The 57,671-nt window shown below is 59.2% G+C and carries 46 protein-coding genes and 2 riboswitches (2 of these 48 cut by a window edge); of the genes, 20 read left to right on the top strand and 26 right to left on the bottom strand.

The genetic code is table 11. The annotated features are described in order from the left end of the window. Both hbdH and KVG87_RS09160 read left to right on the top strand, forming a co-directional pair. On the top strand, nucleotides 1–272 hold the end of the coding sequence (hbdH, locus tag KVG87_RS09165; RefSeq protein ID WP_071172267.1) for a 3-hydroxybutyrate dehydrogenase. 502 nt of this gene lie to the left of the window's left edge; the window shows 272 of its 774 coding nt (coding positions 503–774); its start codon lies beyond the left edge, outside the window; the stop codon is at nucleotides 270–272. Nucleotides 273–422: 150 nt separating this feature from the next. Next, entirely contained in the window at nucleotides 423–2,396 is a 1,974-nt protein-coding gene (locus KVG87_RS09160; protein WP_217850334.1) for an acetoacetate--CoA ligase, read from the top strand. A gap of 18 nt (nucleotides 2,397–2,414) precedes the next feature. On the opposite strand, the gene KVG87_RS09155 is transcribed toward KVG87_RS09160, so the two are convergent. Both KVG87_RS09155 and KVG87_RS09150 read right to left on the bottom strand, forming a co-directional pair. Then, nucleotides 2,415–6,104, bottom strand: a complete 3,690-nt coding sequence (locus tag KVG87_RS09155) for a hypothetical protein (protein ID WP_217850333.1) — start codon at nucleotides 6,102–6,104, stop codon at nucleotides 2,415–2,417. A 142-nt stretch (nucleotides 6,105–6,246) separates the two neighbouring features. After that, nucleotides 6,247–7,356, bottom strand: coding sequence for a PilT/PilU family type 4a pilus ATPase (locus KVG87_RS09150; protein ID WP_217850332.1), 1,110 nt, complete (start codon nucleotides 7,354–7,356; stop codon nucleotides 6,247–6,249). Between the two features lie 109 nt (nucleotides 7,357–7,465). On the opposite strand from KVG87_RS09150, the gene KVG87_RS09145 reads away from it, so the two are divergent. After that, nucleotides 7,466–10,015, top strand: a complete 2,550-nt coding sequence (locus KVG87_RS09145) for a PAS domain-containing hybrid sensor histidine kinase/response regulator (protein ID WP_217850330.1) — start codon at nucleotides 7,466–7,468, stop codon at nucleotides 10,013–10,015. A gap of 40 nt (nucleotides 10,016–10,055) precedes the next feature. Next, nucleotides 10,056–10,331, top strand: coding sequence for a peptidylprolyl isomerase (locus tag KVG87_RS09140; protein WP_007912322.1), 276 nt, complete (start codon nucleotides 10,056–10,058; stop codon nucleotides 10,329–10,331). A gap of 116 nt (nucleotides 10,332–10,447) precedes the next feature. On the opposite strand, the gene kdgK is transcribed toward KVG87_RS09140, so the two are convergent. From kdgK to KVG87_RS09090, 10 genes are all read right to left on the bottom strand, one after another. Continuing rightward, entirely contained in the window at nucleotides 10,448–11,368 is a 921-nt protein-coding gene (kdgK, locus tag KVG87_RS09135) for a 2-dehydro-3-deoxygluconokinase (RefSeq protein ID WP_217850328.1), read from the bottom strand. A 132-nt stretch (nucleotides 11,369–11,500) separates the two neighbouring features. Next, complete coding sequence (locus tag KVG87_RS09130; protein WP_122507101.1) at nucleotides 11,501–12,715, bottom strand: amino acid deaminase; 1,215 nt, start codon at nucleotides 12,713–12,715, stop codon at nucleotides 11,501–11,503. 38 nt (nucleotides 12,716–12,753) lie between these two features. After that, nucleotides 12,754–13,518, bottom strand: a complete 765-nt coding sequence (locus KVG87_RS09125; protein WP_217850475.1) for an IclR family transcriptional regulator — start codon at nucleotides 13,516–13,518, stop codon at nucleotides 12,754–12,756. 147 nt (nucleotides 13,519–13,665) lie between these two features. Continuing rightward, the gene (locus KVG87_RS09120; RefSeq protein WP_016774497.1) at nucleotides 13,666–14,055 is read right to left on the bottom strand and encodes a RidA family protein; all 390 of its coding nucleotides are present in this window, start codon (nucleotides 14,053–14,055) and stop codon (nucleotides 13,666–13,668) included. 31 nt (nucleotides 14,056–14,086) lie between these two features. Then, entirely contained in the window at nucleotides 14,087–14,878 is a 792-nt protein-coding gene (locus KVG87_RS09115) for an amino acid ABC transporter ATP-binding protein (protein WP_217850326.1), read from the bottom strand. Continuing rightward, nucleotides 14,875–15,537, bottom strand: a complete 663-nt coding sequence (locus tag KVG87_RS09110; RefSeq protein WP_041478712.1) for an amino acid ABC transporter permease — start codon at nucleotides 15,535–15,537, stop codon at nucleotides 14,875–14,877. Before KVG87_RS09110 ends, KVG87_RS09115 begins: the two co-directional genes overlap by 4 nt. 9 nt (nucleotides 15,538–15,546) lie before the next feature. Continuing rightward, complete coding sequence (locus KVG87_RS09105; RefSeq protein ID WP_217850474.1) at nucleotides 15,547–16,209, bottom strand: amino acid ABC transporter permease; 663 nt, start codon at nucleotides 16,207–16,209, stop codon at nucleotides 15,547–15,549. A gap of 51 nt (nucleotides 16,210–16,260) precedes the next feature. Then, a complete protein-coding gene (locus KVG87_RS09100) occupies nucleotides 16,261–17,109 on the bottom strand; it encodes a transporter substrate-binding protein (protein WP_041478710.1) in 849 nt (282 codons plus the stop codon). A 280-nt stretch (nucleotides 17,110–17,389) separates the two neighbouring features. Beyond that, nucleotides 17,390–17,671: a type II toxin-antitoxin system RelE family toxin gene (locus tag KVG87_RS09095; protein ID WP_217850324.1), complete on the bottom strand. Its 282-nt coding sequence runs from the start codon at nucleotides 17,669–17,671 to the stop codon at nucleotides 17,390–17,392. Continuing rightward, complete coding sequence (locus tag KVG87_RS09090; protein WP_039758605.1) at nucleotides 17,661–17,909, bottom strand: type II toxin-antitoxin system Phd/YefM family antitoxin; 249 nt, start codon at nucleotides 17,907–17,909, stop codon at nucleotides 17,661–17,663. Before KVG87_RS09090 ends, KVG87_RS09095 begins: the two co-directional genes overlap by 11 nt. A 248-nt stretch (nucleotides 17,910–18,157) precedes the next feature. Between KVG87_RS09090 and KVG87_RS09085 the strand changes: the two genes are divergently transcribed. Beyond that, nucleotides 18,158–18,589, top strand: coding sequence for a thioredoxin family protein (locus KVG87_RS09085; protein WP_076563196.1), 432 nt, complete (start codon nucleotides 18,158–18,160; stop codon nucleotides 18,587–18,589). Nucleotides 18,590–18,721: 132 nt separating this feature from the next. Here the strand turns inward: KVG87_RS09085 and KVG87_RS09080 are convergent, their stop codons facing one another. From KVG87_RS09080 to cobW, 5 genes are all read right to left on the bottom strand, one after another. Then, nucleotides 18,722–20,281, bottom strand: coding sequence for a TerC family protein (locus tag KVG87_RS09080; RefSeq protein ID WP_217850321.1), 1,560 nt, complete (start codon nucleotides 20,279–20,281; stop codon nucleotides 18,722–18,724). 356 nt (nucleotides 20,282–20,637) lie between these two features. Continuing rightward, nucleotides 20,638–21,330 carry a vWA domain-containing protein gene (locus KVG87_RS09075; protein WP_225930831.1) on the bottom strand — a complete coding sequence of 231 codons (693 nt, stop codon included), beginning with the start codon at nucleotides 21,328–21,330 and terminating at the stop codon, nucleotides 20,638–20,640. Then, nucleotides 21,303–22,313, bottom strand: a complete 1,011-nt coding sequence (locus KVG87_RS09070) for a magnesium chelatase ATPase subunit I (RefSeq protein ID WP_217850317.1) — start codon at nucleotides 22,311–22,313, stop codon at nucleotides 21,303–21,305. Before KVG87_RS09070 ends, KVG87_RS09075 begins: the two co-directional genes overlap by 28 nt. 143 nt (nucleotides 22,314–22,456) lie before the next feature. Then, nucleotides 22,457–26,305 (bottom strand): cobaltochelatase subunit CobN, encoded by a 3,849-nt coding sequence (cobN, locus tag KVG87_RS09065; RefSeq protein ID WP_217850315.1) that lies wholly within the window; start codon nucleotides 26,303–26,305, stop codon nucleotides 22,457–22,459. Nucleotides 26,306–26,308: 3 nt separating this feature from the next. After that, complete coding sequence (gene cobW, locus KVG87_RS09060) at nucleotides 26,309–27,373, bottom strand: cobalamin biosynthesis protein CobW (protein WP_225930814.1); 1,065 nt, start codon at nucleotides 27,371–27,373, stop codon at nucleotides 26,309–26,311. 99 nt (nucleotides 27,374–27,472) lie between these two features. Next, nucleotides 27,473–27,684: riboswitch (cobalamin riboswitch) on the bottom strand. Nucleotides 27,685–28,414: 730 nt separating this feature from the next. Next, a riboswitch (cobalamin riboswitch) is annotated at nucleotides 28,415–28,633 on the top strand. A gap of 123 nt (nucleotides 28,634–28,756) precedes the next feature. On the opposite strand from cobW, the gene KVG87_RS09055 reads away from it, so the two are divergent. The 4 genes from KVG87_RS09055 to cobM all read left to right on the top strand — a co-directional run bounded on the left by KVG87_RS09055 (nucleotide 28,757) and on the right by cobM (nucleotide 30,902). Beyond that, on the top strand, nucleotides 28,757–28,954 hold the full coding sequence (locus tag KVG87_RS09055) for a CbtB domain-containing protein (RefSeq protein ID WP_016774486.1): 198 nt from the start codon (nucleotides 28,757–28,759) through the stop codon (nucleotides 28,952–28,954). An 11-nt stretch (nucleotides 28,955–28,965) separates the two neighbouring features. Continuing rightward, nucleotides 28,966–29,667, top strand: a complete 702-nt coding sequence (locus KVG87_RS09050) for a CbtA family protein (RefSeq protein ID WP_217850313.1) — start codon at nucleotides 28,966–28,968, stop codon at nucleotides 29,665–29,667. After that, the gene (locus KVG87_RS09045; RefSeq protein ID WP_071172073.1) at nucleotides 29,664–30,077 is read left to right on the top strand and encodes a cobalamin biosynthesis protein; all 414 of its coding nucleotides are present in this window, start codon (nucleotides 29,664–29,666) and stop codon (nucleotides 30,075–30,077) included. The genes KVG87_RS09050 and KVG87_RS09045 overlap by 4 nt, the downstream gene beginning before the upstream one ends. A gap of 78 nt (nucleotides 30,078–30,155) precedes the next feature. After that, nucleotides 30,156–30,902 (top strand): precorrin-4 C(11)-methyltransferase, encoded by a 747-nt coding sequence (gene cobM, locus KVG87_RS09040; RefSeq protein ID WP_217850310.1) that lies wholly within the window; start codon nucleotides 30,156–30,158, stop codon nucleotides 30,900–30,902. Between the two features lie 142 nt (nucleotides 30,903–31,044). Here cobM and nfuA read toward each other — a convergent pair whose 3' ends face one another. Both nfuA and KVG87_RS09030 read right to left on the bottom strand, forming a co-directional pair. Then, nucleotides 31,045–31,629 carry a Fe-S biogenesis protein NfuA gene (gene nfuA / locus KVG87_RS09035; protein ID WP_003225494.1) on the bottom strand — a complete coding sequence of 195 codons (585 nt, stop codon included), beginning with the start codon at nucleotides 31,627–31,629 and terminating at the stop codon, nucleotides 31,045–31,047. A 103-nt stretch (nucleotides 31,630–31,732) separates the two neighbouring features. Then, entirely contained in the window at nucleotides 31,733–34,027 is a 2,295-nt protein-coding gene (locus KVG87_RS09030) for a fatty acid cis/trans isomerase (RefSeq protein WP_217850308.1), read from the bottom strand. A 155-nt stretch (nucleotides 34,028–34,182) separates the two neighbouring features. On the opposite strand from KVG87_RS09030, the gene metH reads away from it, so the two are divergent. Next, nucleotides 34,183–37,893 (top strand): methionine synthase, encoded by a 3,711-nt coding sequence (gene metH / locus KVG87_RS09025; RefSeq protein WP_217850306.1) that lies wholly within the window; start codon nucleotides 34,183–34,185, stop codon nucleotides 37,891–37,893. Between the two features lie 46 nt (nucleotides 37,894–37,939). Here the strand turns inward: metH and KVG87_RS09020 are convergent, their stop codons facing one another. Then, nucleotides 37,940–45,301 carry a dermonecrotic toxin domain-containing protein gene (locus KVG87_RS09020; protein ID WP_217850304.1) on the bottom strand — a complete coding sequence of 2,454 codons (7,362 nt, stop codon included), beginning with the start codon at nucleotides 45,299–45,301 and terminating at the stop codon, nucleotides 37,940–37,942. A gap of 157 nt (nucleotides 45,302–45,458) precedes the next feature. Here KVG87_RS09020 and KVG87_RS09015 point away from each other — a divergent pair, with 157 nt between their 5' ends. The 3 genes from KVG87_RS09015 to KVG87_RS09005 all read left to right on the top strand — a co-directional run bounded on the left by KVG87_RS09015 (nucleotide 45,459) and on the right by KVG87_RS09005 (nucleotide 48,286). Next, complete coding sequence (locus tag KVG87_RS09015) at nucleotides 45,459–45,677, top strand: DUF2970 domain-containing protein (RefSeq protein WP_041478699.1); 219 nt, start codon at nucleotides 45,459–45,461, stop codon at nucleotides 45,675–45,677. Nucleotides 45,678–46,149: 472 nt separating this feature from the next. Continuing rightward, nucleotides 46,150–47,808 carry a nitrite/sulfite reductase gene (locus KVG87_RS09010; RefSeq protein ID WP_122692730.1) on the top strand — a complete coding sequence of 553 codons (1,659 nt, stop codon included), beginning with the start codon at nucleotides 46,150–46,152 and terminating at the stop codon, nucleotides 47,806–47,808. Then, nucleotides 47,792–48,286, top strand: a complete 495-nt coding sequence (locus tag KVG87_RS09005) for a DUF934 domain-containing protein (RefSeq protein ID WP_217850303.1) — start codon at nucleotides 47,792–47,794, stop codon at nucleotides 48,284–48,286. The genes KVG87_RS09010 and KVG87_RS09005 overlap by 17 nt, the downstream gene beginning before the upstream one ends. Before the next feature lie 65 nt (nucleotides 48,287–48,351). Here KVG87_RS09005 and sohB read toward each other — a convergent pair whose 3' ends face one another. Beyond that, nucleotides 48,352–49,383, bottom strand: a complete 1,032-nt coding sequence (gene sohB / locus KVG87_RS09000) for a protease SohB (RefSeq protein ID WP_016774479.1) — start codon at nucleotides 49,381–49,383, stop codon at nucleotides 48,352–48,354. Between the two features lie 204 nt (nucleotides 49,384–49,587). Here sohB and KVG87_RS08995 point away from each other — a divergent pair, with 204 nt between their 5' ends. Beyond that, nucleotides 49,588–50,298: a histidine phosphatase family protein gene (locus KVG87_RS08995; protein WP_041478696.1), complete on the top strand. Its 711-nt coding sequence runs from the start codon at nucleotides 49,588–49,590 to the stop codon at nucleotides 50,296–50,298. A 63-nt stretch (nucleotides 50,299–50,361) separates the two neighbouring features. After that, complete coding sequence (locus KVG87_RS08990) at nucleotides 50,362–50,679, top strand: SCP2 sterol-binding domain-containing protein (protein ID WP_016774477.1); 318 nt, start codon at nucleotides 50,362–50,364, stop codon at nucleotides 50,677–50,679. 105 nt (nucleotides 50,680–50,784) lie between these two features. Here the strand turns inward: KVG87_RS08990 and KVG87_RS08985 are convergent, their stop codons facing one another. Both KVG87_RS08985 and KVG87_RS08980 read right to left on the bottom strand, forming a co-directional pair. Then, the gene (locus tag KVG87_RS08985) at nucleotides 50,785–51,279 is read right to left on the bottom strand and encodes an RES family NAD+ phosphorylase (protein WP_016774476.1); all 495 of its coding nucleotides are present in this window, start codon (nucleotides 51,277–51,279) and stop codon (nucleotides 50,785–50,787) included. Further along, nucleotides 51,276–51,752, bottom strand: coding sequence for an MbcA/ParS/Xre antitoxin family protein (locus KVG87_RS08980; RefSeq protein ID WP_217850302.1), 477 nt, complete (start codon nucleotides 51,750–51,752; stop codon nucleotides 51,276–51,278). The genes KVG87_RS08985 and KVG87_RS08980 overlap by 4 nt, the downstream gene beginning before the upstream one ends. Before the next feature lie 350 nt (nucleotides 51,753–52,102). Here KVG87_RS08980 and KVG87_RS08975 point away from each other — a divergent pair, with 350 nt between their 5' ends. The 3 genes from KVG87_RS08975 to KVG87_RS08965 all read left to right on the top strand — a co-directional run bounded on the left by KVG87_RS08975 (nucleotide 52,103) and on the right by KVG87_RS08965 (nucleotide 55,296). Continuing rightward, complete coding sequence (locus KVG87_RS08975) at nucleotides 52,103–52,966, top strand: LysR family transcriptional regulator (protein ID WP_056785192.1); 864 nt, start codon at nucleotides 52,103–52,105, stop codon at nucleotides 52,964–52,966. A 111-nt stretch (nucleotides 52,967–53,077) separates the two neighbouring features. Further along, nucleotides 53,078–54,223, top strand: coding sequence for a sterol desaturase/SRPBCC family protein (locus KVG87_RS08970; RefSeq protein ID WP_217850301.1), 1,146 nt, complete (start codon nucleotides 53,078–53,080; stop codon nucleotides 54,221–54,223). Next, nucleotides 54,220–55,296, top strand: coding sequence for an SMP-30/gluconolactonase/LRE family protein (locus KVG87_RS08965; protein ID WP_217850300.1), 1,077 nt, complete (start codon nucleotides 54,220–54,222; stop codon nucleotides 55,294–55,296). The genes KVG87_RS08970 and KVG87_RS08965 overlap by 4 nt, the downstream gene beginning before the upstream one ends. Before the next feature lie 108 nt (nucleotides 55,297–55,404). Here KVG87_RS08965 and KVG87_RS08960 read toward each other — a convergent pair whose 3' ends face one another. Further along, nucleotides 55,405–55,569, bottom strand: coding sequence for a hypothetical protein (locus tag KVG87_RS08960; protein WP_165368399.1), 165 nt, complete (start codon nucleotides 55,567–55,569; stop codon nucleotides 55,405–55,407). 99 nt (nucleotides 55,570–55,668) lie between these two features. Further along, nucleotides 55,669–55,923 (bottom strand): DUF465 domain-containing protein, encoded by a 255-nt coding sequence (locus tag KVG87_RS08955; RefSeq protein ID WP_041478686.1) that lies wholly within the window; start codon nucleotides 55,921–55,923, stop codon nucleotides 55,669–55,671. A 204-nt stretch (nucleotides 55,924–56,127) separates the two neighbouring features. Here KVG87_RS08955 and KVG87_RS08950 point away from each other — a divergent pair, with 204 nt between their 5' ends. Then, the gene (locus KVG87_RS08950; RefSeq protein WP_056785185.1) at nucleotides 56,128–56,649 is read left to right on the top strand and encodes a DUF4142 domain-containing protein; all 522 of its coding nucleotides are present in this window, start codon (nucleotides 56,128–56,130) and stop codon (nucleotides 56,647–56,649) included. A gap of 56 nt (nucleotides 56,650–56,705) precedes the next feature. On the opposite strand, the gene KVG87_RS08945 is transcribed toward KVG87_RS08950, so the two are convergent. Continuing rightward, entirely contained in the window at nucleotides 56,706–56,969 is a 264-nt protein-coding gene (locus tag KVG87_RS08945) for a hypothetical protein (protein WP_038862096.1), read from the bottom strand. Between the two features lie 260 nt (nucleotides 56,970–57,229). Here KVG87_RS08945 and KVG87_RS08940 point away from each other — a divergent pair, with 260 nt between their 5' ends. Then, nucleotides 57,230–57,671, top strand: partial view of an STAS domain-containing protein gene (locus KVG87_RS08940; RefSeq protein WP_041478684.1) — the 5' portion only. 410 nt of this gene lie beyond the right edge of the window; only the first 442 of its 852 coding nucleotides appear in the window; its start codon is at nucleotides 57,230–57,232; its stop codon lies off the right edge, out of view.

Genomic DNA, 57,671 nt, shown 5'->3' with positions numbered 1-57,671 from the left:
GGCTGGAAACCGCGACCAGCAATGTCACCTGCAATGCGATCTGTCCGGGCTGGGTGTTGACGCCGCTGGTGCAGAAGCAGATCGACGATCGCGCGGCCAAGGGTGTCGATCCGCAGCAGGCGCAGCATGATCTGCTGGCGGAAAAACAGCCTTCGCTGGAGTTCGTCACACCGCAGCATCTGGGTGAGCTTGTGCTGTTCTTATGCAGCGAAGCCGGCAGCCAAGTGCGCGGCGCGGCGTGGAATATTGATGGTGGGTGGTTGGCGCAATAAACACCTGGCCATTGTGGGAGCGAGCCTGCTCGCGAATGCGGTGTATCAGACACAGTCCGGGATACTGACACAACGCTTTCGCGAGCAGGCTCGCTCCCACAGGGAATGATATCCCTGGCCTGTACGAATCAGATAAGAAGAGGCAAACCCATGTCCGACATCCTCTGGCAACCCGACGCCCAGCGTATCGCCCGTTCGCGTATGGATGCCTTCCGGCGCGATATCAATCAGCGGCATTCGCTCAATCTCGACGGCTACCCTGCCCTGCACCAATGGAGCATCGATCAGCGCCCGGCGTTCTGGCAGGCGGTCGTCGATTTCTTCGACATCCGCTTCCACACTCAGCCGGACGCCGTCTTGCGTGAAGGTGCAGAAATGCCCAGCGCCGAGTGGTTCCCGGGCGCGACGCTGAACTTCGCCGAACACCTGTTGCGCCGCCGCGACGATGCCGTGGCCGTGATCGCAGTTGCAGAGAATGGTCAGCGCGAACAACTGACCTGGGCCGAGTTGGCCGAACAGGTCGCCGGGTTTCAGGCGAGCCTGCGCGCTGCGGGCGTCGGTCGGGGTGATCGCGTGGCGGCTTGCATGCCCAACACCTGGCAAACCCTGGTGGCGATGCTGGCCACCACCAGCCTCGGCGCGATCTGGTCCTGCTCGTCGCCAGACTTCGGCACCCACGGCGTGATCGATCGCTTTGGCCAGATCGAACCGAAAATGCTGCTCACCTGTGCCGGTTATCAATACGCCGGAAAAACTCTGGATCAGACCGCCAAGCTCAACGAAATCCTTGCACAACTGCCGTCACTTCAGCAGTTGATCATCGTGCCGTACGCCCGTCCGCAAGCGCGCATCGAGGATTACCAAACCCTAGCCGATGTCTGCTTCTGGGAAGACTTCTATAAACCCGGCGGCGAACCGGATTTCACCCCGGTGCCGTTCAATCATCCGCTCTACGTGCTGTACTCCAGCGGTACCACCGGCGTGCCGAAATGCATCGTCCACAGCACCGGCGGCGTGCTGCTGCAACACGTCAAGGAACATGGTTTGCACTGCGACCTCGGTCCCGGTGATCGCTTGTTCTACTACACGACCTGCGGCTGGATGATGTGGAACTGGCTGGTTTCGGCGCTCGCGGTTGGCAGCGCCGTGGTGCTCTACGACGGCTCGCCGTTTCATCCGGACCATCAGCGCTTGCTCGATCTGATCGACGACGAACGCATCAATGTGTTTGGCACCAGTCCGAAATTCCTCGCGACGCTGGAAAGCAGCGGCGCCAGGCCCTGCGAAAGTCATGACTTGAGCAGTTTGAAAACCCTGCTGTGCACAGGCTCGGCTTTGTCACCGCAAAGCTACGATTTCGTTTATCGCGACTTCAAAACCGAGGTGTGTCTGGCCTCGATGTCCGGGGGTACCGACATCGTTTCGTGCTTCGTCAATGGCAACCCACTGTCAGCGGTACGGCGCGGAGAAATCATGGGCAAGAGCCTGGGCATGGCCGTCGAGGTGTGGAACGACGCTGGCCAGCCGGTTGTCGGTGAGAAAGGTGAACTGGTCTGCACGCGGCATTTCCCGGCGATGCCGATCGGGTTGTGGAATGACCCCGACGACACAAAACTCCGCCAGTCCTACTTCAGCCTGTTCCCCGGCGTCTGGGCACAAGGTGATTACGCCGAACAGTTGCCCCATGGCGCGATGATGATCCATGGCCGCTCGGATGCGGTATTGAATCCGGGCGGCGTGCGCATCGGCACGGCGGAGATTTATCGGCAGGTCGAGAAAATCAGTGAAGTGCTGGACAGCGTCGCCATCGGTCAGCAATGGCAGGAGGATGTGCGCGTCGTGTTGTTCGTGCGTTTGCACGACGGCGTCGAGCTGGATAAAGGGCTTGAACAGCGAATCCGCGAAGTGATCCGCGCCAACACCACACCCAGGCATGTCCCCGCACGCATCGTCGCAGTAACCGATATACCGCGCACCATCAGCGGCAAAGTCGTGGAGCTGGCGGTGCGCGATGTCGTGCATGGGAGGCCAGTGAAAAATACCGACGCACTGGCCAATCCCGAAGCGCTGGAACAGTTTCGGGATCGGCGCGAACTGGCCATGACCGAAGTTATTCAACACTGAATTTCGTCTGGCGCAGCCTCAATTCAGCTGTATTACAACTTCACCGGTGAGGGGCTGATCTCCACTGGCTTCGATCGCTGCGCGCATGATGCTGAGATTCAGCGAAAACAACGCTTCGTTTGTTTTCAATAAACTGAGCAAGGCAATAACGAGCATCAGCGAGTCTGCATTGAGGAGCGCTTGAGCACTTTCGTGAAAACTGCGAGTGATAGGCTCAGACCGGGGCAAGCGTCCCTTTGCCAAGTTTAGCAAGGGCGCCACGTCCAAACCGACCTTACCATCTCGGGTCGCCCCCTCGGCAGTGATCAGACTGGTCTTGGCGGGGTTGACCCGAATCATTTCGTGGATGAGGTCATCAGCGATTTCGCCGTAACCTGTCAGGCTGAATCGCTGGTTGAAGTTACGTGTATTGACCGTCATGTACTGAACACGCTTTTTATCTGTAGCTCCTGCGCTCTTCCATTTACTGTAATCGAATGGATTTACCTCAATGACGCCATCATCTAGTTTCAGGCTATCCAACAGGAAATTACTGGCGGACGTTCCGCCGAAATCCAGCCTGATGGCGCTTAGCAGATTGGACAATTCGTCACGCGCCGCCGCGGTACTGCCAAAAAACAATCCAATCGCGGGGTCGGTTTTGAAATTCAGCGCCGGCGAACCCAGCATTTCAATTGCGCTGTCTATTTTGAAACGGGCCAGTGGCAGACTGCGCTCGAGAATGTGAGCTGTAAAAACACCCGGAACCGGTTTCTGCAGTAATGGCAGACTAAACTTCTCTTGCAGGTCGAAATTGACGAGTCGTTTTCCCCACGGCTTACCTAGCCGATTGGCCGCGTACCACTCACTGCTTTTCTTGATGGCACAGACATTGAAAGAAGACGCGGTGCTTCCAAGCGGGCGCCACCTCCCGAAACCAACATCGCTAGCATTCGCCAGCTTGTGAAATTCCCGCGCCGTACCGGTCAGTCTGCTCATCTGGACAACGGCAGATTCCACGACTTTTGCGCCCGACGCGCCCAAATGCATGACGCTTTTGAACAACGCTTTCGACGCTTGGTATCCAGCAGTTGGCAATCCATCAATCGGATTGAAAGTCGAGACTGTCAGAGAAATGCCAAACTTGACGAGGCTACCGATTTTTGCCGTCAACGAAACTGTTTTGGCTGCGATATGCAGAATTTTAGCCGGGGCACCCAGTACAGTGAAGAAAATACCGATAGCATCCATCGTGCACGCGTAAATTCCGTCAACCACCTGATTTCTATTTCCGGAAGCCAAGTCTTCGATACATTTCTTGAACGGGACACACAGGTCAATAATATACGTCAGCACCTGGTTATAAGTGTTCTCCGCACGCTCTTTATCAGTGTATTCGGTGAAGACTTCCCTGAAATCCTGGAGGCTGCCCAATGGTCTGTTCTTCACAACAAATTGGGCAATATTTTCGATGTGCTCATTTACGAAAAACTGATAATGATTACGAACGCCCCGCGACGCAGAAGTCGGAGCGATAACAGTGCCAAGTTTCTCTATAACCATAATCCCAGAGGCATTCGGCGACGGCTTTTTTCCGACAATGTAGCTATCGAAATCAGTTGGAACGTTATGCGTGGGGGGCAAAGGGAAAAATGCATCATTGGGCTTCCATGTATATTCAACCCTTCCAGGCATGTTCATTTTTTGGGTATAAATAATCAATTTGCCTAGCTCATCGTTTCTTCTGCACTCCCCCAGCAAGGTAAACATTTCGTAGCATAAAGTCTGATTATTCCCGAAGGAAGCTATCATAATTACGCCGAACCGCCCCACCGCCTGGTCTTTCTTGAGCTGAACTTCGATATTTTTGGGTGGCTGATTACCCGCGCCGACCAAGTTATAATTAGCCGATGACGGATAGTAAACCTCTGCAACCGAAGGACGTACAGTAAAAAACGTGATCTTGCTTGAGGCAAAGACATCTCGATCGGCTCGAGGCATTCCTGCTATCGCCAGCTTTATGTTTGAAGCCATCGCCTTATGAATATTGCAGTGATAGCTAACGAGCTCAGCTTCGAATGCTGGTTTGATGGCAGGCAAGGCCAAAAGCTGCGGACACTTATCAAAAATGCCGGGCTCTTTATTCCAATCCCATGTTCCGGACGCCAGCACCCCTTCGATATGAAGATCAAGCATCGACACTCTCATTGCAGAATAAGTCTCAGGACGCAAAAGAGGTTGTTCAATAACATCAAAATCAGCAACCGCCTGCTTCAATGCAGTCATCGCCAGTCGTTTTCGATTGGGCGGAGCCGCCCCAAATGCCTTGATTCCCAAAACAATATCATCCACGTGCGTTTTATACGCATTTAAAGCGTCTTGAGCTGCTGTAAGAGCAGACATGTTCAGCTGCTCATGAGTGATGACTTCATTCACCAATGCCCAGTCAATGATAGGGTCGATCGCAGTAATACCTTGCAGCTCCCCCAGTACCGGGCTGACCGTTTCCATGCTTGCAAACTTCATGACTTGTTCATATGTCATGAAGCGAGAGACGCCTCGACAATTGATCTCGATAAAGCTCACCGCCTGGCAAAACGTCACCCAGCCGATCGAGCCAGCGTAAAGCTCTTGGGGCAGATTTTTAACCAAGAGACAAGGCGCTATATGAGCCAGGAGCAGGTGGGAAGCGAGAGGAATAATCGAGTGCGAATGGCCCTTTGCTACAAGGTAAGCTTCAAAATTTTCACGTATGGCATATAACGGCCTATCAGCCATGGTGCTCGAATCGTATATATCAAAGGTTCCAATGCAGTTGCGCTTACCAGCAACGCCTATGGATGAATCCAACTGCAAAATTATTGCAGTGAGCAATACCTGAGCTAGATCGTCACTACTGATTTCCTCGGAATCCTTCGCCCCCCACCAGTCCAGTGCAATGACGTATTCCTTGGCAATTTTCTGCGACGCTGGATGACGAACCAGCATTGCAACGACCTCGTTAGCGCTGTCCCAATTAACGGTAGTAACGTTATACGGTCTGACGCTTCTGAAGATTGTGTTAAGTAGATTCTCATTCGCAGGGAAAAGTTTACTCGTCACCGCGCGAATCTCTGCACACTGCTGTGGTGTCAAGGTGATCGACGTATCATTTAGCCCAGTTATCTGCCCCCAGTAATTACCAAAATTATCTCCTTCAGGCCACTTCCACTCCAAAAAGCCAATCAAGCTTTCTAGTTTTTCTCTGTCATCCGGCACGTTGAACCCGTGAAAACGCAACCACTGCGACAACAGCACTGCGTTATCAAGGTGAACGAATCCACCAAGACCTTCTGCAATAGCGACTAACTTCTCGAACTTCTCATTCGCGTCGGGATTACTCTTGACGTTATCCGATACATCCACCCACCCTTCATGAGTAACGTATATGTGAATTTCACCCGAAGACGTAACCCTACTGTAGGTGCCAGAACCGAGTAAGCTCATCAGATCCTGAAGCATCTCGCTGGCCGGTTTCTGTAAACGTCCAAAAGAGGATTCAGGCGAGAGCCAGATGATCTTTTGGTCGTCGTTTGAAATATCCCGTGCAACGTCTTCCGGAGCTTCAACAAGAAATCTTTTCAACTGGCCTAGAAGTGCCATTCGTTCTAATTCATCTGCGGCAGAACAACGCACATTATCGGCAGCGCTCAATTTGGAAAGAGCACCTGCACCACATCGATTTTTCATTTTATTGACCTGTTTATTTACATGGACTTGCTATCGAGATCGCAAATCTAATAAAAACAGGCGAAACCACAACTAACCAAGTATTAGTCTAGATTTCAAACATCTATCACCTGACCGCTCAGCCATCTACAGGCACGACAACTTACTCCACCAACCCCCAATCCCCTGTCGATGCTTTTTCGTTGATTGGAGAATCAAGTTTAAGCTTGATACCTAACCGTAAGTTGTTTGTCGAATCCGCGTTTTTCAAAGCTTCTTCTACTGTAATAACACGCGCAAGGACTAACTGTAACAGTGCAGCATCGAATGTCTGCATGCCTGAGTCTTCGGATTTCTCCATGATACTTTTCAACTCAGCCAACTCATTGCGACGGAGCGCATCAGCAACAGTCGGCGTACCTAATAACACTTCCACGGCCGCCCTGCGCTGGCCGTCGACAGTGCGCACCAAACGCTGAGAGACAAATGCTTTCAGGTTGTTGCCCAATGTCTGCAAAAGCTGTTCGCGCTTCTCCTCGGGAAACATATTGATGATGCGATCCAGCGCCTGATTGGCGTTGGTCGCATGTAATGTCGACAACACCAGATGCCCTGTATCAGCAAACGAGAGCGCATGCTCCATGGTTTCGCGATCGCGTATTTCGCCAATCAACACTACATCCGGTGCCTGGCGCAGAGTGTTCTTCAGTGCAGCATGAAAGCTGCGCGTATCGACGCCAACCTCACGCTGATTGATGATCGAGCGCTTGTGCCGATGGATATATTCGATCGGGTCTTCGATGGTCACGATGTGCCCGGCACTGTGGCGGTTGCGATGATCGATCAGCGCCGCCAGGGAGGTCGACTTACCCGAACTGGTAGCGCCGACAAAAAGAATCAGGCCACGTTTGAACATCACCGTTTCCAGCAGCACCGGCGGCAGCTTCAGGTCTTCGAATCGCGGGATGTCGACCTTGACGTTGCGGATGACGATCGAAACGTCGTTGCGCTGCTTGAAAATGTTCACCCGGAACCGGCCGACGCCCGTTCGGGAGATTGCCAGGTTCATTTCCAGATCCCGGTCGAACTCCCGGCGCTGCTCGGCGTCCATCAGGGAGGTGGCGATGGCCGCGGTTTCGCCGGGTTTGAATGGCTGATCGCTCAGCGCCGTCAGCACGCCATCAATGCGCGCACTCGGCGCTGCGCCGGTAGAGAGGAACAGATCCGAGCCGTTTTTTTGCGACAATGTTGACAACAGTGCATCGATTTCCATGGCTGAAAGCACCCGCGAAGCATTGAATGAGCAAATTTGGCCGACGCTTGGCGCGGCTCCTGCAACAATGATAGACCCCGTCTCACCGAACCACGCTCAGGATTGAAACATGAATGCTGTATCCACCACCGATGACGCCCAGGCCCTGATCGCCCGCACGGACTGGAGCCGCAGCCCGCTGGGCGCCGCCGGCACCTGGCCGCAGAGCCTGCGCACAGCGGTGGACATCGTGATTCATTCGCCGATGCCGATGCTGCTGTTATGGGGCCCGCAACTCACGCAGATCTACAACAATGGTTTTGCCCTGCTCGCCGGCAGCAAGCATCCCGAAGCCTTCGGGCAGCCAACCCATGAGATCTGGCCGGAAGTGCGGGATTTTGCCGAGCCGATATACCAAGCGGTGCTGCAGGGCCAGGTGCGCAGCTTCAGCGAGCAACGTTTCAGCGTGCAGCGCGACGGCAAAAAAACCGATTTCTGGCTGGATCTGACCTACAGTCCGATTCGCGATGAGACCGCACAGGTCGCCGGAATTCTGATCACTGCCATTGAGACCAACGAGCGCCGCCGCATTGCCCTGGAATTGCAGCGCCGTTCCGAGGAAAGCCTCAAGGCTCAGCGCCAGTCCGAAGAGCGTCTGCAACTGGCCCTTGCCGCCGCCGACGCCGTCGGAACGTGGGACTGGGACATTGGCGAAGACCGATTCATTGCCGATGCGCATTTTGCCGAACTGCATGGCGTTGATCCGAGCAAGGCCGGGCAGTTGCCGATCAGCGAATATATGCACGGGGTGCACCCCGAAGACCGCGCAATGGTTGCGCGCGGCATCAAGCACTGCATCACCCACGGCACCGAGTACGCTGAGGAATATCGCTTGTTGCAGGCCGATGGCACGCTGCGCTGGGTGTTCGCGCGGGGGCGTTGCTACAAGGATCATCATGGTCGGCCGATGCGCTTTCTCGGCGCGGCGCTGGATCTGACCGAACGCAAACACACCGAACAGGCGCTGCGTCAGAGCCAGACCGAATTGCAGTTGATCATCAACGCCATGCCGATCCTGATCAGCTATGTCGACGCCGAAGAACGTTTTCGCTTGAACAACGCAGCGTATCTCGACTGGTACGGCCTCACACCGCAGGAGTTGTACGGGCGCACGATTCGCGAAGTCATCGGCGAAGAGGCGTATTTCCTGCGTGCGCCGTACATCGCCGAAGCGCTGGCCGGGCGCGCCTGTTCCTTCAGTTTCTACACGCCGCACCGCGATGGCAGCACCCGTCATGCCCTCATGAATTATCTGCCGCGACATGGCGCAGACGGTGCAGTGAACGGCTTCTACATCTTTGTCATCGACGAGACCGAGCGCAAGAAAACCGAAGAAGCCCTGCGTAATCTCAACGAGACCCTCGAAGAGCGGGTCAGCGCGCGCACCGAGCAACTGGCTCAGGCCAACGAGCGTTTGCAGAACGAGATGTTCGAACGCGAGCGCGCCGAAGATGCCTTGCGCCATGCGCAGAAGATGGAAGCCGTCGGCCAGCTCACGGGGGGCATCGCCCACGACTTCAACAACATGCTCACCGGCATTATCGGCAGTCTGGACTTGATGCAGCGCTACATCGCCAATGGTCGTGCCGACGAGATCGGCCGTTTTACCGAAGCGGCCGTGTCATCGGCCAATCGCGCGGCGGCGCTCACGCATCGCTTGCTGGCGTTCTCGCGGCGCCAGTCGCTGGACCGCAAGCAACTGCACGTCAATGAACTGGTGCATTCACTGGAAGACCTGATCCGCCGCACCAAGGGCGATGCCATCGAGCTGCAACTGCGCCTGCCCGAGGATTTGTGGCCGGTGAGTACCGACGTCAGCCAGCTGGAAAATGCCCTGCTCAATCTGGTGATCAATGCCCGCGATGCGATGCCCGAAGGCGGCACGTTGCTGATCCAGACCGCGAACGTGTATCTCGACAGCAGCGACACCACCATTCTCGAGCCGGTGAAGGCCGGGGAATACGTGATGCTAGCGGTCAGCGATAACGGCACCGGCATGACCCCATCAATCCGTTCCAAGGCGTTCGATCCGTTCTTTACCACCAAGCCGATCGGCCAGGGTACCGGTCTGGGGCTGTCGATGATCTACGGTTTCGCCCAGCAGTCCGGCGGCCATGTCAGCCTCGACAGTGTGCCGGGGCAAGGTACTTGCGTACGTCTGTACTTGCCGCGTTTGCTTGAGCCGACGCCCGAATCCTCGTCTGTGGAGAAAGCCGAACCGATTGCCGCTTCATCTTCAGGCGAGACCGCGATTGTGGTCGAGGATGATCCGGCAGTGCGCATGCTGGTGCTCGATCTGCTCAAGGAACTGGGCTACACAACCTTCGAAGCGGAAAACGCCACGAACGCCCTGCCCGTGCTCGAGTGCGTGCAACGCGTCGATCTGCTGGTCACTGATGTCGGGCTGCCGGGCATGAACGGTCGGCAGTTGGCGGAGATTGCTCGCCAGCATCGTCCGGGGCTTAAAGTGCTGTTCATGACCGGTTACGCGCAGATTGCTGCCGAGCGTCAGGGCTTCCTTGAAGAGGGCATGGACATGGTCGCCAAGCCCTTTGTCCTTGAAGTGCTGGCGAGCAAGATTCGCAAGTTGAGCAACCCGACCCCGCGACTTGAGGCATAATCGCGCGCCCCGCTGTCACCCCGTTATCAGGTATTGCACGATGAAAGCCCAAGCCCGCCACATTCTGGTGAAAACCGCCGAAGAGGCCGAACAACTCAAACAGCGCATTGCCAAGGGCGAAGCGTTCGATGTGCTGGCGAAGAAATTTTCCACCTGCCCGTCCGGCAAACGCGGCGGCGACCTGGGCGAAGTGCGGCCGGGGCAGATGGTCGGCGCGATTGATGCGGTAATTTTCAAGAAACCGCTGCGCACCGTGCATGGGCCGATCAAGAGCAAATTTGGGTATCACCTGGTGCAGGTGTTTTATCGCGATTGATCGACTGGCTGCCGGGCTTCTTCGCGAGCAGGCTCGCTCCCACATTTCGACCGGGTTTTCATTGTGGGAGCGAGCCTGCTCGCGAACCGATTGCGCAGCAAGCGGCCATTCTCTGACTACCTGGGGATCAGCGCCCCTGGCACCTGTATCACCCGACTGGCCAATTCATGTCCCGCTTGCGCCGCTTCTGCCGGGCTGCCGCCGAGCAGGCGTCGGGCCAGATACGCCGCACTGAACGAATCCCCCGCCGCCGTGGTGTCGACAACCTTGTCGACCTTTTGCGCCGGCACCTCAAACGCCTCCCCCTGACAACGAATCAGGCACGCCTCGGCGCCACGCTTGAGCACCACTTCTGGCGTGCCAATCTGCGCATACGTCGCAAACACCTCAGCGCAATCGGCAAACCCGAACAACGCCTGTTCGTCATCCACGGTGAGCAACGCCAGATCGACATAAGGCAAGACGCTGCGATACGCCGCCCGCGCCTCTTCCACAGAAGCCCACAAGCGTGGACGGTAGTTATTGTCAAACACGATGCGCGCATCACGCTGCCGGGCTTCGCTCAACGTCTTGATCAGGCGGGCACGGCCTTGCATGCCAAGTACGGCGAGGGTGATCCCGCTGAAATACAGCACGTCGTAGTCCGGCAAGGCCGCGAGAATCAGCTCGGCCGCAGGGGTAGTGAAGCAATCGCGTACCGCCGCTTCGTTGCGCCAGTACAGGAAACGTCGCTCGCCGTTCGCGTCGGTCTGGATGCAGTACAAACCGGGAAGCCGACCAGGCAAGCGCTGCACCAGATTGAGGCCGATGCCTTCGCTGCGCCAGATCTGGCACATTGCGTCACTGAAACTGTCATCGCCCAGCGCGGTGACGTAGTCGACTTGCGCCTTGTCGCCCAGCGCGCGAGACAGGTAAACGGCCGTATTGAGGGTATCGCCACCGAAGCTTTGCTGCAGACTGCCGTCGGCACGTTGTTGCAGTTCGATCATGCATTCGCCGATAAGGGCGATGCGTGGGGTGTTGCGGAGGATTTTCATCGGGTGGGATCTCGGGTGGTTCAGTGGTGGCTAAGCGGGCGTCTTCGCGAGCAGGCTCGCTCCCACATTCAAATGCGTCCTCTGTGGGAGCGAGCCTGCTCGCGAATAGCCGCCGCAACGCAATCTCAAGCCTTAGAAGCAAGTCTCCATGGTCTCGATGACCGCCAGCTGCTCATCCACCAGCAACCCCACCCGCCATTTGTCAAACGTCAGGCACGGATGCGAAGTACCAAAGGAAATGATGTCGCCGACCCGCAGTTCTACACCCGGCGCCACGGTCATGAACGCATGCTGATCCATCACCGCCGTGACCTTGCACGCGCCGACATCATCCCCCGCCGCCGGCACCACGCCGGCCTTGTAGCGCAACAACGGCACCGGCAAACCGGCATCGAAGGCGACGTCGCGCTTGCCCAGAGCAATCACCGCAAAACCCGGTTCCGGCAGCGACTGCACATGAGCCCAGACTTCCAGCGCCGGGCGCAGGCCTTCGTGCAGGTCGCTGCGACGGTCGAGCACGCAGCACTGCGCCTCTTTGTAGATGCCATGGTCGTGCGCGACATAACTGCCCGGGCGCAACACACTGAGGAAGCGGCCAGCGGCGTTCTGGGTTTCGAAAGATTCAGCGATCAGGTCGTACCAGGCCGAACCCGACGCAGTGATGATCGGTCTGGCGATGGCAAAGGCGCCGCTGTCCTGTAGCTGCACCGCGAGGCGAACCAGCGACGCGGCGAATTCGCGAATGCCACGGACCGCATGATCGCCATGAATCACGCCTTCGTAACCTTCAATACCGGTGAGAGCCAGTGCCGGTTGCGCATCGATGGCCTTGGCCAATTCGATGACTTCCTGCTCGCTGCGGCAACCGCAACGGCCGCCAACCACGCCGTATTCGATCATCACGTTGAGCTTCACTCCCCGCGAAGCGAAGTAACTCCCGAGGTCGGCGACGTTGTCGGGGTGATCGACCATGCAATGGAAATCGAACGTCGGATCGGCGAGCAGATCGGCAATCAACGCCATGTTCGGCTTACCGACCAACTGGTTGGCCATCAACACGCGACGCACGCCGTGGGCATAAGCCGCGCGGGTTTGGGTGGCGCTGGCGAGGGTGATGCCCCAGGCGCCGGCGTCAAGCTGTCGTTTGAACAGTGCCGGGGTCATGCTGGTTTTGCCGTGGGGCGCCAGTTCGGCGCCGCTGTCGCTGACGAATTTCTGCATCCAGCGAATGTTGTGCTCCAGCGCCTCGCGGTGCAGCACCAGCGCCGGCAGGCTGACGTCGCGGGTCAATTGCGCACCGATGACGGCGTCGCCTTTTTCTACGGCAGAGTTGATGGCAGTGGTCATGGTCCAATCCTCACAGTCGCGGCCGCAGGCAGCCACGGTTATTCGTTGATCCGCCGGGCGAGGCTGTTGGCGCTCTCGATCAGCACCCGGCGATAGTCGCTGTAATTGTTTTTCGCATCGGCGCGCGGGGCGACGATGCACAACGTGCAAATGGCCACGCCCTGCGGGTCTTTGACCGGCGCGGCGAAGCAATGGGTGAAGGTGTCGGCGACGCTGTCGAAGGAGAAGAAGCCATCGCTGCCGGCCTGACGAATCTCCGCCAGAAAGCGTTCCAGCGGCAGGCGTTCGCCGTCGGGCAGGATGTAGTCGTCTTCGTCGATCAGGTCGATGATCTGTTGATCGCTCAAGTGCGCGAGCAGCAGGCGCCCGGAGGCGGTCCACGGGATCGGCGCGTTTTCGCCAATATCGGAGGAAATGCGGAAATGCCGCTCGCCCTCCTTCATCAACGCCACCGTGTATTTGCGCCCGTTGAGCAGGCACATCTGCGCGGTTTCGCGGGTCTGGCTGACGATCTCCTGCAAGGCGTGATCGGCCTCGCGGCTGAGGTCGAAATGGCGCAGATGCGCTTGGCCGAGGAAGTACAACTGGCGGCCGAGATAGACGTGGCCGTCCTTGCCCACCGGTTCCAGAATCCGCCGTTCCAGCAAGGATGCGACCAGTTCGTAGACCGTGGATTTCGGGCCGCCGATGCCGTTGGCGATGTCGTTGGGGCGCAGGGGCTGGCCGATTTCCTTGAGAAAATCGAGGATATCGAACGCCCGGTCCAGACCACGTGCCCGGCGCTTGATGGTGTCTTCGGTCATTTCAGTAATTTCCATTCAATTTCGCCGGGAGTTTACCGAGAGTCCAGTGTCGCCTGTTACATCGCTTTCGCGAGCAGGCTCGCTCCCACAGGAAAACGCATTCCAAATGTGGGAGCGAGCCTGCTCGCGAAGAGGGCTGCACTTGTTTCAGGCCTTCTTCTTGTAGGCAATGCAGTCGATCTCAACCTTGCAATCAACCATCATGCTCGCCTGCACACAGGCCCGCGCCGGGGCGTGTTCGGGTTTGAAATACTCGGCGAAGACCTTGTTGAAACTGCTGAAATCCCGTGGATCGTCCAGCCAGACGCCGGCGCGGACCACGTCTTCAAGACCATAACCAGCCTCTTCGAGAATGGCGATCAGGTTTTTCATGGTCTGGTGGGTCTGTTCGACGATGCCGCCAACGATGATCTCGCCATCCACCGCCGGTACCTGGCCGGACACATGCAGCCAGCCATCCGCTTCGACTGCGCGGGCGAATGGACGAGGCTGGCCGCCGGCGGCGGTGCTGCCGGTGCCGTAACGCGTAATGCTCATGGGTGTTTCTCCTGATTGCAAAAGTGCAGATTCAAAACCGCGTGCTTTTGAGAAATTCCGCCAGACGCGGCGATTGCGGGCGTTCGAACAGTTCCTTGGGAGGCCCCTGCTCTTCGATTCGCCCTTGATTCATGAAAACGATCTTGTCCGAGACCTCAAAGGCGAAACGCATTTCGTGGGTCACCAGCAACATGGTCATGCCGTCCTCGGCCAACCCCTTGATCACGTTGAGCACCTCACCGACCAGCTCAGGGTCAAGGGCCGAAGTGACTTCGTCAAAGAGCATCAGGCTCGGGTTCATCGCAATCGCGCGGGCAATCGCCACACGCTGTTGCTGGCCGCCGGACAACTGACCGGGAAAGTGATTGCGCCGCTCCAGCAGGCCGACGCGCTCCAACCATTTTTCGGCAAGCACCACGGCTTCGTCCTTGTGCATCTTCTTCACCTTGAGCAGGCCCAAGGTGACGTTCTGCAACGCGGTCAGGTGCGGAAACAAGTTGAATTGCTGGAAGGCCATGCCGGTCATCGCACGATGCCGGGCAATGACCTTTTCCGCATGGCGCACGCGTTTGCCGTTGACCTCGTCGTAGCCGATGGACTCGCCGTCGAGCAGAATCTGCCCGCCCTGAAAGTCTTCAAGCATGTTCACGCAACGCAGCAGCGTGGTCTTGCCCGAGCCACTGGAGCCGATCAGCGTAACGACGTTACCGCGCTGCATGCTCAGGTCGACACCCTTGAGCACTTCCACCGCGCCGTACTGTTTGTGCAGGCCGCGAATATCCAGCAACGCCTGATTCTGTGAAGCAACTTGAGCTTGAGTCATGGCAAGGCCACCCGCTTTTCAATGTGCCGGCCGAGTAATTCGATGCCGTAGTTGATGACGAAGAACAGAAAACCGGCGAACAGGTAGAACTCCAGGGTCATGAAGTTTCGGGCGATGATCTGTTGTGTGCTGAGCAGCAATTCGGCGACGCCGATCACCGAGAGCAAGGTCGAAGCCTTGACGATTTCGGTCGACGAATTGACCCAGGTCGGCAGGATCTGCCGCAATGCCTGAGGCAACAGCACGTAGCCGAGGGATTGGTAGAACGTCAGGCCGATGGCTTTCCCCGCCTCCATCTGCCCGCGCGGCAAGGCTTGCAGCGCACCACGGACAATCTCGGCGACGTGCGAGCCGCAAAACAGCGTCAGGCCCAGGGCTCCAGCCTGAAACGCACTGATCTGCCAACCGAGCGCCGGCGCCATATAAAAGCAGGCCAGCACCAATACAAACACTGGCGTGCCGCGAATCAGATCGACGTACAGCCGAAACGGCGCGCGCATCCAGAATCTGCCGTAAGTCAGGACCAGGCCGGCAACCACGCCGAGCATGGTGCCCAACACAATGGCCAGCGCCGAGACCTGCACGCTGGTCAGAAAGCCCTGCCACAACGGCTCGCGGGCGAGCCACAATTCATGCAACCAACTGGGAGATTGGTACATCGCAGCCTCCTATCGGCGGATCGCCAGACGCTGCTCGAGGTAACGCAGCAGCATGGTAATGAGGTAACAGGCCGCGACATACAACGCCGTGGTCACCAGCCAGGTTTCGATCACCCGGTAGCTCTCGACGTTGATCTTGCGCGCGTAATAGGTCAGCTCCGGTACCGCAATCGCAGCCGCCAGCGAGGTGTCCTTGAACAGCGAAATGAAGTTGTTCGACAGCGCCGGCAGTACGTTGCGCAACATCACCGGCACGGTGATGTAAGCCTTCACCTGCCACTCCCCGAGACCGATCGCCAGCCCCGCTTCGCGCTGGCCTTTGGGAATGCTCAGCAAGCCGCCACGAAAAACTTCGGTCAGGTACGCGCCGGCATACAGCGACAGCGTGATGATGAACGACGGAATCTTGTCCAGACGAATGCCAAGGCTGGGCAGCGCAAAGTAGATCAACAGAATCAACACCAGGATTGGCGTGTTGCGCACCACCGTGACGTACACCGAGGCCAGCACCCGCAAGGCGCGATGTTTGGAGAGCAAGGCAAACGCCATCAGCAGGCCGATCACGCAGCCGATGGCGATCGACACCAGCGCCAGCTGCAAGCCCAGCCCGAGCCCTGCCAGCAAGGTGTCGAAATCGCGCCACACGGCGGCAAAGTTCAACTGATAGTTCATGGTCAGCAGTACCTTGAGCGGGGCGACGGTCATCGCCCCACTCTCACGGGATCATTTGAATTCGACTGGAAAACCGATCGCGGGCGACGGCAGATCGACACCGAACCATTGCTTGAAGGAGGCGGCGTAGGTCGGGAACTCAACCCCGGTCATGGCTTCATGCAGCGCGGTGTTTACGAAGTTCAGCCAGTCCTGATCGCCACGTTTGACGGCGCAAGCGTAAGTCTGCGGGCTCCAGGCATAGCTCGGGCTGCGGTAGCGGCCCGGGTTCTGCACCATCAGGTATTTGACCGAGGACTGGTCGGTTGCGGCGGCATCGGCACGGCCGGAGTTCACGGCCTGATACATCAGGTCGACGCTGTCGTACTGGTCGACCTTGGCCTTGGGCAATGCCTGATGCACCAGTTCTTCGGCGTAGACGTTCTGCAGCACCGCAACGGTGACGTCATCGCCCGCCGCTTGCAGGTCTTCGATCTCCTTGTATTTGCTGTTGTTCGGCAACAGCAGGCCGACGCCTTCGCGGTAGTACGGCAAGGTAAATGCCACTTGCTGCGCGCGGCTGGCGGTGACGGTGATGAACTGGCAGCTCATGTCGACCTTGTCGGTCAGCAGGTTGGGGATCCGCGCATCGGAGGACTGCACCACGAACTCGACTTTGCTCGGGTCGTTGAACAGTCCCTTGGCCACCATCCTGGCGATGTCGATATCAAAACCCTGCAACTTGCCGTCCGCGCCCTGAAAGTGCCACGGCGCGTTGGTGCTGCCGGTGCCCACGATCAACTTGCCACGGGCGAGAACACTGTCGAGCTTGCTGTCGGCCGCCTGGGCCAGACCCATGACCGAGGAAGAAGCCGCAAGGACAAAAACACACGCTTTGAACAACGAAGGATGGCGACGCATGGCAAGCACTCCACAATTGTGTTTATTCCGCTATACCGGAATACGGTTTGTTACTACGGAATAGACAGCAGAAAGTGTGCCACAGGAATCTCGCGAAATCTGTAACTGCGTTGAACGCTTTTGGAATCAACAAGATATGGTTCGTCGACCAAAGGGTTTGGCCCGACCAGGAGCGAAGGCAACACCTGACAAAGCCAGGAAAGGGGTAATGCGTTCCCAACTTGGGTCAGATCGCGCCGTTGTGGTGCGAATCAGGGTGACAGTTGAACAAGACCCGGTATCAGCGCTTTAGCGCCTGCCTGTAGACATCACCACCCTGCCGTCTCGCGACGGCTATCACCGTCACGACCAGTACCTCGTCCCTGACCCGATAGACCAACCGATATCCAGCGCTTCGAAGCTTGATTTTATAGGCGTTACTCAATCCTTTCAGACAAGCCGCCGGAACGTGGGGATTTGCCAGCCTTTCAACAAGTTTATCTTTGAACTGCTCTCTGAGCTCCGACCCAAGCTTTCGCCACTCCTTCCAAGCCTTTTCAGAAAATTCCAGTTCATAGGTCATCAATGGATACCTTGATGGTCGGATCGTTTTCTCGCTCCTTGCAAAGGGCGATCAGTTCCAGATCCTCCAGGCGCTCCATCATTGCTTCATATTCCTTGGCAGGAACACAGTAGAAGGCCGGTTCGTTTCGATTAAGGATCGCCACAGACCGGCCTCCACCAGCTGCCACTGTACCCATAGGGTTTTTTTTCAATTCGGAAATACTCGCTACGACGTGAGAAAGAACAATGTGCGTCATGAACTGTGCCTCTTGAAGTGCTCTGATTAGTGCTCAAAATAGCACTCCAAGTGATGCTCGGCGCAATGCATTGAGGTTACCACGCGGTTTCTTGTGAGGTTCCCGCATTGGTTGTCAGGTCTATCTGGCGTTCTTGTGGGATTAATCTCGTGGTTACGCACCCCACCTGTAATTTCTGACAGTAGACCGCGACGCCCCTACTCCTTTAACGTCAAGGAGCCTACCCGCTCGTTGAAAAGGACCCTTCGATGAACGCCACAAACACAACCTCCACGCTGGCCCCGGTTTACCGCAAAGCCCTGAAAACCTGGCGCCCGGTCATTCTGTATTTCGCCAATGATCACTGCCCCGCCTGCGAATGGGCCGGGCCGATCTTTCGGCAGATTGCCGAGCCTTACCGACTGCGCGCCAACATCTATATGCTCAACACCAGCCAATCGCCCAAGCACCCGAATGTCACGGGCACGCCAACAGTGCTGTTCTATAAAAACGGCAGGCTGCTGAAAAAGCTCAAAGGTATCGGCACTGAAGAAACCCTCGCACGGGATTTCACCGTGCACATCGGCAAGACCAAAGCCCCCTTTGCAGCGCGTAAACGGAAGCATGATCTGCCTTGGCTGCGTCAGACACTTCGTACTTTGCGTACCGTCCCACATGGGCGCCTACGCCGGATGTTCTGAACGAGCCCAGAGCTGTGAAGTGCCTGCCAAATTGCCTTCGCGAGCGGGCTAGCTGCCACATTGAACTGCGTTGCAATGTGGCAGCTAGCCCGCTCGCAAAAAGGCCAGCACAGCTTTTAGAAAACGCAAGGATTACGCGGCAGCGCGCTCCAGCAACACCCGCGTCACCCGCCGCTCTTCCACCGCTTTGACAGTCAATTGCCAGCCCTCGTATTCCAGTTGATCGCCGGTCATCGGCAACCGATCCAGCAGACTCATCACCAACCCGGCCATGGTCTGATAATCCTCGGTCGGCTCGGCATCGAAGCCGGTACGCTGGCGAACGCGAGCCAAGGGCAGCGCGCCGCTGACCAGAAACCCGCCGCGCTCCTCGACCACGTCCGGGCCTTCGATTTCGCTGGCATCGGGTAGTTCGCCAGCGATCGATTCGAGGATGTCGGTCATGGTCAATACGCCGACGAAATCGCCAAACTCGTTGACCACGAAAGCGATGTGCGTCGATGCCGCGCGCATCTGCTCCAGGGCATTGAGGATCGAGTAACTGTCGAGCAGATTGACGGTCTTGCGTGCCAGATGCTCCAGGTTCGGCTCGTTGCCGGCCAGATACTCCTTGAGCAATTCCTTCTTGTGTACGAAACCCAAGGGCTCATCCACCGCGCCATCGCGAATCAACGGCAAGCGTGAGTACGACGAATGCATCAACTTCGTGCGAATGGTTTCGGCGTCATCGGCAAGGTCGATCAGGTCAACGTCGGCGCGCACCGTCATCAGGTTACGAATCGGCCGCTCTGCCAGTTGCAGCACGCCGCTGATCATCACCCGCTCACGACGGTCGAACAGCTCGGCCACCGGCGCTTCACCGTTGTCCAGCAGGTCGGAGATTTCCTCACCAACCTCCTCCGCCGCCAGCTTGCGGCCACCGAGCAGACGCATCACTGCATGGGCCGTGCGCTCACGCATTGGCCGCACGCCCTGCATCGAACGTTTGCGCCGCGCCCGGGCGACCTGGTTGAACACCTCGATGAGGATCGAGAAACCGATGGCGGCGTACAGGTAACCTTTCGGGATATGGAAGCCCAGACCTTCGGCGGTCAAGGCAAAACCGATCATCATCAGGAAGCCCAGACACAGCATGATCACGGTCGGATGTGCGTTGACGAAGCGGGTCAGCGGCTTGCTGGCGACGATCATCAGGCCGATGGAAATGATCACCGCGATCATCATCACCGCCAGTTCATCGACCATGCCCACAGCGGTAATCACCGCATCGAGGGAGAACACCGCGTCGAGCACCACGATCTGCGCGACGATCGGCCAGAACAGCGCGTAGGTTGTGTTGGTCGAGCGCTCGCCGACGTGGCCTTCGAGGCGCTCATGCAACTCCATCGTCGCCTTGAACAACAGGAACACGCCACCGAACAGCATGATCAGATCACGCCCGGAGAAGCTCTTGTCGAACACCTCGAACAACGGCTGCGTGAGCGTAACCAGCCAGGAAATGCTCGCCAACAGGCCCAGGCGCATGATCAACGCCAACGACAGGCCGATGATCCGCGCGCGATCACGCTGATGCGGCGGCAGTTTGTCGGCAAGAATTGCGATGAACACCAGGTTGTCGATACCCAGTACCAGTTCCAGCACGATCAGAGTCAAAAGGCCTAACCAGGCCGTGGGATCCGCTAACCATTCCATAAAACGTCTCGATCTCTCTCAGTGAATTCAGGCGGCCGGACACGGCGAAGTGCAACGCGAAGGCTCAAGAGCCGCGTTATCAACCATAGTCGGGAGTCGGAAGACGGGGTGCTGCGAAAGGATCAAGACCGCGCAACGTTGCGCTGGAGAGTGCTGACTGGGAGGCTCCGAGAGGGTGTTCATGTAAATCCTGAATGAAAAATGGCCTTGGAGCGTACAGGTTTAACCGGCCTGCTCCACAGCGGTAAATCATTTCAAAATCTGTATGAATGACCTTGATCGGAGACTTTCAGCGTTGCTGAAGAAGCCTTCGCGAGCAGGCTCGCTCCCACAGGGTGCGAGCGGTGCGGCGGATTTCAGCGTAAACCCAGCTCATCGATATGCTGATACTGCGCTTGCAGCGCGGTCGCCAGATCCTTTGCCCGGCCCAGTCTGATCGGCCCGCGCTCAATGTCGATCAGCAATCCCGGACACGCCAGCACTGGCAACCCTGAAAGTTCTTTCAAGCGACCATCGGTCACGATCAGGCAGCGTTGCTGTTCGGCGGGAAAGCGCTTGCGTCTAACCTTCAGCCATTGCTGCGCCTGTTCCAGTGCCGCGAGCAACGGCGTGCCGCCACCGGCGCCCAGACCGTCGAGCCAGACGCGCAGGCCGCTTGAGGCCTTCAAGCCTTGCAATTGCCATTTCGGCGCAGAACCACTGGCAGTCAGCAACGCCAGCCGCGCCCGCTGGCGGTAAGCGTCGTCGAACAACTGCGCGAGCAGGCCCTTGGCATCGCTCAAAGCCTGATGGCGACGGGTCGAGGCCGACGCGTCGACGATCACCAGCCAGATTTCATGGGGTGAGCGGGTGCGCTGTTGAAACAGCAAATCGGCGCGGCGCTGAGGGCGGCCATTGAGCAGCGTGCCCGGCCAGTTCACCGAACCGCTGCTGGCGCTCTGGCGTCGGCCCTGGCGGCCATTGTCGAGTTGTCCGGCACGGGGTCTGGCATTCGCCCCCGCGTCGGATCGGGGGCGAATGCCTAGGGCTTTTTTGCCTGTGGCGGCCAGCTCGGAACTTCGCGGCGGGCACCGGTGGCTTGCGCCGTTGCCGGCATCTCGCCCCACTGGCCCTGGCCTTCGCCGGATTTGCTGTCTGTGCCTGAGGAAGATTGCGCTTGTGATTGGGCGCTGGATGAAGGGTGTTCGCGGCGGCGATGGCGCAGGGCAAATTCGGCCACCGCGTCGATATCCTCTTCAGCAATCGCATCGGCCCCACGCCATGCCGCATGGGCGCGAGCCGCGCGCAACCACACCAGATCAGCGCGCAAGCCATCGACGCCAGCGGCGAAACAACGCTCGGTAATCAACGCCAATGCCGCATCATCCAGCGGGATGGCTGCCAAGCGCTCGCGGGCGCTTTCACAGCGCGAACGCAGGATGTGTTGCTCGCTCGCCCACTGCGCGCAGAACCCTTGCGGATCGCTGTCGAAATCCAGCCGCCGGCGAATGATTTGTCCGCGTTCGGCGGGCGCAGTGTGGCCGCTGAGGGCAACGTTCAAGCCGAAGCGGTCAAGCAGTTGCGGCCGCAGTTCGCCCTCTTCCGGGTTCATGGTGCCGATCAGGACGAATTTGGCCGAATGCCGATGGGAGATGCCGTCACGCTCGATCAGGTTGATACCGCTGGCGGCGACATCGAGCAGCAGATCGACCAAGTGATCCGGCAGCAGATTGACCTCATCGACATAGAGCACGCCACCGTCAGCCTTGGCCAGAACACCGGGCGAAAACTGCGCGCGACCGTCGCTCAGGGCAGCGTCGAGATCGAGGGTGCCGACCAGCCGCTCTTCGGTAGCGCCCAACGGCAAAGTGACGAATTGGCCGCTGGCGAGCAGATCCGCCAAGCCCCGGGCCAGGGTCGACTTGGCCATGCCGCGCGGACCTTCGATGAGTACGCCGCCGATTTTCGGGTCGATGGCGCTCAGGCACAGGGCGAGTTTCAAGTCATCGGCGCCGACCACGGCGGAGAGCGGGAAATGCGGGGTGTCGGTCATCTTGGGTACTCGTTCATGGTCGGTGAAAGGTTTTCAATTGCAGGAGTGAGCCTACTCGCGATGGCGGTGTACCAGTCAACTTATGGGTTTGCCGAACTATCGCTATCGCGAGCAGGCTCACTCCTACAGGGGATCGCGTTCTGTCAGGTGTCTTCTTCAATGTCCAGCAGGAGGTTTTCAAGCGCTTCCTTATAAGCCCCAGGCTCCTGCCACATCCCGCGCTGCTGCGCTTCGAGCATGCGTTCGGTCATGTCGCGCAACGCGTGGGGATTGTGCTCACGAACAAAGTCCCGGGTCGCCGGATCGAGCAAATATGCCTCCGCCAGCAACGCGTACTGATGGTCATCGATCAACTGCGTGGTCGCATCGAAAGCGAACAGATTATCAACCGTCGCCGCCAGTTCGAACGCGCCTTTGTAGCCGTGACGCTTGATTCCGTCGATCCACTTCGGATTCGCCGCGCGCGAGCGCACCACGCGATTGAGTTCTTCCTTCAAGGTACGAATCTTCGGCAGATCCGGCTGGCTGTGATCGCCGTGATAGCTGGCCGCCGCTTCGCCACGCAGCGTCTCCACCGCCGCGAGCATGCCGCCCTGAAACTGGTAGTAATCGTTGGAATCGAGCAAGTCATGCTCGCGGTTGTCCTGGTTTTGCAGAACTGCCTGTACCTGGCTTAGGCGCTGGCTGAACTGCTCGCGGGCAGCCGTGCCCTCGTCGGCACCGCCGTAAGCATAGGCCCCCCAGTTCAGGTAGACCTCAGCGAGATTTTCGCGCGACTGCCATAGACGTCCGTCGATAGCGCCTTGCACTCCGGCGCCATACGCCCCCGGTTTCGCGCCGAAGATGCGCCACCCGGCTTGACGCCGCGCGGTGTCTTCATCGACGCCCGACTGCAACAGCGCCTGGCGTTCGGCGCGCACTTTAGCGGCCAGCGGATTCAAGTCGTCCGGCTCGTCCAGCGCGGCCACCGCTTGCACAGCGGCGTCGAACAGGCGGATGAGGTTGGCAAACGCATCACGGAAAAACCCCGACACCCGCAGCGTCACGTCGACTCGCGGACGATCGAGCAGACTCAGCGGCAGAATCTCGAAATCATCCACGCGCTGACTGCCCGTGGCCCAGACCGGACGCACGCCCATCAGCGCCATGGCCTGAGCAATGTCATCGCCGCCAGTGCGCATGGTTGCAGTGCCCCACACGGACAAGCCAAGGTGGCGCAAGTGATCGCCGTGATCCTGCAAGTGTCGTTCGAGAATCAGCGTTGCCGACTGGAATCCGATGCGCCATGCGGTAGTCGTGGGCAGATTGCGCACGTCGACCGAGTAAAAGTTGCGCCCGGTGGGCAACACGTCGAGGCGGCCACGGCTGGGCGCGCCGCTGGGGCCGGCGGGGACGAAACGACCGCTGAGGGCGTCGAGCAGACCGCGCATTTCGGCCGGGCCACAAGCGTCGAGGCGCGGAGCGACGACTTCGCGCAGATGCTCGAGTATCGAATTAACCTCAGTCCACCCCGGCCCGTGTGGGAGCGAGCCTGCTCGCGAAGGCGTCGGGTCAGACAACTGGTCTTTTACTGACACACCGCTTTCGCGAGCAGGCTCGCTCCCAAAGGGGACATTCAGTGTTTGGAAGATCAGGTCTGCGGCGAAGAGTTCGAGGCGTTCGCGGGTGTCGCCGGCGGTGCGCCAGACTTCTTCGCTGATGGCCTGCAACTCGGGCGGACGCGGGCCGCTCCACGGATCGGCCAAGGCGCAATCCAGCGGATCAAAACCCAGTTCAAACGCTTTGGCCAGTGCTCGCAACACACTCGACTGCGCACCCTTGCCGTCACCGCGCGGGATGCGCAGCAACGCCAGCAAGGTGTCGATACGCAAGCGCCCGCTCGGCGATTCACCAAAAATGTGCAACCCATCGCGAATCTGCGACTCCTTCAGATCGCACAGATAAGTGTCCAGACGCGGCAACCAGATCGCCGCATCGGCATCGCTGTCCAGCGCGGCATCCAGTTGCAATTCGCGGTCGATTTGCGTGTCCCGCACCAGCTGCAGAATGTCGCGCTGTAACTCACGGGCGCGGCGCGGATCGAGCAGTTGCGCCTCGTAATATTCGTCGGCCAGCAACTCCAGATTGCGCAGCGGCCCGTAGGTTTCGGCGCGGGTCAGCGGAGGCATCAGGTGGTCGATGATCACCGCCTGCGTGCGCCGCTTGGCCTGGGCGCCCTCGCCCGGATCGTTGACGATAAACGGATAGATATTCGGCAGCGGCCCGAGCAGCGCGTCAGGCCAGCAATTCTCCGAAAGGCCGACGCCTTTACCTGGCAACCATTCGAGATTGCCGTGCTTGCCGACATGGATCACGCCGTGAGCGCCGTAGGTGTTGCGCAACCAGAAATAGAACGCCAGATAACCGTGCGGCGGGACCAGATCCGGGTCGTGATACACCGCGCTCGGATCGACCTGATAACCCCGGGCCGGCTGGATGCCGACAAAGGTCAGACCGAAACGCAGACCGGCGATCATCAGGCGACCGTCGCGGCACATCGGATCATTGTGTGGCGATCCCCAACGCTCGACTACCGCCGCGCGATTCGCCTGCGGCAGCGCATTGAACATTGCCAGGTAATCGTCCATCGCCAGGCTTTGCTGGCACGGGCGCAGGTCGAGACTGTCGAGGTCGTTGCTGACACCACCGAGCAATTGCTGGATCAGCTCGGTGCCGCTATCGGGCAATTCAGCGATGACCGGATAACCCTCCGCTCGCAATGCGCGCAGGATGTTCAGCGCCGCCGCCGGGGTATCGAGGCCGACGCCATTGCCGATGCGGCCGTCGCGAGTCGGGTAGTTGGCGAGGATCAGCGCGATACGTTTTTCGCCGTTCGGCACGCGTGCCAAAGCAACCCAACGCCGCGCCAGTTCGGCGACGAAATCCATGCGTTCGGGCTGGGCGCGATAGCAGACCACATCGGACTGACTGCGCTCGCTGCGCCAGGCCAGATCCTTGAAGCTGATCGGTCGGCTGATGATGCGTCCGTCAAGTTCCGGCAAAGCAATGTGCATCGCCAGATCGCGCGGCCCGAGGCCCTGTTCGCTGTCGCGCCAGCCGGGCTCATTGTCCTGGGCGCAGATCGCTTGAATCACCGGGATGTTGCGGCGAAACGGGCGCAGATGCGGCGCCTCGGGACTCGATTGGGCAAAACCGGTGGTGTTGAGAATCACCCCCGCCTCGACTTCATCCAGCCAGTCCTCGACCACCGACAAGCAACCGGGTTCTTTCAGACTGGCCACCGCGATCGGCAGCGGATTGAGTCCGGCTGCCTGCAAACGCTGACAGAACACATCGATGAACGCCGTGTTCGCCGCCTGCAAATGCGAGCGATAAAACAACAGCGCCGCCACCGGTTGACCGGGCAGCCATTCGGCTTGCCAGTCACTCAGGGCAGCGCTGTTTTTCTGTGGGTGATAAATCGCCGTGCGCGGCAGGGTTTGCGGCTCGCTCCACGGGTAATCGCGGGCGAACCATTGGTTGCCCAGGCAACGGAAGAAATCCAGCGCATTGCCCATGCCGCCCTGACGCAGAAATTGCCAGAGTCGATCGCGCACTTCGGCGCTGACCGTGCTCAAGTCGCTGAGTTCGGGATCCGGACGGTCATCGCCGGGCACCAGAATCAGTTGCACGCCGCGTTCGGACAGCTCGACCAGCCGCTCGACGCCGTAGCGCCAATAGGCGATGCCGCCGTGCAGCGAAATCAGAATGACCTTGGCGTGGCGCAGCACTTCATCGACATACAGATCGACCGAGGCATGATTCTGCACCTGCATCGGATTGGCCAGGCGCAAGCTCGGGTAGTCATCCGGCAGTTGCTGCGCAGCCTCGGCGAGCAGCGCCAGGCTGGAATCGCCGCTGCACAGGATCACCAGCTCGGCGGGGGTTTGTCCGAGATCGGCAATGTTGTCATCCGAGACGAATCCGCCGGGCTGGGTCCTGAGCAGGTGCATGGCTTAAACGCTGAGCGCAGCGCGCAATTGCGCTTCGAGTTGTGCCGCATCAAGCTCCTGACCGATCAGCACCAGACGTGTCACCCGCGCCTCGTCGGCACCCCACTGGCGGTCGAAATGCTTGTCGAAACGCGTGCCCACGCCCTGGATCAACAGGCGCATCGGCTTGTTCGGGATGGCCGCGAAGCCTTTGACCCGCAGGATGCCGTGCTGCACCACCAATTGCGTCAGCGCGTCGAGCAGCAGGCTTTCGTCGGCTTGCGGCAATTCGATGGAGATCGAATCGAAGGCGTCGTGATCGTGGTCGTCGTCATCACCGTCATGGTGGTGATCGTGGTGGCTGTGGCGGCTGTCGATATGCTCTTCAGAGCCGGCACCGAGACCGATCAGCACGTCGAGCGGCAGGCGGCCATTGCTGGCTTCGACGATTTTTACCGCTGGCGGCAGCTCTTCGGCTACTTCAGCGCGTACGCGAGCCAGGTCTTGCGGGCTGGTCTGGTCGGCTTTGTTGAGGATCACCAGGTCAGCGCTGGCCAGTTGATCGGCGAACAGTTCATGCAGCGGCGACTCGTGATCAAGGTTCGGATCGAGTTTGCGCTGGGCATCGACCTGATCCGGGAACGCGGCGAAGGTGCCAGCAGCGACGGCCGGGCTGTCGACCACGGTAATGACTGCATCGACGGTGCAGGCGCTGCGAATTTCCGGCCACTGGAAGGCTTGCACCAGCGGTTTTGGCAGGGCCAGGCCCGAGGTTTCAATAAGGATGTGGTCGAGATCGCCGCGACGGGCGACCAGCTCGCGCATCACCGGGAAGAATTCTTCCTGCACGGTGCAGCACAGGCAGCCGTTGGCCAGCTCATAAACGCGGCCGCTGGCCTCTTCTTCGGTGCAGCCGATGGTGCATTGCTTGAGGATTTCACCGTCGATGCCCAGCTCGCCAAACTCATTGACGATCACCGCGATGCGCCGGCCCTGAGCGTTGTCGAGCATGTGCCGCAGCAGCGTGGTTTTGCCCGAACCGAGGAAACCGGTGACGATGGTGACGGGGAGTTTGGCCAGTGTTTTCATCGGTATGCCCTTTGGCAAGCGGCGGGCATACGGGACGAGAACCGGCAGCGCGCATGCACGCCGGAAGCATTCGCCACCGGATCACCCCGCCCGGTTGTAGTGAGAATCTGTGACGAGGCAGGTCTCCTGGCTGACGGCGTTCAGGCGTTGGGCCTGGCGTCCATTGCGCCTTCCCGCTGGCTCATCGTTTGAGCTGGCAGTGGCGTGGCAACGAACATCACCGTTCACAGTTGCGGGGGCAGCCGCGGCTTTGACCGCGTTCCCTTCTTAGCTTCGGCGAGTGCCGAAGAACCTCGAAAGCGCAAGGCTACGCATGGTGTGGGGATGGGTCAATGGGCGTTGAGCCTCGGAACCGAGGGCATATCCGTTGCTGCGGGTGCAGCGGCGGGCGGTATCGCTCCAGCAACTCAACTTTCCAGATGTACGACTGCGTCGTACGGTAGCTGCGCTGCCACACCCGGAGCGATCCCATAACGAAGCCTGCCGAAGTGGCAAAAGATCAAAAGCAAAAGCCAGATCAAAAGATCGCAGCCTTCGGCGGCTCCTACAGTTGGATCGCGTGCTTCAAGACCAGGTCGGCTGTCAGGCCGCCTTCGCGAGCAGGCTCGCTCCCACAAAAGCAAAGCAGCGCAGCTGCCCGCGGCGCAGCCGCACCACTCAACAATGAGCGCAAGCTCGAGTGCTTTTGATCCACCAGCGACGTCGGAAGGCTGAGTGGAGGGACTGATCCGGGCGTGGGAGCGCAGCGACCGTTCGACGCAGTCGAACACAGCGGAAGGAGGTGCAGCGAAGCAAACCGGAGCCGCTGCGCCCGGATCAGTCCCGGAGCGAAGGAACCCGAGCCTGCGAGGGCCGAACGTAGGAGCAAGCCTTTTTGGGTACTTTTTCGGCGTTTGGAAAAAGTGCCTCGCCGTAAGGGCGAAACCGTAATCAGCAACACCCGCAGCAACGGATATACACACAAAAACACCCGAAAAAAAGCCCCCCCCGCAGCAACGGATCCGCCCCCGGAAATTGACTAAAAACCCAAACCCATGTTCTCCTGCACACCTTGTTACGGGTGCCCTTCACAGGGTGAAACGGGAAACCGGTGAATCATGTGCTTTACTCAAAGCCATGTCAGTCCGGTGCTGCCCCCGCAACGGTAAGCGAGCGAAGCGTCAGATCCACTGTGCCCCGGCATGGGAAGGTGATGCTTGCAGGTCGGCGACCAGTCAACCCCTCGCGAGCCCGGAGACCGGCCCGCAACACCCAGCGCGCGCAAGCGCCGCTGACCACAAACAAACCCGCGGTGGGCGGGCGCTGTTCGAAATCCCTGCGTGCCCGGCTCGCAGGGATTTTCATGCGCTCTGTTTACCCGCTGACATTTCAGAGGGAAGCGCTATGTCGATCATCAGCAACACCGTCAGCCACACTGACCACATCTCCAGCAGCACCACACTCGGCCAACGCGTCGCTGCCGCCCTCTTCGCCTCGATCCTCGGTGCCAGCCTGGTCTGGTTCGCCGGTTTCTCGCACATCGAAGCGGTGCACAACGCCGCCCACGATACCCGCCACAGCGCCGCGTTCCCGTGCCACTGAGGCTTGCCGAGATGATCAAGCGTATCGCGCAAACCGCAGGCTTCACCGGCTTGCTGGCCGCCCTGCTCCTGACCTTGCTACAGAGTTTCTGGGTATCGCCACTGATTCTGCAGGCCGAAACCTTCGAGAAATCCGAACCGGTCGCGCAAGTCCACGAACACGCCGTCGGCACCGCCGCCCACAGCCATGATGGTGAAGCCTGGGAGCCGGAAGACGGCTGGCAGCGCGTGGTCTCGACCACTGGCGGTAATCTGGTGGTGGCGGTGGGTTTCGCCCTGATGCTCGCCGGCCTGTACACCTTGCGAGCCCCAACGAAAACCTCGCAAGGGCTGCTCTGGGGTCTGGCCGGTTACGCGACGTTCGTTCTCGCGCCGACCTTGGGCCTGCCACCTGAATTGCCGGGCACTGCGGCTGCCGATCTGGCATCGCGGCAGATCTGGTGGATCGGCACCGCTGCTTCGACCGCCGTCGGCCTGGCACTGATCGCTTTCAGCCGTCACTGGCTGATGAAGCTTCTCGGTGTGGCGATTCTCGCCGTGCCGCATGTGATCGGCGCGCCGCAACCGCAGGTGCATTCGATGCTTGCCCCAGAGGCACTGGAAACCCAGTTCAAAATCGCTTCGCAGCTGACCAACGTCGCGTTCTGGCTGGCCTTGGGCCTGATCAGTGCATGGTTGTTCCGCCGCAAAAGCGCAGGCCCTTATCAGGCATGACCGATGACCGCGCAGCGCCGACCTTCGTGGTCGGCCTCGGCTGCCAGCGCGGCTGTCCCGCAAGTACGCTGCGTGCGTTACTTGATCAAGCATTGCAGGCGCACCGCATCGAGCTGCGAGCGGTCAAGGCTCTGGCGAGTATCGACCTCAAGCGCGACGAACCGGGGTTGCTGGAACTGGCCACACAATTGAACCTGCCGCTGCAGTATTTCAACAGTGCCGAACTGGCGCCCTATCAACAGCGCCTCAGTCATCAATCGCAGATCGCCTTTGAGCGCACCGGCTGCTACGGCGTGGCGGAAAGCGCCGCGCTGGCGCTGGCCGAGCAACTGATTCAGGCGCCGGCGAAACTGCTGATCCACCGCCAAAAATATGCGCAGGCCACGCTGGCATTGGCCGGCGCTGCATAAAATCCCGATAATCCCCGCCATCGATCATGAGCACGCTTCATCTGCAGTGTGCCTGCGCCTCTTTACAAGGATTCAACGATGACCGTCTACTTCATCGGCGCCGGCCCCGGCGACCCGGAACTCATCACCGTCAAAGGCCAACGGCTGATTCGCAGCTGCCCGGTGATTATCTACGCCGGTTCGCTGGTACCCTCCGCGGTGCTGGAAGGTCATCAGGCCGAAATCGTGGTCAATAGCGCTGAACTGCACTTGGAACAAATCATCGATCTGATCAGGACTGCCCATGCCCAAGGCCAGGATGTGGCCCGTGTGCATTCCGGAGACCCAAGTCTGTACGGCGCGATCGGTGAGCAGATTCGATACTTGCGTGAACTGAGCATTCCTTTCGAGATCATTCCGGGCGTGACCGCCACAGCGGCATGCGCAGCGCTGCTGGGCGCAGAGCTCACTCTGCCGGACATCTCGCAAAGCGTGATTCTGACTCGTTACGCCGACAAGACCGCGATGCCCGCCGGCGAAGAACTGGCGAGCCTGGCGCAGCACGGCGCGACCATGGCCATTCATCTGGGGGTCAATCATCTGGAAAAGATACTGGTTGAACTGCTGCCGCATTACGGCGCGGACTGCCCGATTGCCGTGATTCACCGCGCGACATGGCCGGATCAGGACTGGGTCGTCGGTACACTGGCGGACATTGCCGCAAAGGTCGGGGCCAAAGGCTTTCGGCGCACGGCGCTGATTCTGGTCGGGCGGGTGCTGGGCAGCGAGGTGTTCAGCGAGTCTTCGTTGTATCGCGCCGGGCATGCGCATCTTTATCGGCCTTGAAGACGCCTTCGCGAGCAGGCTCGCTCCCACCAGAAATTGCATTTCATTGTGGGAGCGAGCCTGCTCGCGAATGGGCGGTGAAATTGGCCCATAAAAAAACGGCGCTCACGGGGCGCCGTTTTTCATGTTCGCAGCGAACGCCTTAGTAGTAGGCGTTTTCTTTCTGCGTGTGGTCGGTCACGTCGCGAACGCCCTTGAGCTCCGGAATGCGCTCGAGCAGGGTGCGCTCGATGCCTTCCTTCAAGGTTACGTCAGCCTGGCCGCAGCCCTGGCAACCGCCACCGAACTGCAACACGGCAATGCCGTCCTCGACCACATCGATCAGGCTGACCTGACCACCGTGGCTGGCCAGCCCCGGGTTGATCTCGGTTTGCAGGTAGTAGTTGATGCGCTCGTTGACCGGGCTGTCGGCATTGACCATCGGCACTTTGGCATTTGGCGCCTTGATGGTCAGTTGGCCGCCCATGCGGTCGGTGGCGTAATCAACGACCGCGTCATCAAGAAACGCTTCGCTGAAGGAATCGATGTAGGCGGTGAAGCTTTTCAGCCCCAGCGCGGTATCTTCGGGTTTCTCTTCGCCCGGCTTGCAGTAGGCAATGCAGGTTTCGGCGTACTGGGTACCAGGCTGGGTGATGAAAACGCGGATGCCGATGCCCGGGGTGTTCTGCTTGGAGAGCAGATCGGCCAGGTAATCATGGGCGGCGTCGGTAATGGTAATAGCGGTCATAAAAACTCCTCGCAGGCGTGGGCGCAGTTTACGCCAATCGGCGCGGCTGACAAAGTCCTAGTATTTTTGTCAGGAAAGAATCTCGTCACACGCCTGCGAATCATCAAAGGTTCTCGTACCGGTTCATATCCAGCACGCCCTCTTCCACCGGGTCGGTTTCGCGGATGTACTGGCTCAGATCGTGGAAATACAGCCAGAACTGCGGATGACTGCGGCGAATGCCCCAGCGCTCGACGATCTTTTCGAACCGATTGGCATCCTTGGCATTCTCCATCGCATCGACAAACGCCGGCACCTGCTCGGCCGGTACGTTGAACATGAAATTCGGGTAACTGGTGAGTACGCCCGGATAGACAGTCAACGTGTCGAGCCCCGGCTGATAGCGCAGCGATTCACCGAGCAGAAACGCCACGTTGCTGTGGGCGCGGTTGCGCAGCACGCTGTAGACCTCGCGCTTGCCGCTGGCGGTTTCGACACGCAACAAAGTCGCTTCGGGCATCTGGTCGATGACTTTCAGTCCCGCTGCCGGGCGCGAGGCCAGACGGCTCAAGGCCTGCTCGGCATTCTGCAAGGCCGGATCGATATTCGGTCGCGAGCAATAAGCGCCGTCGCAGCGATTGATCGGGTCCGGCCGCGCGTTCAGATCACCGTAGCGCGCCAGCAGCTGCATGGCGAAATCATGTTTCGGGTCTTTTTCGTCGAGCTTCAGCGCGGTCGGTTTGTCGTCATCGATGGCCTCGTAATCGAGCCACATCTTGAATTGACCGCCGTCCTGGTACCAATCGTTGAGGTAGTCCTCGCGCGAGTCGGCGGGCATAAGGCGCAGGAAGTTCTGTTCCGCGCCGTTACGGATCAGGTCGAAATACAGACGGGTCTGCGCCTGATGGGAAACGTTGCCGAACACGTCGAAATTGACCGCGAGCTGGTAATAGGTGCGCTCCAGCAGCGGATAATCGAACAGCCACATGGTTTGCGGCACCTCACCGATCAGCCCCTTGGTCACCGAAGCACTGTCGAAGTGGCGGAAAATGCTCAGCAAGGCGTTGTCGTTGCCGGCCCACAGCGTCGACCAGCTCGGCGCCGGCAGATCGGCATAGCTGTCACGGCGCAATGCCTCGTATTCGTTGCGCTTGTCGCGATAGTTGCGCCACAGGCTCAGCACGCTGCCGACATCGTCGTTCTGCCCCGGCATCGCCAGCAGCGGCGTGGCTTGGCCGCGGTAGTTCGGGTCGGTGATATAGAGATCATGTTCCGGCGCCTGGAACAGCGCCCAGAAGTTGTCGCGGATCACGTCGGTCGCGATCTGCCCACGGCACACCGGGCCGCGAATGAAGGTGCGGACGAAGTATTCAGCGTTATCGAGCATGAACTGATAGCGCGCCTGCGCCGGAATCGCCTCGAAAGTGGCAAACGGATTAGCACGGCTCTGCGGGCCGTAACCCGGCAGCGCATTGACCTGCCAGTTGCCGCTGTAGAACAGGCTTTTGATCCGCGCCATTTTCGCCGCGCTCAGCGGATAAGTGATGTGCGTCTTGTGCACGATCACCCCTTGCACCGGCCACAAGCGGTAATACACCTGCGTGCCCGGGTCGTCGTTGGGGCGGCGCGTGGCGATCAGGTCGATCGGCTGGCCGCTCGGCGTACGCGAACGTACCCACTGGAAATAATGCCCCGGCTCACCATCCTTGAAATAGATGTGCGCCAGATACCAGTGCTCGAACAGCCAGCGCCCGACCAGACTCTGCCGGGCGCCGGGGGCGTTGAGCAGGTTTTCCCACTGCAGGATTTGCATGGCCTCTTTGGCACTCGGCGCCAGGCTCTGCTCGTCAATCGGCGCGCCAGACGCCAGCCAGCGCTGCAAGGTCTGATATTGCTGGTCGGTCAGCCCGGTGACCGCCAGCGGCATACCCTCTTTCGGGTGCGCGCCGGCATATCCGTCGAACTCCGCAGGCATTGCGCATAGATTGTTGCGATTGAGCCCAAGAACAATCTCTTCCGGCAGTTTGGCGTTGGGCGTCAGCGGCGTCTTGTGGCCGAGTTCAAGCATGCGTGCCATCAGCGCGGCCTGACTGCCCTGGGCATCGAGCACCGAATAGAAGTCTTTCTGCTGCCAGGCGCGCTTGCCGAACGCGTCGTAAAACAAGCGCGTGGTCGGTGCGGCCTGGGTGCGTTCGCCGTCGTACACCGGCATCTTGCTCGCGCCACGGGCGGCGCCTTCGCCACTGCCGAGATTGAGCTGACAGGCCGAGTCATAGCACGCATGGCAGGCTACGCACTTCTCGGTGAAGATCGGTTGGATATCCCGGGTGTAGGAGATGGAAGAAGAAATGGCGGGATCTTGCGCCGCAACGCTCCCGCTCAGGACCAGCAACCATAAACTGATGAAGCGGTGCGGCATGCTGCTGATCTCGATGGTAAAAAAAGGCTGCGATTCTACCGTTATGACGCTCGTACCAACATGAGCGATATTCATGCAAAAGCTGCACATGCTCCAAAAGCGCACAGGTTTGCTATGATCGCGCTCCTTCGTAATGGTCTTTCCGAGTAGTCCACATGTCCGATCGCAGCGTCCGCCTTCAAGCTCTCAAGCAAGCCCTCAAAGAGCGCATCCTGATTCTCGACGGCGGGATGGGCACGATGATCCAGAGCTACAAGCTCGAAGAGCAGGATTATCGCGGCAAGCGCTTCGCGGACTGGCCGAGTGACGTCAAGGGCAACAACGACCTGCTGGTGATCACCCGTCCGGACGTGATCGGCGGTATCGAAAAAGCCTATCTGGACGCTGGCGCCGACATTCTCGAAACCAACACCTTCAACGCCACACGCATTTCCATGGCTGATTACGGCATGGAAGAGCTGGCTTACGAGTTAAACGTAGAAGGCGCACGTCTGGCGCGCAAGATTGCCGACGCCAAGACCGCCGAAAACCCGGCCAAGCCGCGCTTCGTTGCCGGCGTGCTCGGCCCGACCAGCCGCACCTGCTCGCTGTCGCCCGACGTCAACAACCCCGGCTACCGCAACGTAACCTTCGATGAGCTGGTGGAAAACTACACCGAAGCCACCAAAGGCCTGATCGAGGGCGGCGCCGACCTGATCCTGATCGAAACCATTTTCGACACCCTCAACGCCAAAGCGGCGATCTTTGCCGTGCAAGGTGTGTTCGAAGAGCTGCACCTCGAATTGCCGATCATGATTTCCGGGACCATCACCGACGCCTCCGGCCGAACCCTGTCGGGGCAGACTACCGAAGCGTTCTGGAACTCGGTAGCGCACGCCAAGCCGATTTCCGTGGGTTTGAACTGCGCCCTCGGCGCCAGCGAACTGCGCCCGTACCTGGAAGAGCTGTCGAACAAGGCCAGCACCCACGTATCCGCGCACCCCAACGCCGGCCTGCCGAACGAGTTCGGGGAGTACGATGAACTGCCCTCGCAAACCGCGAAAGTCATCGAAGAGTTCGCCCAGAGCGGTTTCCTCAACATCGTCGGCGGTTGCTGCGGTACCACACCGGGGCACATCGAAGCCATCGCCAAAGCCGTGGCCGGTTACGCGCCGCGGCAGATTCCGGACATTCCCAAGGCCTGCCGCCTTTCGGGTCTGGAGCCGTTCACCATTGATCGCAGCTCGCTGTTCGTCAACGTCGGCGAGCGCACCAACATCACCGGTTCGGCAAAATTCGCCCGCCTGATCCGTGAAGACAACTACACCGAAGCCCTTGAAGTCGCGCTGCAGCAGGTCGAGGCCGGCGCGCAGATCATCGACATCAACATGGACGAGGGCATGCTCGATTCGAAGAAGGCCATGGTCACCTTCCTCAATCTGATCGCCGGCGAACCGGATATCTCGCGCGTGCCGATCATGATCGACTCGTCGAAATGGGAAGTTATCGAAGCCGGCCTCAAGTGCATTCAGGGCAAGGGCATCGTCAACTCGATCAGCATGAAAGAAGGCGTCGAGCAGTTCATCCATCACGCCAAGCTGTGCAAGCGCTACGGCGCTGCGGTGGTGGTGATGGCCTTCGACGAAGCCGGCCAGGCCGACACCGAAGCGCGCAAAAAGGAAATCTGCAAACGCTCCTACGACATTCTGGTCAACGAAGTCGGCTTCCCGCCGGAAGACATCATCTTCGACCCGAACATCTTCGCCGTCGCCACCGGCATCGAAGAACACAACAACTACGCAGTCGATTTCATCAACGCCTGCGCCTACATCCGCGACGAGCTGCCGTATGCGCTGAGCTCCGGCGGCGTGTCCAACGTGTCGTTCTCGTTCCGTGGCAACAACCCGGTGCGTGAGGCGATTCACTCGGTGTTCCTGCTCTACGCCATCCGCGCCGGGCTGACCATGGGCATCGTCAATGCCGGCCAGCTGGAGATCTACGATCAGATCCCGGTCGAGCTGCGCGACGCCGTCGAGGACGTGATCCTCAATCGCACCCCGGACGGCACCGACGCCCTCCTCGCCATTGCCGACAAGTACAAGGGCGACGGCAGCGTCAAGGAAGCCGAGACCGAAGAATGGCGCAACTGGGACGTCAACAAACGTCTGGAGCACGCGCTGGTCAAGGGCATCACCACGCACATCGTCGAAGACACCGAAGAATCCCGCCAGTCGTTTGCGCGGCCGATCGAAGTGATCGAAGGCCCGCTGATGTCTGGTATGAACATCGTCGGCGACCTGTTCGGCGCCGGCAAAATGTTCCTCCCGCAAGTGGTGAAATCCGCGCGCGTGATGAAGCAGGCCGTGGCGCACTTGATCCCGTTCATCGAACTGGAGAAAGGCGACAAGCCGGAAGCCAAGGGCAAGATCCTCATGGCTACGGTCAAGGGCGACGTGCACGACATCGGCAAGAACATCGTCGGCGTGGTGCTCGGTTGCAACGGCTATGACATCGTCGACCTTGGCGTGATGGTCCCGGCCGAGAAAATCCTGCAGGTCGCCAAAGAAGAAAAGTGCGACATCATCGGCCTCTCCGGCCTGATCACTCCGTCGCTGGATGAAATGGTCCACGTTGCCCGCGAAATGCAGCGTCAGGACTTCCACCTGCCACTGATGATCGGTGGCGCGACCACCTCCAAGGCGCACACCGCGGTGAAGATCGAGCCGAAGTACAGCAACGATGCCGTGGTCTACGTGACCGACGCCTCGCGCGCCGTTGGCGTGGCGACACAGTTGTTGTCCAAGGAACTCAAGGCCGGTTTCGTCGAGAAGACCCGCCTGGAATACATCGACGTGCGCGAGCGTACGTCCAATCGCAGCGCCCGTACCGAACGCCTGAGCTACGCCGCCGCCATCGCCAAGAAGCCGCAATTCGACTGGGCCAATTATCAGCCAGTGAAACCGACCTTCACCGGCAGCAAGGTGCTCGACAATATCGATTTGAACGTGCTGGCCGAGTACATCGACTGGACGCCTTTCTTCATTTCCTGGGACCTGGCCGGCAAGTTCCCGCGCATCCTCGAAGACGAAGTGGTCGGTGAGGCCGCCACTGCGCTGTACAAGGACGCCCGGGAAATGCTCACCAAGCTGATCGACGAAAAGCTGATCAGTGCCCGTGCGGTGTTCGGTTTCTGGCCGGCCAATCAGGTCAACGAAGACGACATCGAGCTGTACGACGATAACGGCAAGCCATTGGCCAAGCTGCATCACCTGCGCCAGCAGATCATCAAGACTGATGGCAAACCGAACTTCTGCCTCGCCGACTTCGTTGCGCCGAAGGACAGCGAAGTCACCGACTATGTCGGCGGCTTTATTACCACCGCTGGCATCGGCGCCGAAGAAGTGGCCAAGGCTTATCAGGACGCGGGCGACGACTACAACTCGATCATGGTCAAGGCCCTCGCCGACCGCTTGGCCGAAGCCTGCGCAGAATGGCTGCACCAGCAAGTGCGTAAAGAGCACTGGGGTTATGCCAAGGATGAAACCCTCGATAACGATGCGCTGATCAAAGAGCAATACCGTGGCATCCGCCCCGCTCCCGGCTACCCGGCCTGCCCTGATCACACCGAGAAAGCCGCGCTGTTCACCCTGCTTGATCCAGAGGCTGCCGAAATGCGCGCCGGGCGCAGTGGCGTGTTCCTCACCGAGCACTATGCAATGTTCCCCGCCGCTGCGGTCAGCGGCTGGTACTTTGCCCATCCGCAGGCGCAATACTTTGCCGTCGGCAAGATCGACAAGGATCAGGTGCAGAGCTACACCGCCCGCAAAGGCCAGGATCTGAGCGTGACCGAGCGTTGGCTGGCGCCGAATCTGGGTTACGACAGCTGAGTCGAGCAGACCTGGGAGCGCCCTGCTCCCAGGTCTGCTTGATCAATCAGTCGCGGCGCCACGAAGGTCCGGGTTTCGGTGAAGACGGGGTCGATGGCGACGGTCCCGCATCCTGCGACGCCAGGCTCTCCAGTTCTGTGCGAGTCAAAGCCTTGAGCTTCTCGATAAGCGCCTCCGCCCTTTCGATTTCAAGCACTCTCATCGCGTCCAGATAATCGCTGTTTTCTTTATCGGGGTAGGCATCCTCGACCGCTTCGTGCCGCTGGGTGGCGTCGCGCTCGAGAGCCTCGAACGCCGCGACGTGGCGATCCTGCAGATAGCGGATCCAGTAGTCCCGCGCAATCAGATCTTCCAGAAACAGCGGTGATGCCTCGTCCGCGAGAACCGAGGCTTGCGCGTCGAGCAATCGCTGCCCGCGAATCGGTGAGGCGTACAACATGTGTTCGGGTTGCGCCGGCAACTCCAGGTCGTCCGGCCAGCCGCGTGTCATGGCGATGCGGTATTGCAGGCGGACTTCCGCGCGATCCTTGTTCCTGGCGGCGGCTTCGGCCAGTCGATCCACCCTTTCCAGGCGAAACAGCCGTCGAGTCAGATCAAGCAGCGCTCTGCCGCGTTGCAGCTGACGATGCCGGGGAATGTCGCGCAGAGCGTTGTATTCATAGACGCGGGTCTCCAGTTCGCTGAACGACAGGATCCGGCCATCAGGGCACGTGCCGTGGGTTTCGGCGTTGAAAAACAACAGCTCGCGCAGTTCAGCGTTTTCCGTGGCAGCCTGGATCACTTGCCAGACCCGGTGGGTCAGATCGGCACCGGCAAACCTGAATTCCAGGGTGTCGGGCAAGGTCGAGAGCAAATGAAAGAACGCCTCATGGTTGGCCTGTCGAGCCAATTGCAGCCATAGCGCTTGCCGCGCAGCACGCGCATCTGCATGGGTATAGGTCATCCAGGTTTCCATCGCCGGCGCCGCCACATCCTGCGCCGGATTGGCAATCACCTCCGCTGCTTCCACAGCGGCATGCGCATCCACGGACCTGCTAGCCCCACCACCTCCGCCACGCGGATCATCGCCGTCGTCGCTATCGGAGCCTGAGCCTGAGCCCGAGCCCGAGTCCGAATCCGATTCGGAACTGGTACCGCTTTCCGAGTCGCTCATACGCTCGGCGATCAAACGCTGCAATGACTCGGGCGTGTAGCCGAGCACATCACCTGCGCCATGCGCGAAGCTGTAGTCCCTGATCTGCTCAAATGCGTTAAGTGACAGCGAGTTTTCCGACAGATCGGTGCCCGCCACAAGCGCCTCGTGATTGCCGCCCAACAGCCGGTCCGGGAAGACCATGATGTTGTTGCCCGACAGGTCCAGCCTTTGCAGAGGGGCCAGTTCAAGTACGCCTTCAGGCCAGAAATCCAGACCGTTCTGGGCGAGGTTGAGGGTTTCCAGACGGCTGAAGGTTCTGGCGCTGAACTCTTCCAGCTGATTGTGGCTGAGGTCGAGCCAGCGCAGCCGCGCCCCGCTCGCGTGCTGATACACGCTTTGCGCCACGGCCAGCCGATTACCGCTCAATTCCAGCCGCTCGAGCCGGTTCAGACTGGCGACAGCTTCCGGCAGATGTACCAGTCCATTGCCATTGAGCATCAGAGTGGTCAACTCCGGAAACGCCGGGCAGAAGAGATTGAAACTCTCGACGGAAAATTTTGCCCCGGTCAGGTCCAGCGTTAGCACATGGGAAAACACGTTTGACAACACGGGCAAATCACCCATGCCGCTCGCAGAAAGGCTCAGCGTCCGCCCGGCGGATTCGGTGTGGCCAGTAAGCCCGTCCCGCCAGCAAGCGCGGATCCTGGTCGCGTCGAAGAACCTTGCAGATGGCGACGTCCTTTCACCAGACCCTTGCGCCGGATTGAAGATCCAGCCGTTCAACTCACGCGTCAACGTCTCGTTACTCGCTCGCCACTGGGTCAGTCTGCCCACCATCTGCTCAGTGGACAGACCCTCATTGCGTAAACGCTCAACGCTGGCCTGGGCATTTTCAAGCGAAAGTGACGGAAAGATTTCCACCACGGTACGGGTCATGTCGGCGCCTTGCGTAATGGCCGCGGCAGATGGCAGCGGCAATAGATGAGCGGCGCGATTCAGTGCCGTGTCAGGCGTGGCACTGCTGGAACTGGCGAGTAACGATGCCGATTGCGATTCGAACCGTTGCAAAGCGCCGTCGGGCAAACCCAGGGCCTTTTCAATACGTGTCTGCGCCGCCCTTAAGCTCGCTTCGCCGTTGCCACTGAAGAGGTTGTTCAACAGGCGGGTCTTGAGCAGCACCACGTCGTTGGCCAGCACGTGTTCGGGGAGCGAACCGATGGTGTTATGACGCAAATCCAGGGCCTGCAAATGCGCCAGGTTCTCCGCCCCCTTGGGCCATTCATTGAGCCCGCCTGAGCTAAGATTCAGTGTCTTCAGCCCGGTCAGGCGAGAAACGTCCAGTGTGTCGAGCCGATTGAGCCGGGCATTGAGATGTTCCAGACTGCTCAGCGCGTCGAATTGGCCTTGAACCTCAGGGGTCACGACAATACGGTTGAAAGACAGGTCCAGCTGTGTGAGCTGCGGTAAATCGGCTGGCCGAACCGGCACTTCGCTCAATCCGCAGGAGGTGATTTCCAGGCTTGTAACGCCACTGAATGCCTGGAGAAAGCCGCGAATCTGTTCGATCGGCACACTCAACCGGTCCAGCCGAACGTTTTGCACATGAGCAAACGTACCGGCCGGCAATTGCGGCAGCTCACTGACCGACTCCGCGCCCTGCGCCCAAGCGGTGTCGACCAGCTCAAACACACTTGCGTCGTCGAGACCGCTGCCGGATGTCCAGTCCATCGCATTGAACGGACGAACATCGTCATTCAAGCGATAACGCCTGCGTATGGCGGCGCGCCAGTTTTTTTCCAGGGCACGAACCACCCGGGCATTGGGTGGCGTCTGCCAGCGTGCTGCCGGCGTCGCATTACGCAATCCTCCGGATGCGGTGGCCTCGTAGAACTGGCGGAAAATTGCGCTGTGCTCCACTCGCAGAATCTCCACGGCTTTGAGCCGGGTTTCCGGAGTATTCCAAAGGCTCATGATGCGCTGAGGTAATGGATTGAGACGGCCGGCCTCGCCTGTGAGGAACTGCAGTTCCCCGGCGCAGTAGCGGCGGACCATCGAGTCCAGATCAACCAGATGCCCCCACTCCCCCATGTAGCTTTTCACGTAGTCGTAAGCAGGTTTGAACGCTTCATGGGAAAACTTCGACCAGTCCAGGGACAAACCGGCCCAGAGTTTCTCGTGCCCGACATAGAGGGTCTGTGGAAGGGACGCGATGGCGGTCTGCGTCAGATCCAGACGTTCCAGCTCAGGCAGTCGTTCCACATAAGCCGGCCACTGCGTCAGGCCCGGCGCTTCAATCTTGAGTTTTTTCAGTCGTTCAAGGGGAGCCAGATCCAGGTCAAGCGGGCTGCCTGCGCCGCCGGGAAAATCAAGATGAAGCTCCTCAACGGCGGTCAAGCTGCGCAATCTTGTCGACAGATCGGCAGCCATCACCCTGGCTGGGGTTCGTAACTTGAGCTTTTTCAACCCAGACATGCGCGTCACGCTCAGGGGCAAGGTCGTCAATGACTGCTCCTGCTCCATGTACGCGCCAAACAGACTGCCTCGCTCTCCCAGCGATAACTTTTCGACGTTGGCAAATCGCGCCAGGAAGGCGTCAGCATTGGCGTCGGTCAGGCCCCCACCACCAATCGAAAGTTCACGCACATGAGCAAAGTCGGCGGTCAGCTCTGGTAGAGGATCGTAGGTGAGAATCGACAGCTGATCGGCACCCGCGAGCCCAGTGGACAAAGCGTTGCGCCAGCAGGCTTTCAGCGCTTGCGCGGCGAGAAACCTGTAATTTGTTCCGGAGCGTTCCCAGGGCGCCGCAGCCGCTGTGCCTGCCCATTCATCCAGTGTCGCCTTCAGTTGTTCCCACTCACGCCGACGTGATTGCAACAGCTCGAAAATGGCGCGGTTGTCTTTTCCTGCCCGGTATTGGTCAAGTAGGAAGCCGTGAGCCAGTTCGTCGCTCAGTTGCGGGTAGAGATCCTGCACATGAGCCAGCAGGTTCGGTGCCGATCCCGCGCCGCGTCCACTGGCGGGATAACCGATCAAGGTAGCGTTCACCCGCACCGGCGGCTTTATCCACTTGACCTGCGGCGCCAGCAGCGCGGGTGCGTCCGCCTGGTGCTGGTCGGCGTAATCGATGATCTTTGCTTGCAACCCGGTAGACTGGCCGACCTCAGGCACACCGAGGCTGCGGCGCGCGTGATCAGGCAGGGCATGCATGATCGACGAGTAAAAGTTGTCGCCGTTGCGAGGCAGGCTGTTGAGTGCCTCGCCGCGTTCGTTGAATGCTTGAAACTGAACGCCTTTTTTGATCAGGTATTTTTTCTCGCCGGCTGTTTCACTGCCGATGCTCTCAAGCAGCATGCCGGCGCCATCGCCTTCGCGAACCTCAATGCGAATACTGTCGGGCCACCCCGCCAATTGCTCGAGCGTGTGCAACGCCAGACGCCGGCTGTCCGCAGAAGCGACGTTTTCGCTGCGCAGACCGGCATAGGCCGCTACCTGTCGACTTTGATGCGCGTACCAGCGGGCTTCCTCCAGCAGGCGCAGCGGTACTCGTTGCCCTGAGCCGAGCCGCTCAAGATCATCGGGGCGACCATGGGCCAGCACCGTTTGCGCCGCCGGCTCACTGAGTCCGGGGCAGGCCTTCTGCAAACGCACAACCTGCGGATCAACGGGGTCGGTCCCCAGATAAATGCTGTCGTAAATCGCCGGCTGGCGGGTGTCTGCGTATTCGGCGATCTGCTTGCCAAACTCTGCAGGTCGGGCATCGCCCACGCGTGCTCCCTGCTCGCCGAGAAGCCGAGTGATTTCTGCCTCGTCCAGCGCTGCGAGAATACGTGCTGGCAGTTCGCCGCTGAAGATATCGGCCCGCGATATCTGAATGGGTGGCTTGACGCCGACGTCGCGAAACCGCCGCGCGGAGCCATACCTGACGGACTTGCCGGACAATTGCTCGCCGTCGAAGACTTCCAGCACCCGGTTCTCCGGCCATCGCGGCATTTCGGTGATCAGCGGCAACGCGTAGAGGTACAGTTCATCGATCGGTTTTGTCCCGCGCAACTGCTCGACAACCAGTGCCGCGTTGCCGTCTGCTTGCATCATGCGCATGGCCTGGGTCAGTTCCGGTGTCGGTAGCGCAGAATCGATGTGCATCTTGCGCAGGGCGGCGTCACTGACACCGCTGATATCGGCAGCCTTGATCAGCTGTTCATCGGAGAAGGCTTCGGTTGCATGGCCGATACGCCGCAGCAGGGTCAGACGATCCCAATCCTGCGGACGCTCCAGCGAATGACGCCAGGCACCGCGCCCATTGCTGTCGAGCACCGGCTGCCAGGCGTTGATGTCGGTCGGATGCCTGAGCCGCCATTTGCCGATCGATTCATCGAAAAACTGCTCGTAGACCTTGCCGCTCTGGCGAATATAGGTTTTGCCGTCAAGCACATGCTGGCCGGCACTGTTCGGACCGGGACTGACTGGCAGCGCGACAGCGGACTCGTAAGCCTTCAGGTCGGGTTTCCACAGTCGGGTTTCGCCGTTGGGCAACTTCACCGGATGCAGCCTTTCAATGACCGGCACGGCTTGGGCGCTGGCGATTTTCCGCACTCCCGCGCCCACACCTGCCATCAGCGCAATCTGCGCCAGGTTTTCTGCCACATCGATCAAATGATCCTTGGCCGCACGACGGTCGCCCTCGGCCCATTCAATTGCGCCCTCGAGCGTTTCAGAGAGCAATTGCCCGGCCATCACCACCATCATCACTTCACCCAATACAGGCACGAACATCGAAACCATGTTCAGACCAAGCATGCCGAGCTGCATCAGATGGGCCAGTTTGACGTCTCGTGCTTTCGCATCGACATCGGCAGTGGGTACCGCGTGACTTTTCGCGTCGGCCAACACCTTGGCGCGATTCTGCGCATAAAGGTATTGCCACAAGTCCTCGTTCGCCGCCCAAAGCCCTCGCCCCTTGCGTCCAACGGTTGACGGCGCGATGTAAGGATCCGCCACTGGCTCCCATTTGACCTGGCGTTCGGGTGGTACCTGCTGAATCCGGGTAAAGGCTGAACCGCCGGCCAAGCCCTGAAGCACCGACAGCCATGGCGAGCGCAGCAGATCCCAAGCATCGCCCGCTGAGTCGACTGCCTTTTGCCTGAACTGGCTGAAATAGTACGGGCGCTGATCATAGGGCAGGAACTGGCTTAAAAAACGCTGGTAGGCGGTGGGCTCTGCGCTTGTCGGTTGCGACGCATCACGTGCGGTGAGCAAGCGCTTGAGCTCTTCGCGCATTTGCTCGAACGTGTAGCGCTTGAGCGGATGTTCCGGGTCGTTGGGAATGTAAAGGATCAGTTCATCGGTGTATCGGTACTTTTCGCAGATGACGAAAGCCACGCACCCGGTCAGCCTTTTTTTCATCAGCCCGAGGTCCTGGAACCAGACTTGCTTGCGACCCATCCACGGGTGCATTTCGCCGTCGATGACCGAGAGGATCATCGCGTGATCTGCCGCCTCGATGTCATTGCGCAATAGCGCCTGTTCGGCTGCGGCGCGCATCGCTGCCTTCTGGCTGGCAATGAAGCGTTCGCTGAGCACCGCCTCTGCCACCGCGCCCCCCGGATAGAAAAATCCCTGCAGGTATGTCTGGTATTGCTGGCCTATATCCAGATTGCGGCAAAGGCGCAAAAACTGGCTGACCGTGAGGCCTGTGTCGACGTGATTGAACGTGTCCGCAGCAGGCGTCGCCACAACAAAACCGGAGCTCGAATGATAGGTCCCCTCGCATTCGTCAGCTTCGAAGTTGTGCAGCGAGGCTTCCAGCAGCGTGATCTTGAGAACCTCGAACGAGGCCAATACGGTTCTCTGAATACCCATTTCGACCGGGCGCCGCAGACATAACAGGGTTTTGTCTACATCGATGTCCAGCGCGTATCGGTCCTTCAAGGCTTTGATCAACAACGGCCTGGCGAATGTTTCGACATCCACGAATTTCGCCATGCTTTTGTCGAGACTGTTCTGGGCGATAACGCTGGCCTTGAAAGTCTCGTCGAGGGTTTTGCGCTGGGCCGGCGTCGCATTCTGGTACCAGGCCGGCAACGCGGTCGGGACCGCCTTGAGCGCTTCGCGCCGTTGCGGCGAAGCGCTGGTCAGCCATTGCGGGGCCGAGGCCTCGAGAAACTCGCCGTGCAGGCTTTGTGTTGCGATGAGTTTTGCAGACCGGTTGGGGGCTGCCGGCTGAGCGGTAGACGCAGGCTGCGTCGACACTGGTTCGGGGGGGATAACGTTCATGGTCACTCCTTTTTCATGGAGCGGTCAGCAAACCATGTCGCGTTATCGCTTCTGCGTTATCCGGGTATCGCTCAAACTTGTCCGGGCTGCTTCGATGGCATCCCGTACCCAGCGGATTGGCTATGCTTGAGGAGGATGACTTTTCGCAGAGGGATTTATGGACGATCCAATCGACAACAAACCGCCGAGTTTCTGGCAGATGCTGCACAGCGTCATGGCGGCGGCTTTCGGGGTGCAGAGCGGCAAGAACCGGGAAAGGGATTTTACCCACGGCAAACCCAGTCACTTTGTGATTCTCGGCGTTTTGTTCACGGCGGTGTTCGGCCTGACGCTGTTTGCCATCGTCAAGCTGGTGTTGTATCTGGCCGGGGTGTGATGGCACTGAACAGGTATCTGCTGCAGGTTATCCGGGCCTTGGGAGAAAGGCCCGGAAGCGCGGATGTTACTGGTGGCTGACCCAGAAGACCGCTGTTCCTACAACGAGAATGATCAGGAACAAAATGGCCCACGCGTCGACGCTACTGTCGCTTTTCCTGGCTTTGGTCGGGTTGCTCATTGCATCGCCTCTTGTCGGTTTTATCGGTGATTGCACAAAGACTCGATCACAGTTAAGACGATGATTGTCCGCACGACAAATGTGGATTAGATGATCGGCGTTCGCGTTAGGCGATTTGGTTCTTTACATATACTCAAACATCACTTTTGCGCATAACTGCAAACGGGTATATTGCCCCGGCTCCGTGACGGAGTGCGCGGCCGTGCGCGCAGAATTGCAGAGGCAATATCGGACTCCAGCAAGCGAAAACGCAGCGTTTTCCGAGAAGCCCAAGCCTGAGAACAGGACTTATATGTACGTATACGACGAGTACGATCAGCGGATCATCGAGGACCGCGTCAAGCAGTTCCGTGATCAGACCCGACGCTATCTGGCAGGTGAGCTGAGCGAAGAAGAATTCCGCCCCCTGCGCCTGCAAAATGGCCTGTACATCCAGCGTTTCGCGCCAATGTTGCGCGTGGCGGTGCCTTACGGCCAGCTCACTTCGCGCCAGGTGCGCATGATGGCCAAAATCGCCCGCGACTACGACAAGGGCTATGCCCACATCAGTACGCGGCAGAACGTGCAGTTCAACTGGCCGGCGGTGGAAGACATCCCGGACATCCTCGCTGAACTCGCGACCGTGCAGATGCACGCCATCCAGACCAGCGGCAACTGCCTGCGTAACGTCACCACCGACCAGTTTGCCGGCGTCGCCGCCGATGAAGTGATCGACCCGCGCCCATGGTGCGAAATCGTCCGTCAGTGGACCACGTTCCACCCGGAATTCGCCTACCTGCCGCGCAAATTCAAGATCGCCGTCAACGGTTCGACCAGTGACCGCGCAGCCATTGAAGTCCACGACATCGGCCTGGAACCTGTCTACAACGCTGCTGGCGAGCTGGGTTTCCGCGTGCTGGTCGGCGGTGGCCTCGGTCGTACCCCGGTGGTTGGCGCATTCATCAATGAATTCCTGCCTTGGCAAGACCTGCTGAGCTATCTCGACGCCATCCTGCGGGTGTACAACCGCTACGGCCGTCGCGACAACAAATACAAGGCGCGGATCAAGATCCTCGTCAAGGCGCTCACGCCTGAAGTGTTCGCGCAGAAAGTCGACGCGGAGATGGAGCACCTGCGCGGTGGCCAGACCACGCTGACCGAAGCCGAACTGCATCGCGTCGCCAAGCATTTCGTCGACCCGGACTACAAAACCCTCGACAACCAGACTACGCAACTGGCCGATCTGGACCAAGAGCATCCCGGTTTCGCCCGCTGGCGCAGCCGCAACACCCTGGCGCACAAAAAACCGGGCTATGTGGCTGTGACGCTGTCGTTGAAGCCGACCGGCGTTGCCCCGGGCGACATTACCGACAAGCAGCTCGACGCCGTCGCCGATCTGGCCGACCGCTACAGCTTCGGTCAACTGCGCACCTCCCACGAGCAGAACATCATTCTTGCCGATGTCGAGCAGAGCCAGTTGTTCACCCTGTGGGGCGAGTTGCGTGAAGGCGGTTTTGCCACGCCGAACATCGGCCTGCTGACTGACATCATCTGCTGCCCCGGTGGTGACTTCTGCTCGCTGGCCAACGCCAAGTCGATTCCGATTGCCGAATCGATCCAGCGTCGCTTCGACGATCTGGACTACCTGTTCGACATCGGCGAGCTGGACCTGAACATCTCCGGTTGCATGAACGCCTGTGGTCACCACCACGTTGGCCACATCGGCATTCTCGGCGTGGACAAGAAAGGCGAAGAGTTCTATCAGGTCTCCCTCGGCGGCAGCGCCAGCCGTGATGCGAGCCTGGGCAAGATCCTCGGCCCGTCCTTCGCACAGGAAGCCATGCCTGACGTGATCTCGAAGCTGATCGACGTGTACGTTGAACAACGTACCGAAGACGAGCGCTTCATCGACACTTATCAGCGTATTGGCATCGACCTCTTCAAGGAACGCGTCTATGCAGCGAATCATTAAGAACAACGAAGTCGTCGACGAAACCTGGCACCTGTTGCCGAAGGATTTCAATATCGATGAAATCAGCAACTGCGACGATCTGATCGTGCCGCTGCAGCTGTGGCGCGAGCACAGCCGCATGCTCCTGGCCCGAGATGGTGGCCTCGGTGTGTGGCTGGATGCTGATGAAGAGGCCGAGGAAATCGGTGAGGACGTCGCCAAGTTTCAGGTGATCGCCTTGAACTTCCCGGCGTTTACCGACGGCCGTAACTACTCCAATGCCCGTCTGCTGCGTGACCGTTATGGTTTCAAAGGCGAGCTGCGCGCGATTGGCGACGTGCTGCGGGACCAGCTGTTCTACATGCACCGCTGTGGCTTCGACGCTTTTGCCATTCGCGCGGATAAAGACCCGTACGAAGCACTGGAAGGTCTGAAGGACTTCTCGGTGACCTACCAGGCCGCCAGTGACGAACCGCTGCCGCTGTTCCGTCGGCGCTAAGCCAGCGGGTTTATTGCGGACACAAAAACGCCGGTCATTGACCGGCGTTTTTTTATGCCTGGTGTTTACCAGAAGCGTTGCTGAGTGAGGCGACTCCACCAGCTCAACAGCACGCGGTCTACCGAACCGCTGGCGGCCATGCCGATGCGTTCCTGCAGGCTTTTGCGCTCGGCGTAGTGCAGATGATAGACCTCCGCCTGTTTGGCTTTCTGCGCCAGGTATTCGTCGCTGGTCTTGAGCTCGTCCACCAGTTGGTTTTCCAACGCAGCGATACCGAGCCACACCTCACCGGTCGCCACCTCATCGATCGCCAGTTGCGGGCGATAACGGGCGACGAAGTTTTTGAACAAGCGATGGGTGATGTCGAGGTCTTCCTGGAACTTCTCGCGGCCCTTTTCGGTGTTTTCGCCAAACACGGTCAGTGTGCGTTTATATTCACCTGCGGTCAGCACTTCAAAGTCGATGTCGTGCTTTTTCAGCAGGCGATTGACGTTAGGCAATTGCGCGACCACGCCGATCGAACCGAGGATGGCGAAGGGTGCACTGATGATCTTGTCGCCGATGCAGGCCATCATGTAACCGCCACTGGCTGCGACCTTGTCGATACAAACTGTCAGTGGCACGCCCGCATCACGGATTCGCGCCAGCTGCGACGACGCCAGACCGTAGCTGTGCACCATGCCGCCGCCACTTTCCAGACGCAGAACCACTTCGTCCTTCGGCGTGGCCAGGGTCAGCAGTGCGGTGATCTCGTGGCGCAGGCTCTCGGTGGCGGAAGCCTTGATATCGCCGTCGAAGTCGAGCACGAACACCCGGGATTTGGTCTCAGGCTTGTTCTTCTGTTTCTTCGCGCTTTTTTCCGTTTTCGCTTCGCCCTTGCGCAATGCCTTGAGCTGATCCTTGTCGAGCAGGGTCTGCTCCAAGCGTTCACGCAGCCCCTTGTAGAAATCGTTGAGCTTGCTGACCTGCAACTGCCCTGCCGATTTGCGCCGGCCCTTGCTGCGCAACGCGGCGAAACTGGCGAGCACCACCAGAATCGCGATCACCAGTGTGACGGTCTTGGCCAGAAAGCTGGCGTATTCGGTGAAAAAATCCACAGAGACTCCTTAAAGCAATGCGTGACGGTGTATTACACGCGGAATGGCTCCAGCATACCCATGCGCCGGCTCGTCGGCCAGCCGTGAAACCTCTGGCAACACGCCTGTAACGGGCATTTCAAACAAGCGTATGTTTTTTCATTGACAGCCTTACGCCATCCTCATAACCTCGCCTGACCTTCAACGTACCGGGACGACGCGGACGTGGGCAGCATCTACTTGATACGACATGGCCAGGCCTCCTTTGGTGCAGACGATTACGACGTGCTGTCGCCGACCGGCGTGCGTCAGGCAGAAATCCTCGGTCAGCACCTCGCCGACCTTGGTATCAGCTTCGATCGTTGCCTTGCCGGTGATCTGCGCCGCCAACAGCACACCGCCAGCAGTGCACTGGAGCAATTCAGCGCCAGAGGCCTGCCGGTTCCAGTCCTTGAAACCGATTCCGCTTTCAACGAATTCGATGCCGATGCGGTGATCCGCGCCCTGCTCCCGGCCATGCTGCCGGAAGAACCAGAGGCCCTCGACATCCTGCGCAACGCCGCGCAGAACCGCGGTGAATTCCAGCGCATCTTCGCCCTGATCGTCGAGCGCTGGCTCGCCGGCACCTACGACACACCCGGACTGGAAAGCTGGCTGGGTTTCGTCGAGCGGGTTCAGGCCGGTTTGCACCGCATCCTAGACCTGGCGGAAAAGAACCAGAAAATCGCCGTGTTCACCTCCGGCGGCACCATCACTGCCCTGCTCCATCTGATTACGCAAATGCCTGCCAGACAGGCCTTTGAATTGAACTGGCAAATCGTCAACACCTCGCTCAACCAACTGAAGTTTCGTGGTCGCGAGGTGGCCCTGGCTTCCTTCAACAGTCACGCACACCTGCAACTGCTGAAGGCCCCGGAACTCATCACTTTTCGCTGAGTCCGGCTTACTGTGACCCTGGCTGTAACCACCCAGCTCCCATGACCAAGAAAGGATCGAACCATGACCTCCGTAGCTGATGCCGTAAAAGCAATGCAAGCCAAGTTCAACCCAGCCGCCGCTGCCGGTCTGGACCTGGTCTTCGGTTTCAACATCACCGACGAAGACAAGCAATACGCGCTGATCGTCAAAGACGGCACCTGCGACATCCAGGAAGGTGAAAACCCGGACGCCAACTGCACGCTGGTGCTGGACAGCCAGACCCTGAAAGACATCGTCAGCGGCGAAACCGACGGCATGCAGGCCTTCATGGGCGGCAAGCTGCGCGTTGAAGGCGACATGATGCTGTCGATGAAGCTGTCCGAGCTGTTCCCTTCGTAAGAAGCAGCCTGGTTCAAACAAATCCCGCCCTTCTGGCGGGATTTGTCGTTCATGCAAGGGGATCAGCGCAGGCCTCGGCTTCGCTCTCCGTTCGCGTAGGTACGATCAACCCTCCTGCAACAACCGCGTGTCCAGCCCAAACCGCTCTTGCGAAACCATCCTGAACTGACCCTCCGCCAGATCGCAACTCACCAGCAAATTCCACGAGTGTCGGGTGGCCACCGACGGCACCAGAACAAATGGATGTTCAGCCAACAGTGCATCGGCAAACTTTCGCTGGTTGGGTGAGGTTTTGATCGGGGTGAGCCAATGCGGATTGGGCACATCTTCCGGTTGCACGATTCTGACGCTGGCGTCGTGGGTGATTTCAAAACAGGTCAACACATAGGGTTCCTGATCAAGCGCATCGAAGCTGCCATGGGCGGCCACCTCCAGTATCGCCGTGGAGGGGTCGACCGACGCATAAACGACTCTGCGGCCGGGCGTATTCCAGCGACCGCCGTCCCGTTTCGACCCCAGGCCGCTGTCCCAGGTCTCGCTGTACACCTCGCGATCCAGCCGCCAGGCGTACCAGCGATCATCCCAGGGCAAGGGATTCATTGATAAACCCCGTATTTGATCTGGTTCAGATACTCCTCCACCATCCTGAAGCCCAGCGCATGTCCAACCAGATCAAGCGGCACATAACCGTAGAAGTAAGTAGCGCGTTGCTCCAGCCATGATTCGGCCTTGGCCTGACGCCCGAACACCTCGATGGCCAGTTCCAGCGCAGCGGCATATTGGTAGGCGATGACGCTCTGCGGCGTGTCCAGGCGCACCGACGCGCCTTCCTTGAGCAGACGTCGCACGGTTCTCACGGATTTGCCGGTGATACGTTTGACCATCTCTCCCTGTTGGTACAGCTCGGAGGTTGCGATCATGTTGACCACATCAAGCAGCTCAAATCCTTCGCTTGTGCAGCGCAGGATGAGCATCGGGTCGTCGCCGGTGTCCTGCCCACGCAAAAGCAGTTCCAGAGGCTTGCCCTCGAGCTTCCTCAAGCCCGTGAGCCGGGGCGCTTTGACGGTCGGCATGGCGACGTCCTCCGAGGGGCATCTCGCGCGGTCGTCGCGCCAGTAATGGCGAGGCGAGTAAGCAGGTGTATGGCTTTCAATCAGTGGGATTCGCATAGTCCATCCTTTGTCCAGGTCCAGAGCGATCTGTGCGCTCGATGACTTCAATGTCAGGACTGATCCTATAGATCCGGCGTCCGACGACCAACCTGAAAAAGTCGTCAGAAATATCCCCTCATCTGATCAAAACGTTCCTGTTTCCGTAGGACTTAAACGCAATTTTCAGCGGTTCAATCCGTTGTTGCTTTCAAGTTGGGGAGAGGGACTTTTGACTTACAATGCGCCCCACCTTCAGATATCGGCCCCGCCCCATGGACATCGACCTCGCCCGCACTTTCCTCGAAATCGTCCGCCACGGCAGTCTTGCCGCCGCCGCGCAGAAGTTGTTCGTCACGCAAACGGCGATCACCGCACGGGTGCAGAAACTCGAGGGCCAACTGGGCAGCACGCTGTTCGTGCGCAATCGCGCCGGGGCGAAGTTGACGGCCAATGGCGAAGCGTTCGTGGTCTACGCCAATCAACTGGTACAGACCTGGGAAGCCGCGCGCCGCGACTTGCCGCTGCCCGAGGGTTATCACAACGTTCTGCACATTGGCGGTGAGGTCAGCCTGTGCAACCCGTTGATGCTTAGTTGGGCGGCGGAACTGCGCGAGAAAATTCCCGGCCACGCACTGCGCATGGAAATTCGCGACGGCGAAAATCTTTTGCGTCAGCTCGAACTCGGTGTGCTCGATGCGGCGCTGGTTTATCAACCGGAATACTGGCCGGGATTGCAGGTCGAGCAAGTGCTGGAGGAAAAACTGATTCTGGTGCGCGCGCCCGAGCGTCCGGAGCCTTACGTCTACATCGATTGGGGACCGGACTTTCGTCGTCAGCACGACGCCGCCCTGCCGGAAAAAGCCAAAGCCGCGCTGAGCTTCAACCTTGGCCCGCTGGCCCTGCAATACATCCTCGAACATGGTGGCAGCGGCTATTTTCGCACCCGGGTCGTGCGCACTTATCTGGAGACCGGCGCGCTGGAAGCCGTCACCAAAGCCCCGGAATTCGGTTATCCGACCTATTTGGTGTACTCCCGCGATCGCGACTCGGCAGTGCTGCAACAGGCCTTCGATCTGTTGCGCGAAGTGATCCGCACCGATGACGACTGGTCGCAACGCTGGAATCCGTTGAGCTAACGGACAGCCTCAGTCCAGAGCATGGCGCTTAAGGCCGCAAGGTTCGCCCTGCACAAGTCAGCGGATCGGCTAATCTGCCGGGTATAACAACAATACCCGCAGGTGAAAGCGTTGAGGCAGACCACCGAGGCATTCCGCAGCCGCTACCGTGCGGCCATTCATCCTTTATACAACCCGTGGTTGCATGGCGCGTTCGTGTTGCTGTTCGGCATTTTCGCCGTCGCTGCGTTCTGGCGCACGGTGCATTCAGTGAGCTGGCTGGAATGGCTGACCGTGCCGCTGAGCCTGTTGTTGTTCAACTTCGGCGTGTACATGGTCCATCGTCATCTGGGCCATCACAAAAAAGCTTTCGCAAAGATGTTCTACGCACGACATGCCGGCGACCACCACAGCTTCTTCACCCCCGGCCATATGACCTACGACAGCGCGCGGGACTGGCGGGTGATTCTGTTTCCAGCCTGGCTGATCGTCATTCATACGCTGGTGATCACGCTGCCCCTGTGGTGGCTGCTCGCGCAGGTCAACGCCAATGTCGCCGGGCTTTTTGCCGGGTGCATGGTGCTCGGTTATCTGCTCTATGAGGTATTCCATGCCTGTGAACATCTGCCACCGCAAAATCCGTTGACCCGCTTGCCATGGATCCGCCAGATGCGCGGTCTGCACGAATTGCATCACCGCCGCGAGCGCATGCAGGAGCGCAATTTCAACATCGTTCTGCCCTTGATGGACTATCTGTTCGGCACGCTGTACCGCGAGCCGGAACCCGCCACTTTGAGTAATTCGCAAATGCCCATGACGCGTATTCAGCACCAGATCGATATCGCCGGCGAACCGGTCGCCGTGCTGGCTTATGCCGCCAGCGTCAGTCATTGGCCGGACTGGCATCCCTCCTCATTGAAGATTGACGGTCCGCAAGGTCCACTGCATGCCGGTGCACGTTTCGAAGAGGACATCCATGCCGGCGGACGTGCCGGTCACTTGCGCTGGGAGGTTACTGAATATCTGCCGGGCCGGCGCTGGTGCGCACGCGCGCAAAGTGATCAGGGCCTGTCCCTGCGTTTGACTTACGAGTCCTCGGCGGAGGCTGGCGGCACGCGTTTCGTGCGCACGCTGGAATATCGCTTTGACCGTTTGCTCATGCGTCTGGCCAATCGCCTGTTGCTCAAGCGTCGCATTGAGCGCGAGTCTGCCGCGTCCATGCTTGCCCTGCGCGACACGACCGCGCAGTACATCGGCGCGGCGAGGGCCAGCGCGTGAAATTACGTTATGTGTTGTGCCTGCTGATCACTCTCGTCATCGCCTTCTTGTTGTTGCTGCCAACCAAAGTCGAACCGGTAGCATGGACACCATCACCGGCGCCCTCGCTGAAAGAAGGCATCTACGCGGACAACCAGCGCCTCAAAGCTGTGGTGAAGGTCGGGCCGAGCGACATCGAAGGGCCTGAGGCGTTGCTGCTGGAAGACGAATTCCTCATCACCGGATTGCATGACGGCCGGCTCATCCGTAGTAGCCTCGACGGCACGCAGCGCAAGGTCCTGGCCGACACCGGTGGCCGTCCATTGGGCCTGGCCCGTCATCCGAACGGCATGCTGGTGATCGCCGATGCGATCAAGGGTTTGCTGTCGCTGGATGCACAAGGCCGCGTGATCCCCTTGACCACCGAGGCCAACGGCGTGCCATTTGGATTTACCGATGATGTGGCGGTCGACAAGTCAGGCCACTACGCCTACTTCAGCGATGCCTCGAGCCGCTGGGGCTATGGCCATGACGGTGAGGCGATCATTGAACACGGCGCCGACGGACGTCTGCTGCGCTACGACTTTCAAACCGGCAAGACCAGCGTCTTGCTCGACAAGTTGCAGTTCGCCAACGGCGTCACTCTTGGCCCCGACGAAGCCTATGTGCTGGTCAATGAAACCGGCGCTTATCGCATCAGCCGCTACTGGCTGAGCGGGCCGAAGGCCGGTACCCATGATGTGTTCATCGACAACTTGCCAGGGCTTCCGGACAACCTCTCGTTCAATGGCAGCAATCGCTTTTGGGTAGCGCTGTATGCGCCGCGCAATGCCTTGCTCGACGGCACGGCTGAACATCCGTTTTTGCGCAAGATGATCGTGCGGGCTTTGACGGTTTTACCCAAGCCTGTCGAAAAGCGCGGTTTTGTACTTGGACTGGATCTGGACGGCAAGGTGATTGCCAATCTGCAGGACGCGAGCGATGGCAATTATTCGCCGATTACCACGGTGCGCGAGTATGGGCAGTGGCTGTATTTCGGATCGTTGAAGGCCATGCATATGGGGCGAATGGGGTTGGATGCGGCGCTGAAGTGAGCCAGCGGGATTTGCATGTAATGGACTGACGTCTTCGCGAGCAGGCTCGCTCCCACAGGGGAAACGAAATCCAAATGTGGGAGCGAGCCTGCTCGCGAAGGCGGTCTGTCAGTTGCTGGACCGGTCGAACTTCTCCGGATCTTCATCCTCCGGCAGTTCCTTCACGGTTTTTTCCGGATGCGCAGTGGTATGCGCCGGGCTGTTCGGTTCAGGACGGGTAGGTATCGGGTCGAAACCACCCTGCTCTTCACTGGGGAATTTGGGGTCGTTCATAAGGCACCTCGCAACGAGTCGATGGTTTGCAGACTCTGCACATTGGAGGTGCCATTGGCCGTAGCCGTTCCCTTCAGAAAATGACCACGGGTCGGGGGACTACTGTCCCGTCAGCGGCTGCCCGGCGAGTTGAGCAACGATCTGTTCCTTGACGATCACGCGCTTCTCTTTGAGCTTTTTCAATTCGTCGTCAGTGGGGGCGTCTGACTGGGCGTTCTCGGCTTCGACCACGGCTTTATCCACGTCGAAATACTTGTTGAGCAGCGAATCCAGCTTCGGATCCTCGGAGCGTTTTTGCTCGATCTCTTCCTTCTTGCAGCCCAGGTCCTGATACAGATCATGTGAAACCGGCATGAAACACCTCCATCAAATTGATCGACAACCAGCGCGACCGATGCGCTGACTCTTTATCAGCATGGCCTTGCGCAATGGCTTCTGTCGACACCCTGTCAGACCAGCGGTTGCCGTTCGTCGCCCTGTCGTAAATGCGATAAAACCTTTGGCGTCTGCGCTCGCTCCATTGGATAACGCTCACAAAAACCTGCGTGGAGATACCCAATGGACGGATTCAACCTGCGTCATCTCGCTCTGGCTGTTGCACTGTCTGCCGGCATGGGCAGCGCCTTTGCCGCGACCGACAACGACTTTGTGGACAATGCCGCCGCTGGTGGCATCGCCGAAATCGAAACCAGCAAGCTGGCACTGGAAAAAAGCCAGTCAGCCGACATCAAAGCCTTCGCGAACCAAATGATCGCTGATCACACCAAGGCCAATGAAGAGCTGAAGAAGATCGCGACCACCAATGACATCGAAGTCCCTGACGACACCACCCTGGTCAAGCAGGCCAAGGAAAAGATTCTCGACATGCGCGATGAATCCTTCGATGCGGCCTACGCCAACAACCAGGTCAAGGCTCACGAAGAGACCATCGAGCTGTTCAAGAAACAGGCGAACACCGTGACCGATGACAAGGCCAAGGGCGCTACTGAACTGAAAGCGTTTGCGCAGAAGATGTTGCCGGCGCTGGAAAAACACCTGGCCCACGCCAAAGAGCTGCAAGCCAAACATCCGAGCAAGTAACCGGCCGGCAATAAAAAGGCCGCATCCTTCGATGCGGCCTTTTTGCGTTTCAGCGATCAACCGCCATCGGTGTCAATATCGGCGTCGGTGCTTTCGCCCGGTTCAGGACGGTCAGGGTCAGGCTTGAAGCCGGGGCTGAAGTCGTTGCTGTTGTCATTGTGATGCTGCTTCTGATCGACCTCGGCAGCCGCGCTGTCCGCCTGCCCTTGTTCAGCCGGCGCGGGGGTATTTTGTCCCGGTGTCTGCGGGTCGATGGCCGGGTCGTTGCGGTTAATTGACTCTGAGGACTGATTTTGCTGTTGCGGCGCTTGCTCGTTCATATCCACCTCATTCATAGTCCTGCCTCCTTCTTCCAGCACGACTGGAAAACGTCGGGCATGCAGATTCGAAGCCTGACGCCGTAGATTTGTTCAAAAGATCGTTACCTGTTGCTACGCCGATTAGAGTTAGCGGGGCGTTCAACGCGGCAGGCAGAAAAATCCAGCGTCAGACGAACAACTATTTCAAGCGGCAAATGTCAGTCAATTCGCGCCGGTCATTTCGCTGAGCCGGCACCATTACGTAACGGAGCGACACGCACATGGCAGCACTGCAGAACAGCACAGTTGAAGCAATCAAGAACAACCAGACTCAGCTGTTGAGCGAGTGGACCAAACGCCTCGAAGCCAGCGGCGCCACGCGCAACCTCAAAGAACACGACCTCGCGCAGCAAACCCGCGACTTGCTCGGCCTGCTGCTGGCCGGTCTGGAAAACGGCAACGGCAGCAAGATTGCCGCCGCAGGCTGGGAAGACACCCGTCAGTTCCTTGAAAAGCTGTCGCAGAGCCGCGCCCTGCTCGGCCAGGATTCCCAGCAAACCGCCAACTTCATCTTCGCCTTGAAAGGTCCGCTGTTCGCCCTGCTGCAAAACCATTATCAGGACCAGCCGGCACTGCTCGCCGAGCAACTGCTGGAAGTTTCCGAACTGCTCGACACGGTCGGCATGCACACTATCGGCACCTTCCAGAAATCCCGCGAAGCGG

The sequence above is a fragment of the Pseudomonas siliginis genome (assembly GCF_019145195.1).
GTDB classification, from domain to species: domain Bacteria; phylum Pseudomonadota; class Gammaproteobacteria; order Pseudomonadales; family Pseudomonadaceae; genus Aquipseudomonas; species Aquipseudomonas siliginis.
This window is presented reverse-complemented; position numbering and strand designations above follow the sequence as displayed.

What these genes read in the sequence shown, in the direction of transcription:
- KVG87_RS09160 (WP_217850334.1), top strand. Translation starts at nt 423, where the DNA reads ATGTCCGACATCCTCTGGCAACCCGACGCCCAGCGTATCGCCCGTTCG.
- KVG87_RS09155 (WP_217850333.1), bottom strand. Translation starts at nt 6,104, where the DNA reads ATGAAAAATCGATGTGGTGCAGGTGCTCTTTCCAAATTGAGCGCTGCC.
- KVG87_RS09150 (WP_217850332.1), bottom strand. Translation starts at nt 7,356, where the DNA reads ATGGAAATCGATGCACTGTTGTCAACATTGTCGCAAAAAAACGGCTCG.
- KVG87_RS09145 (WP_217850330.1), top strand. Translation starts at nt 7,466, where the DNA reads ATGAATGCTGTATCCACCACCGATGACGCCCAGGCCCTGATCGCCCGC.
- KVG87_RS09140 (WP_007912322.1), top strand. Translation starts at nt 10,056, where the DNA reads ATGAAAGCCCAAGCCCGCCACATTCTGGTGAAAACCGCCGAAGAGGCC.
- kdgK (WP_217850328.1), bottom strand. Translation starts at nt 11,368, where the DNA reads ATGAAAATCCTCCGCAACACCCCACGCATCGCCCTTATCGGCGAATGC.
- KVG87_RS09130 (WP_122507101.1), bottom strand. Translation starts at nt 12,715, where the DNA reads ATGACCACTGCCATCAACTCTGCCGTAGAAAAAGGCGACGCCGTCATC.
- KVG87_RS09125 (WP_217850475.1), bottom strand. Translation starts at nt 13,518, where the DNA reads ATGACCGAAGACACCATCAAGCGCCGGGCACGTGGTCTGGACCGGGCG.
- KVG87_RS09120 (WP_016774497.1), bottom strand. Translation starts at nt 14,055, where the DNA reads ATGAGCATTACGCGTTACGGCACCGGCAGCACCGCCGCCGGCGGCCAG.
- KVG87_RS09115 (WP_217850326.1), bottom strand. Translation starts at nt 14,878, where the DNA reads ATGACTCAAGCTCAAGTTGCTTCACAGAATCAGGCGTTGCTGGATATT.
- KVG87_RS09110 (WP_041478712.1), bottom strand. Translation starts at nt 15,537, where the DNA reads ATGTACCAATCTCCCAGTTGGTTGCATGAATTGTGGCTCGCCCGCGAG.
- KVG87_RS09105 (WP_217850474.1), bottom strand. Translation starts at nt 16,209, where the DNA reads ATGAACTATCAGTTGAACTTTGCCGCCGTGTGGCGCGATTTCGACACC.
- KVG87_RS09100 (WP_041478710.1), bottom strand. Translation starts at nt 17,109, where the DNA reads ATGCGTCGCCATCCTTCGTTGTTCAAAGCGTGTGTTTTTGTCCTTGCG.
- KVG87_RS09095 (WP_217850324.1), bottom strand. Translation starts at nt 17,671, where the DNA reads ATGACCTATGAACTGGAATTTTCTGAAAAGGCTTGGAAGGAGTGGCGA.
- KVG87_RS09090 (WP_039758605.1), bottom strand. Translation starts at nt 17,909, where the DNA reads ATGACGCACATTGTTCTTTCTCACGTCGTAGCGAGTATTTCCGAATTG.
- KVG87_RS09085 (WP_076563196.1), top strand. Translation starts at nt 18,158, where the DNA reads ATGAACGCCACAAACACAACCTCCACGCTGGCCCCGGTTTACCGCAAA.
- KVG87_RS09080 (WP_217850321.1), bottom strand. Translation starts at nt 20,281, where the DNA reads ATGGAATGGTTAGCGGATCCCACGGCCTGGTTAGGCCTTTTGACTCTG.
- KVG87_RS09070 (WP_217850317.1), bottom strand. Translation starts at nt 22,313, where the DNA reads ATGACCGACACCCCGCATTTCCCGCTCTCCGCCGTGGTCGGCGCCGAT.
- cobN (WP_217850315.1), bottom strand. Translation starts at nt 26,305, where the DNA reads ATGCACCTGCTCAGGACCCAGCCCGGCGGATTCGTCTCGGATGACAAC.
- cobW (WP_225930814.1), bottom strand. Translation starts at nt 27,373, where the DNA reads ATGAAAACACTGGCCAAACTCCCCGTCACCATCGTCACCGGTTTCCTC.
- KVG87_RS09055 (WP_016774486.1), top strand. Translation starts at nt 28,757, where the DNA reads ATGTCGATCATCAGCAACACCGTCAGCCACACTGACCACATCTCCAGC.
- KVG87_RS09050 (WP_217850313.1), top strand. Translation starts at nt 28,966, where the DNA reads ATGATCAAGCGTATCGCGCAAACCGCAGGCTTCACCGGCTTGCTGGCC.
- KVG87_RS09045 (WP_071172073.1), top strand. Translation starts at nt 29,664, where the DNA reads ATGACCGATGACCGCGCAGCGCCGACCTTCGTGGTCGGCCTCGGCTGC.
- cobM (WP_217850310.1), top strand. Translation starts at nt 30,156, where the DNA reads ATGACCGTCTACTTCATCGGCGCCGGCCCCGGCGACCCGGAACTCATC.
- nfuA (WP_003225494.1), bottom strand. Translation starts at nt 31,629, where the DNA reads ATGACCGCTATTACCATTACCGACGCCGCCCATGATTACCTGGCCGAT.
- KVG87_RS09030 (WP_217850308.1), bottom strand. Translation starts at nt 34,027, where the DNA reads ATGCCGCACCGCTTCATCAGTTTATGGTTGCTGGTCCTGAGCGGGAGC.
- metH (WP_217850306.1), top strand. Translation starts at nt 34,183, where the DNA reads ATGTCCGATCGCAGCGTCCGCCTTCAAGCTCTCAAGCAAGCCCTCAAA.
- KVG87_RS09020 (WP_217850304.1), bottom strand. Translation starts at nt 45,301, where the DNA reads ATGAACGTTATCCCCCCCGAACCAGTGTCGACGCAGCCTGCGTCTACC.
- KVG87_RS09015 (WP_041478699.1), top strand. Translation starts at nt 45,459, where the DNA reads ATGGACGATCCAATCGACAACAAACCGCCGAGTTTCTGGCAGATGCTG.
- KVG87_RS09010 (WP_122692730.1), top strand. Translation starts at nt 46,150, where the DNA reads ATGTACGTATACGACGAGTACGATCAGCGGATCATCGAGGACCGCGTC.
- KVG87_RS09005 (WP_217850303.1), top strand. Translation starts at nt 47,792, where the DNA reads ATGCAGCGAATCATTAAGAACAACGAAGTCGTCGACGAAACCTGGCAC.
- KVG87_RS08990 (WP_016774477.1), top strand. Translation starts at nt 50,362, where the DNA reads ATGACCTCCGTAGCTGATGCCGTAAAAGCAATGCAAGCCAAGTTCAAC.
- KVG87_RS08985 (WP_016774476.1), bottom strand. Translation starts at nt 51,279, where the DNA reads ATGAATCCCTTGCCCTGGGATGATCGCTGGTACGCCTGGCGGCTGGAT.
- KVG87_RS08980 (WP_217850302.1), bottom strand. Translation starts at nt 51,752, where the DNA reads ATGCCGACCGTCAAAGCGCCCCGGCTCACGGGCTTGAGGAAGCTCGAG.
- KVG87_RS08975 (WP_056785192.1), top strand. Translation starts at nt 52,103, where the DNA reads ATGGACATCGACCTCGCCCGCACTTTCCTCGAAATCGTCCGCCACGGC.
- KVG87_RS08960 (WP_165368399.1), bottom strand. Translation starts at nt 55,569, where the DNA reads ATGAACGACCCCAAATTCCCCAGTGAAGAGCAGGGTGGTTTCGACCCG.
- KVG87_RS08955 (WP_041478686.1), bottom strand. Translation starts at nt 55,923, where the DNA reads ATGCCGGTTTCACATGATCTGTATCAGGACCTGGGCTGCAAGAAGGAA.
- KVG87_RS08950 (WP_056785185.1), top strand. Translation starts at nt 56,128, where the DNA reads ATGGACGGATTCAACCTGCGTCATCTCGCTCTGGCTGTTGCACTGTCT.
- KVG87_RS08945 (WP_038862096.1), bottom strand. Translation starts at nt 56,969, where the DNA reads ATGAACGAGCAAGCGCCGCAACAGCAAAATCAGTCCTCAGAGTCAATT.